The organism is Longilinea arvoryzae (genome assembly GCF_001050235.1).
Classification (GTDB): Bacteria; Chloroflexota; Anaerolineae; order Anaerolineales; family Anaerolineaceae; genus Longilinea; species Longilinea arvoryzae.
The window spans coordinates 1,916,343-1,974,013 of the sequence record NZ_DF967972.1; the positions used below are offsets into that span (position 1 = coordinate 1,916,343).

A 57,671-nucleotide genomic window follows, 5' to 3' on the forward strand; every position below is an offset into this window, starting at 1 on the left:
GGATTGGATTGCCGGCGGCTTCGATCGTCAGCGCTGCATTGATCCTCGGCGTGGGCGTTATGGCAGCCGGTAAATCGCTGCGTCAGAAAGAAACCTGGGCAGATTGGAAAGAGTGGACGCAGCCGGTGGGCGCGCTTCTGCTGGCTGTTTTGTTCAGCCTGGCCCAGCGCGGCGTCAGCATCTTCGACGATTACTTGCATCTACCCCTGGTATCCAGTATGGCGACCGGGGACATTCCACCCCATTTCTATCTCAACCCGGATCAGTGGTTCGCCTACCATTACGGCCTGCAGATATGGGCGGCCATGCTGGTGCGCACGGCAGGCTTAACGCCGTGGAGCGCGTGGGATATCAGCAAGGGGGTTGCCATTGCGCTGACGTTGGTCAACGCCTGGCTGTGGGTCCGACAGCGCACCAGCAGCCGGACGGCTGCCTGGTTGGGAGCCCTGGTGATCGTATTTGGCGGCGGGGCCCGCTGGCTGCTCCTGTTACTGCCTTCATCGGTGTTGACCTGGATTTCTCCGGCCATCAACCTGATCAATACCGGCGCGGATACGTCTCAATCACTGGTCCAGGCGTTGGGCGGCCCCTGGATCATGGAAGGGGGCGGTCCGGTTCCATTCCCATTTGCTTTTCATAGCGGTTTCTTCGTCCCGGTTTTTTTCGTGCTGGGCAGTACCGGGGCGCTGCCATTTCTGACCATTTTCTTGTTGATGAGTCTGAAACCGCAACAGCCCGGTTCGATGCGCGCTGCGGTTGTTTTGGGCATTCTCTCCGCCAGTCTGGCATTGAGTGCGGAACACCTTTTTGCATTTCTGTGGGCAGGAACCCTGCTTGCGGTTGGGTTAAGCTGGTTTTCGCACCGGCGATGGAAGAAACAAATCGACGCCGGCCAATGGCTGTCCGCCCTTCTCGCGCTTGGACTGGCGGCCATCCTGGCCATCTTTCAAGGTGGATTCATCACCGAAACACTGCGTGGATTGGCCGGACGCTGGTTGGGTATTTCTCAATGGGTTCAGGCGACCAACAACGCTTATAGTTTTTCTTTCCGCTGGCCCCCGGCCATCTATTCGGCTCATCTAGGCCTGCTCTCGCTGGGAAATCCGCGACATTGGCTGGTCATCCTGGCGGAAATGGGACCGACCCTGTTCCTGGCGCCCATGGTAACCGGTTGGGCGCTTGGATTGTTGAAACGGGAACGCTGGCTGGAGGCCGGGTTGGGTTTTTCTGCGCTGGCTTGCATGATTTTCCCGTTGTTTTTCCAGTACGGAGTCGATCGTTCGATCACCCGCATGCCAGGAACGGCTTTGTGGTTATGGCTGACCCTGGCGTTCCCCCTGCTATGGAAATACAGCCGCACCTCAGGCCCGGTCAGAAGGACATTTTACGGGGTTGGCTACTTTGTAATCATCTTTGGCGGCGCCATTCTTTTCGCCGTCCAATTAATCAGCATGCCCACGCCGCAGGCCGCCTATTTCATCGATTCGCTGGATACGCGGTTTTCAAGCCAATTCTGGAACCAACTGGAACCGGATGCCCAGGTGTTGGATGATATTCCCTATCGTGCGGTTACCGTTTTCGGTCGAGAAACGACAGCCCACCTGTCCATTTACGAGCCGCTGCCGCAATGGGAGGCTTTGATCCAGGCTCCGCGCGTTGAAGAGGTGGCTGCTGCCGGATACGGATATATTTACATGGATGCGGAATGGTGGAACCTCCTATCCCAGGAGGTTCGCCAGACTTTTCAGCAGCCCTGCGTGCGCGAGATCAGCCACCGGGTTCAACCCAATGGAAAAGATTTCCGTATCCTGTATGATGTGAGTGGTTGCAAATAAACGTTCAAATGTAAGGGTAGGGATTGTCTTCGAGCAGGTGTGGCCGGTCGAGGAAGAGTATCGAAGCCACGGCCAAAATTCCCAATAAGAATATTATTCCGTTGGCAAGGACGGGATTAGCCTGCAGCAAAATAAAAGCGATGCAATCCAAAATCAACGCGCACAGATGCATACTCAAAATGGCGCGATTGGGGCTGATCCCAAGTCGGATCAGGCGGTGAAAAGTATGATCCAGGCCTGCCTGATAAACCGGCAGCCTGCGCCGTAAGCGCGAATAGACGACCAGAGTGGTGTCGAAAATTGGCACGCCAACCAGTAGGATGGGGATGAACCAGGAGGTCAGCGGGGTGTAGCCGACGGGAGCATAGGCCACAGCCAGGGCGGCCAGAAAGAACCCGAGAAACTGGGCGCCTGAATCTCCCAGAAAATACAGGGCCGGATGGGCATTGAAGAAGAACACCCCAATGCAACCGCCCAGGACGATCGAGCTCATGACTGTCAGTTGGAACTGACCGCTTTGAATGGTGACCAGCATCAGGCACGCGGCAGACAAGGTCGCCAGGCCGGCTGCCAATCCGTCCATGCTGTCGGTCAGGTTGAAGGCGTTGGTGATGCCCGCCATCCAGAAGATGGTCAGGAGATAATTGGCAAATGAGCTGGCAAAAAGCTGGACCGAAACGCCGTTGTGAATCAAAACACTGGCGGCGAGTATTTGTCCGGCCAGTTTGACCAACGGGGGTAGCGAGACAATGTCATCCCAGATGCCAAAAATCAAAATGATACAGAAGGGCAGCAGGTATACATAAAAAGCAGATTGGAATGCGATCCCCTGAACCAGGGAAACAATGACAAAGACCAGGAACAGGACGATACCGCCGGCCAGCGGAACCGGCCGATGGTGCAGCTTATGGGCTTCCCGGTTGGGAAAATCCATCAAGCCCACCCGGCGGCAGAACCAGATTGCGATCGGGCTTAAGAGTAGAGCAGTGATGGCGGCCAGCGAGATAATGAAAAAAAGGTGTGATTCTGACAAGATGACTTCTTTATCTTACAAAAGGTTACACCTGTGCTTCGGGCGCCCTGGATCTGGAAATATTTTCGCGATGTGAAGCGCCGGCTGCGGCTGCCAATCCGGCTGCGACCCACAGGTAGGGCAACGCAAAGGAATCGATACTGAAGCCTTCAGCGATCAAGGCAATCAGCATCAACTGGCAGACGAATGCAATCAATTTATGATAGGGTAAAGTGGATTGTAGAGTCGAGCGGGTGGATCGCCACAGCGTGATGATCCAGGAAACGAATATGGAGAAACCGACCAGGCCGGTCTCAGCCAGCAACCGTACCCAGAGGCTTTTGATGTTCGGCAGGAAGGTCGCATTGGTCAACAAGTCGCGTACTTCGATGGAAGTCCAGCCGAGGAAAGGGACTTTATCCAAAAAGAAGAAACCGCTGTTACCCGGCCCGACCCCAAAAATCGGATAATCGCCGAAAACTCTCCAGCCGGATACCCAGTAAATGACGCGTTCCATGAATCGGAAGCGTTTGCTCAATTCCAACAGCGTGTTCTCGTCCAGCAGCAGTGCGCGGCCGATTTCGGACAGCGTGGGTGGGTAGGTGAAAAGCAGCGTCATTCGCGGATCTTGCAAAAGGATCACGATTAAAATGGCTGCCAGGAGCAGGTAGATGAAAATCATACCAGCGACAATGCCTAAATTGCTCCATTGTTTGGCCCGATCCGTCTGGCCAGGGTACCGGCGGCGAAGGCGTTTTTGCAGCCGCTTGAAAATGGCTGAATTTAACCGAAAAAAGATGAAAGCAAAAATAAGTAGAGCCGCCAGCAGGGAAACGCGTGGTTTTGCCAACAGGAACAGAAACAGGCTGACAGCCAGCAGGATGTTTTCGACGGATAAATGAAGGAAACGAAATTTGAAGACGGAAATTCGCAGAAAGGATGCACCCAACCAGATCGGGATGTAGAGCATCACCAACTGATGGGTGAACCAGGAGGGTTCAAAGGTCATCCCATAGAGGCGCTGCAATCCGCGTGAAAATGGGCGCGGTGTAACCAGGGTCTCTTCCAGCCAGATGTACCAGGGCGCGAACTGCGTGTTTCGCACGAAGATAAAATACGCTTCGACGAGTGAGAAGACCACCATGACGATGCCGCCAATCGTGATCCAGCGCAGCGCTTTTCGGAATCCATCCTCGCCCTTTGGAAGGGTCGCGCAGACGAGGAAAAAGCTGATGCCGATTCCAATGGTGATGAAGGCTTCGAGAGCTTCTTTCCAGGGGTTCGCGTTTTTGAAAGTCGGCAGATCGATAAAGAATGACAGCCCGGTCGAAACGATTGCCAATAGTACAAAGAAGAAAAGGGGAGCGGCCTCGATGGGTATCGTACCGCGGCGCAGGATGCGCGGCAGCAGCGCGATGATCAATAAGATGCCGATCAGGATCGCCGACGGCGGCGCAACCAGGGTTCCGGTGAACTTGATGATATACGGCGCCGACGTGACCGGCAGAAGGATCAAGGCGCCAGCCCACAGGATTTCAATGATCCGGTCCAACTTGCTGGACCGAATGACTGCGGGTGGTTCTGTTTGAGCCGGGTTCATTTTTCCTTCCGTGAAAGACGTCCGGATAGAAGGATGCCGATCACCAATCCAATCAATGCGCCCGCCAGAATCAGGTTATTGCGTCCATAGCGGACAGGTTGGCTGGGTAGGACCGCCAGCGTCGGTTCGGAAAAGCGGACGTAGGCTGGAATGGATGCAGAATTTTCAAGTTCCATCTGGTATTGATAACCGGCCGTTGCCCAGTAATTCGTCATATCCATGGCAATCTGTGGATTAGTGCTCAGATAACGCAATTCCCAACCCGAGTGTTTGCGCTCAAGCCGGTAATTCAAGAAAATCTCGTTTGGAGCCTTGATCCAGCCCCGCTTCAATGCTTCATCGGTAACATGCTGGATAACGGCCGGCATGACGTAGGAATCTCCAACCGTGTTGATGCTCAGATCTTCGTCGTATTCGGTGAATTCCCGATCCGTCTTCAGAAAATTGAAATCCAGCCAGACATTGAAAGTGGCTTTGGCTTCATAAAGGGGCGGACGCAGCGTATGAACGACATAGCCGGCCATTCCACAGACCAGCATACAGATCGCAATGATCCACCAGGACTTCAGCAAACGACGGATTTGTTCGCCAGGATTTATCTCGGTCGTCATTCTTTTTGGGTCGTACCTTTTCAATTCGTTCCCGATGCGCCGGGAGAGGTTGTTTATTTTGTTTTCCCCGACCGACGGGTCGGCATCAGGATTATACTACGCCCCACCAATCGCGACTTCGTATAGGTGGCGGGTTGTATAATCTGGGATTGACGGTTACCTTAAAGGATCCATTGCCTGGCGTAAAGCCAGTTGCCAGGGCGGCAGCCGCAGCCCAAAGACCTGTGTAAAATGCTCGCAGTTCAAAGCCGAGAATAACGGCCGGACAGCCGGTGTGGGGAATTCGCTGGTGTTCGCCGGAATCAACTTCCTGGCCGTCTGTTGCTCCGGATTTGGATCCAGCTTGAGGATCTCTTGCGCCCATTCCATCCGGCTGGCGTAACCGTCGCCGGCAAGATGGTACAACCCGCTACGCTCGTCGAGGTATCCGAAGGGGTCGCCCCGGGATTTCGCCAACAGCAAAGCTGTGATTCCAGCCAACATGCGCGCCCAGGTCGGATTGCTGATCTGGTCATTTACCAGCCTCAATTCAGATTGATTGCGCGACCAACCCAGCACTTTGGTGACGAAGCTGTCGCGGCGGGTGCTGTAGACCCAGGCTGTACGCAGGATGACGACCGCGCCTCCAGCCTGGAGCGCAGCCTGTTCGCCCTCCAACTTCGTCTGCCCGTAGACATTGAGCGGGTGAGGGGTATCTTCCTCGACGTAAGGCGAGCCCTTTCGACCGTCGAAGACGTAATCGGTGGAAACGTGTAGAAAGGCTGCATGTGCTTTGCGGGCCGCCTGGGCCAGTTCGCCGGTGGCGGCGGCGTTAATGGCGCGCGCCAGGCTTTCCTCGGTCTCGGCTTTATCCACGGCGGTATACGCCACTGCGTTGATGACCACCTGTGGAGCAGCGGCCTGCACCACCTGCGCCAGGGTCGAAGGATGTGAAAAATCGACCTCGGGATAATCGAAGGCGGTAATTTCACCCAGCGGGGCCAGCGTGCGTTGCAGTTCCCAGCCCAATTGGCCGATCTTTCCCAGCAGTAAAATACGCAGGGTCATCCCATTTCCTCCAAGAGGCGCTGCAAATACTGGCCATAACCATTGCTGGCATACCGTTTGGCCTGTACAGCCAACTGAGCCTTATCGATGAAGCCCATGCGGAAGGCGATTTCTTCCGGGCAAGAGATCATCAATCCCTGGCGTTCTTCCACCGCCTGGACGAAGTTGGCCGCCTGCAGCAGCGATTCGTGCGTGCCGGCATCCAGCCAGGCCACGCCGCGGCTGAGAACCTGCACGCGCAACTCGCCTTTCTCCATGTAAACGCGATTCAGGTCGGTAATTTCCAATTCGCCGCGCGGCGATGGCTTGAGATGCGCAGCGATTTCAGTGACCTGATGGTCGTAAAAATACACACCCGGGACGGCCAGATTGGTCTTGGGTTGAGCCGGTTTTTCTTCGATGCTGAGGGCTTTGCCCTGCCTGTCGATCTCGACCACACCGTAGCGTTCAGGGTCGTGGACGCGATAGGCGAAAATCATGGCCCCATCCCGCAATTGGGCGGCCGTTTGGAGTTGGCGCGCCAGCCCGCTACCGTAGAAGATGTTATCGCCCAGAATGAGCGCAGCCGGTTTGCCATCGACGAACGAAGCGCCCACCCGGAAGGCATCCGCCAGGCCGCGGGGCTGGTCTTGTTCAGCATATTCGATATGCACGCCCCATTGATCCCCACTGCCCAGCAGCCTGCGGAAAACAGGCAAATCGTCGGGGGTGCTGATCACCAGAATTTCACGAATTCCGGCCAACAGGAGCATCGAGAGGGGGTAATAGACCATTGGCTTGTTATAGACCGGCAGCAATTGCTTGCTGACGCCGATGGTGATGGGATATAAACGGGTTCCCTTACCGCCTGCCAGAATGATGCCTTTCATTTCTGCCTTCCTCCGCGCTGAACGTAATTCTGATCGATCCAGGTCTTATAATCGCCGGTCTGGCGAATGGCCTGCACCCACTCGGGATGCTCCAGATACCAGCGCACGGTCTTCTCCAGGCCGGTTTGCAGCGATTCCTTCGGCTGCCAGCTCAGCTCAGCTTTGATCTTGCGGATATCCATAGCGTAACGGCGATCGTGGCCGGGGCGATCGGTGACGTAGGTGATCAGGCTTTCATGCGGAAGGTGAGGTGAATTGGGGACGAGTTCATCCAGAATTGCGCAGATGGCGGACACGATTTCGATATTGTAGGGCTGGTTGTTGCCGCCGATGTTGTAAGTTTCGCCGGGCTTGCCGTGTTCCAGGACCGTCAGAATGGCCTCGCAGTGATCCTCGACATACAACCAATCCCGTACCTGTTTGCCATCACCGTAGACTGGCAGGCGTTTGCCTTCCAGCGCGTTCAGGATGATGAGCGGGATCAGTTTCTCGGGGAACTGGTAAGGGCCGTAGTTGTTCGAGCAATTGGTGACGGTGACGGGCAGACCGTAGGTGTGAAAATAGGCTCTCGTCAGGTGGTCGCTGGAGGCTTTCGAGGCGGAGTATGGGGAATTGGGCGCATAGGGCGTCGTCTCGTTGAAGGCCGGATCGGACGGCGTCAGTGAGCCGAATACCTCATCGGTCGAAACGTGGTGGAAGCGCACCTGATCCAGCGGTTGGCGTTTTTCGGTCAGCCAGACCTGACGGGCGGCCTCCAGCAGGGTGAAGGTGCCCACGATGTTGGTTTGGACGAATTGCCCCGGACCCAGGATGGAGCGATCGACGTGCGATTCGGCGGCAAAGTGGACGATGGTGTCGATTTCATGCTCGCGCAGCAGTTTTTCCACCAGCTCACGGTCGCAGATATCGCCCTTTACGAAAACATAACGCTGCGGATCCGGCAGATCGCGCAGGTTTTCCAGACTGCCGGCGTAAGTGAGCGCATCCAGATTGAGGATGTGAACGGATGGCCTTTGCGCAAGAGTCAGGCGAATGAAGTTCGAACCGATAAAACCGGCGCCGCCGGTCACCAGAAGGTTACGCATTTGCTCCTCCCTCGAATGTTAATGAAAAAAACCGTTTGATTAATCGAAGGTTTCAGCCTGCGCCAGCGGCAGGCCCAATTGATCCTTCGGCGAAAGCAGAGGGGATTCGCCGGCCGGGACGGGCCATTGGACGCCGATTTGCGGGTCATTCCACAGGACGCAGCGCTCTCCCTTTGGGTTGTAATAATCACTGGCTTTGTATAGCACCTCGGCCCACTCGCTGACGGTAAAGAAGCCATGCGCAAAACCGATCGGAATCCAAAGCTGACGTTTGTTCTCAGCCGAGAGGTAGGTTCCGGTCCAGCGGCCGAAGGTGGGCGAACTGCGGCGCAGGTCGACGGCCACATCGAAGATCTCGCCGACGATGCAGCGCACGAGTTTACCCTGCGGATTGAGGATCTGGTAATGCAGTCCGCGCAGGATGCCGCGGCGCGAACCGGATTGGTTGTCCTGGACGAAGTTATCCGGGATACCCAGGCGGGCAAAGTCACGCGATTGATAGGTCTCCATAAAAAAACCGCGCTCGTCGGCAAAGACGCGCGGTTCGAGGAGAAGAATATCTGACAGTTGTGTGGATGAAATTTCGAATGCCATGAATATTGATGATCACCCTTCAAAAATATGCAAGAATTTATGAAGAACTCATATATTATATCGTGAAACAGTATCAACTGGACAAGCCCTTCAATTTTTAGAATAACCTAAGATTGACATTTTTTATCCACGTTTTGGTCCGGCGTATTTTTCTTTTCTAAAGGAATTGATAATCAAGGAAAAAATTAATTTCAATAGCATTAAGCAATAAAAGAACCAATTCACCAAAATAAAATAATCTTGTGAAAGGTTTTTCCGGTAGTAGTAATAATAGGAGCGGTGCCACTCAAAAATAGCCTTCAAGGGTTGCGCGTTAGCCCCACCCTTTCCACCAAAATGAACGATTTGCGCGGAAGGGAAATAAGTTACATTCCAACCCGCTTTCCGCGCACGGACACAATAATCGGTATCTTCTTGATAGGCAAAGAACACCTCATCGAGCAGGCCAATTTGATCCAGAGCTTCCCTTCGGATCAGCATACAACAACCTGAGATAGATGGTACGTGGTGGGTCTGGTTTTCATCCAGGTGGCCTTGCAAATACCCGGAAAAGAAGGGGTTATGTGGAAATAAGCTGGACAATCTTGAAAAATAACAAATGACTTCCCACGGGCGCGCTTCGCCGCGCTTGCAGTGCGGCTGGAAGCTTCCATCTGAATTTAAAACCTTCGGTCCGACGATCCCCGTGTCGGGATTTTGGCGAAGATAATCAATCATCCGGGGTATGGCGTTTTCCTCGACGATCGTGTCAGGGTTGAGCAATAAAATATATTTACCCTTCGCAATCCGAATGCCCTGATTATTTGCCCTGGCAAAACCCTTATTTTGGGGGTTCTGAATAATAATCAACATGGGAAATTGGGTTCTAATCGGGTCTATCCCATTTTCCGTAGAATGATTGTCGATATAGATAATTTCATAGTTGACATCGATCTTACTGGCAATAATTGATTCCAGACATTTTTGTAAATAATCAAATGCATTGATTCCCACAATACAAATGGATAATTCGATTTCGGAATTTGTCATTTCTTCCAGGCCTTTACAAACGGTGCGAGTGGATTCCAATCCAAGATTCGAATGATATCTGAAACTAGGACCGTTCGGGTTTGTTGGACTTTCCGTCTTTTTTCCAGAATGATATTGATTTTCTTGAGTGCATCTTTCTTTGCCTGCAATGTGACTTTTCCTTGACCTCTAAAAATATAAATAATTACCTGAATCAAATTTACCAAAATATGAAAGGGCAAAAGAAACCATAATAACTGACCTGGCATATCCTTAAAAAACGTCCAAACTAGGTTTCGGTGTCCATAATAAACGGAAAAATCACTTTTGGATCCAGTACTGCCAGACCCCTTATGTTTTACAACTGCGTTGGGCAGGTAGATGCATTGATATCCGATCAATCTCAGTCTGAAACCGAGATCCACGTCTTCGAGATACGAAAAAAAATCCGGATCAAATCCCTCAACCCGTTCAAAGGCTTCTCGTGGGTAAATTGCTGCGGCTCCACAGGCGCTGAAGACCTCCTTTTCTGTCTCGGGAACATTGGGGATAAACGTATTATAGGATTTCCGCCACGCCAATCCACTGATGTGATAGGTATCCCCTTTGCCATCATATTTCTCAGGGTAATCGGCCATGATCAATTTAGACGCAAAAAAAGCGTTCGAGTATTTTTGAAATCCGATCCGAATATTTTTTATCCAGTCCGGCTCCGGAAAAGCATCCGCGTTGAGTAAAATCAGAAATTTCCCCCGTGCAAATTGGGCTGCGTAATTATTCCCGGCTGCAAAACCGAGATTGCTTTGCAATGGGAAGAACCTTATCCGAAGTTTGGAATACTTCGTGAAATCCTCATTTTCAATCGGATCGGGTGAACCATTATCGACCAATAAGATTTCGAAATCTTGATCTGTCTGGTTATTCAGGGAATCTAAACACGCCGAAATAAATGGATTACTATTCCAGCACAAGATAATGATTGAAAAAAGAGGACTCACTGTGAAAGGAAGATCGTTCTCGAATGGGGACATACGTTAATTATCGATCCTTGTTGGAGAGAAAAGTGTCAAACCTAATTGTATTATAATTAGCAAAGGACTATTGCCCCTATCCGAAAAACATGAACCTACGCCCTTATTACGATTCATCCATTCAAAAGGCCAAGGCCGTTGAAGAAATTCGAGAAATTTTTCGTTATAAATATCTTATCTTTCAACTGACTCGACGAGATATCCTGGCGCGGTATAAACGATCATTCCTTGGCATTGCCTGGACGATGCTTAATCCTTTGGGAATGATGATCGTGATGAGCATCGTTTTTTCGCGTTTATTCTCATCCATCCCATCCTATCCTGCTTATGTGCTCAGCGGTCTGATTGCATGGACATTTTTCTCCCAAAGCACCAATGCGGCGATGAGTGGAATTATCTGGGGTGGCGGGTTAATCCAACGAATTTATGTGCCGCGAACCTCTTTTGCCATATCCGCAATTCTCACGGCATTGGTCAATTTATCGTTATCCGTTATTCCGTTATTATTGGTTATGTTCGTGATGCGGGTGCCAATATCCTGGCCGATTTTGTTCCTTCCCGTTTCGATGCTAATTTTGGCAGTCTTTTCTTTGGGAATTGGATTGATCCTTTCCACAATGGCGGTATATTTCCCGGATGTGGCTGAAATGTATCAGATTGTCTTGATCGCATGGATGTACCTGACACCAGTGATCTATCCTGAGGAGATTATTCCGGAACAATTCTCAGCCCTTTATCATTTGAATCCAATGTATCAATTGATTCGGCTTTTTCGACTGCCAATTTATTATGGACGTTTGCCCACGGTTGAAGAAATTCTGCCGGCGATCATCGTCAGTGTGGTGGTTTTGATCATTGGTTGGCTTTACTTTACTTCAAAGTCAGATGAATTCGCCTATCGGACATAATAACGCATTGAGAACAATAGCCATGGATTTTTCGGATCAAAAAGAAATTATTCGCCTTGAAAAAGTATCTGTTCAATACCGCATCCCTGAAGAGAGGATGGGTACTTTTAAAGAATACGCCATCCGTTTTCTTCAGAGAAAATTACGGTTCAATACTTTTTGGGCATTGCATGACGTGGATCTTTCGATTTATCGGGGTGAAGTTTTTGGCCTGATCGGGAAGAATGGGGCTGGAAAAAGCACGTTATTAAAAGTAATTTCACGTGTCTTACGGCCCACAAAAGGAAGAATTATTCTTTATGGAAAAGTGGCTCCATTGCTTGAATTGGGGGCTGGCTTTCACCCGGAACTCACCGGCAGAGAAAATGTCTTTTTGAACGGTGCCCTGTTGGGATACAGCAGGCGGGAAATGGAAGCGTGTTTCGACCAAATTGTGGATTTTGCGGAACTCCGCCCATTTATCGATGCCCCGATTCGCACCTATTCTTCAGGTATGTACGCCCGGCTTGGCTTCGCGGTTGCCACAGCCTATATTCCTGAGGTTCTGGTGGTGGATGAGATCTTAAGTGTTGGCGATGAAGAATTTCAAAAAAAGTGTTTCGCGCGAATTAACGAGTTTCGTGCGAAGGGATCGACAATCATCCTAGTCTCTCACATGATGACCCAAATTGAAAGCCTGTGTCAGAGAGCCGCCTGGTTGAGAAATGGAAAATTGGAAATGGTAGGCGAACCATCCAAAGTGGTTGAAGCATATCGGGGTGCATCATCTTAGGTTCAAAAATCGACATCCGTTTGAGATCGTACTGGACAGCGCACAGGATTGAAAGCAGACTCAGAGAGTGGTTTTATACTAAGATAAATCGCATAGTAAACTGATGCCCTATCATTTATCCGTCTTCGTAGGGAATGAATTCTCCTTTTATCCAGCAGACTTGCGATCCAGCCCGGTGTTTCCTGGGTGGCGAAGCCAAAGGTATGAAGGATGATATAATCTACCCGGAGAGAGCCCCCTTCAGGTGATTTAGTGGTTGATCATTTGAGGTTCTTTTAGGATAGGAAAAGCCTGAAAGCTCATCAACCTGACGTGCATCCAAGGCATTTCAGTTGAGCACAGGTGAAGTTGAATTTTGCATTGTCTCGACTCATCATAGAAATAACAACGAGGATGAGATATGCCGGTTGAACAGATCATCTTTTTTACCCATAATCGGGTTCCCACAGCCCATGAGCAAATTCGGGTATTCAGCCCTTTAAAAAAAGCCGGCATGGAAATACTTCAAGGAGTACAGGGTGATAAGCTAAACCTTGAAGGAATCCAGGATGCTCAACTAGTCCTGTTTCAGCGCGATTTCTCCAGGAAATTTGCCGAGTACCAATCCGTGATGATGCGGGCCCATGAAGTTGGAGTCCCAGTAGTGCTTGATCTGGATGACCACCTCCTGGCGTTACCGACCAATCATCCGGACAGACTTTCTAAGGTCTTTACCGGCAGTTTGGTGGCGTTATTTTGCGCCATCATGGAAGTGGATGCAATTACCGTGACGTCACCGGCTCTCAAAGAGGTCCTCGAGCCATACAACCCCAACATTTATGTATTACCCAATTATCTCGATGCGGACATCTGGCACTTTCGCCAGCCTGAACCGGCGAGCAATCCGGATCCTACTCGGATTCTGTTTATGGGTACGCCAACCCACAGGCCAGATCTCGAGATGATTTCGGATGCATTGGTTAATGTGGCTGAAAAGTATAACGACCATATCTCATTTATTTTTTGCGGCGCTGAACCTCCGGAAGAGCTGGCTGGTTACAAAAATACACGCTACATTCCCATGCAGATTCAGGGTTATCAGGCATTTGTAAATGAAATTCAGAAAATCGAGGCTGATATAGCCATTGCGCCATTGGACAATAACCTGTTCAATCGATGCAAAAGCTCACTCAAATATTTGGAATATTCGGCAATGGGGTTGCCGGGTATCTATTCAAAAGTGACCCCCTATTCCGCTGTAATCGATGATGGGAAGATGGGGTATCTGGCAGAAAGCAATGATGAATGGGAAGAGAAACTCCGTCTTCTCGTGGAAGATCGTTCCAAAAGACAGGATATGGTTTTTCAAGCCCAAGAGGATTTGCGTGACAATTGGATGATCGAGAATCACGCAATCGATTGGAATAATGCTTTCGATCAAATTAAATCCAAGAATAATTTTACAGATTCCGGCGCACATCCCTATTGGATGATCTTGAATTCGATCGCCACCCAACTGGAAGAAGATGAAGCAAGATTTCAGAGTCTTGAAGATCTGAGGAGAATTATCTCATCTCAGGGCCAGGAAATTGATGAAATGAGAAAGAAGAACCTGGTGATATCCCTGGAAAACCAAAATTTATCCACTGCGCTGGATGCAACCCGGTTGGAAGTCGTAAATTATGCCTTGAGTACCAGTTGGAGAATTACCCGTCCCCTGCGAAAACTGGGCCGATATTTAAGGAGACTCTGAATGAGGATGGACTGTTACGAATATTGGGTGATTAAAAAAAGTGGCTCATTCGATCCGATCTATTATCTTCTTAACAACCCGGATGTCCGGGTTGCAGATGTTGACCCATTGATGCATTTTATCAAACATGGTTGGCAGGAGGGGAGAAGTCCATCGAAAGATTTTAATGTCAATTTTTATCTGGATACAAATGCAGATGTCAAATCTTCTGGGATGAATCCTCTGGTTCATTACATTCGTTACGGGAAGGCTGAAGGAAGATCATCCCTGTCGGGAATAACATATAGCAGAAAGCCAAGACTCTTCCGAAAACCAAATGCTTTAATTAGCAAAAGATTGACGAAAAACATTATTAATATGTCCGTTTCTTATATACGGACGTATGGTTTTAAGGTTTTCATAAAGAAATTAATTAACAACCTTTTACCCAGGGTAAATACTAAAGATATATCCGCTGGACGATCGCTGCGAATTTACCACGATAAATTCATATCAAATCCGATACTTGTAGAAAAAGAAATTCAGCCGCTGGATGTCAAAATTTCTGCCGTTATACCTACAAAAAATGCGGGAAGCGAATTCGAATTTCTCATAAAAATGCTCAAACAGCAAAAAGGCATCCGAGAGATCGAATTGGTAATTGTTGATTCAGGCAGCACAGATGATACTTTGCTAATTGCCAAACAACACGGTGCCAAAATCATTCAAATAAAACCAGAACAGTTTTCACATTCCTTTTCTCGCAATTTGGGTGCTGAAAATGCGAGTGGAGATTACTTGCTCTTTATGGTGCAGGATGCACTGCCGCCTAGTAGAACCTGGTTATATGAATTATTTATTATTCTAAAAGATAAAAATGTAAGCGCTATATCATGCGCGGAATCGCCCCGGGAAAATGCCGATCTGTTTTATCGTTTTTTATGCTGGAATCATTACAACTTTCTTGACGTCAATAACGGGGATCGAATTTTTCAACTGCCTGAATCCAAGGATCAGGTATCGTTAAGGAAAAATGGCCAACTTTCCGATTTGGCATGCTTAATCTCGAAAGAAACCTTTTCAGAATATAAGTTTCGGCGAGATTATGGCGAAGATTTGGATCTGGGGCTTAGACTTATTAAAGATGGGAAGAGAATCGCTTTCTCGGGAGAGATTCGCGTCATTCACTCACACAACAGGCCTGCTTATTATTTCTTGAAACGTGGATATGTCGATAATCTATTCCTTAAGGATATGTTCAGCGATTTTGTCATTCCCAAGATCGATCAGGAGGATTTGATCGCAGATATTGCATTTACATATGAATTCGTAAACGATTTTATTCAAAAAGATTTGGAATCGTTAAAATTTCCTATTGAAAATTCGGCATTTGAAGATTTGGTTGTTAGGGCATTCGAAAAATGTAATGGACAAACTTTCCCTTCTAAACTGACTCGCCAAATGCCCGACTACAAAGACCAACAGTTTGTTACTTTTGTGGAGGAATTAATTAATCAGGGAGGTTTCAAGAAACAGAGGCAAGAATACAATGGGATTCTCGTCCCTGCGTTGTTTACTCATGTAAATATTATGTTGGATTATTTGGATACAGTTTATAAATATATTGGTGAAAATTTGGCAGAAGAAATAAAGACTTGTCTTTTTAAACAACTAGGCATTATGATCGGTACCTATCTCGCGTTTGGGTATTTGAAAAGAACGGGAAATGAACCAATTGATTTAGAGAAGTTACACACGATACTCAAGGCAGGAGTTTAACATTGAAGATTTTATATCTCGTCCACCAATTTTATCCAGAATTTCAATCCGGTACAGAGAAGATCGTATATAACTCCGCCTTCATGACACAAAAAAATGGCAACGAAGTTAAGGTTATCACATATGGATTTTATCCAAAGGATTTTTTTACTCATTCGGAAAATGGAATTTTGTGGAAGGAATTTATTTATCAAGGTATACCTGTTTTGGTATTTCAATATGAAGAACAGCCATTCGATTTACATATCTCGCTAGCGGATCCTCAATCATATGAATTCGCAAAGAGAATCATCCTGAGAGAATCTCCGGATGTGGTCCATGTCGGTCATCCAATGCGGGTCCATCAATTTATCAGAGCCGCAAAAGAACAACATATTCCAATCCTAATCACGCTTACAGACTTTTTCCTGATTTGTCCGAAGGTTATTTTGGCTCCAACAAAAGATTCTCTTTGTTCAGGCCCAGAGAAAGGTTTGGCTTGTAAAAGATTCTGTGGTGAAATCGATGCTAAATACATTCGAGAAAGATTGATTGAAGGAAGAAATATTCTGGAAAGCGCAGATGTTCTTGTCTCTCCTTCCAAATTTCTGGCTGAGACATTTCTTAAAGAAATAGATGATTTACAAATTCAGATTAACAATCATGGAATCCGATATGGAAACATAGCATCGAACCAGAAGATTTATTCTCAAACCACATCGATTTTGTTTGGCTTTACAGGATACATTCAATACCATAAGGGTGTTCATATTCTCATAAAGGCGTTTAGGGGCATCAAGAATTCAGATACGAGATTGTATATTTATGGGCCTGGAGAAGAAACTTTTTTACGACAACTGAAAGAAATCGCGAATAATGATGATCGGATTATCTTCAAAGGCCCTTTTCTTCCTGAACAGCTGGCTGAAATATTCCAGGAGATTGATGTACTGGTAACCCCTTCCATATGGTACGAGAATTATCCTATGGTATTACATGAGGCGCTTGCCAGCAACGTGCCGGTGATTGCCTCTGATTTAGGTGGAATGTCAGAAAAGATTAAGAATGGTTTTAATGGTTTAACTTTCATTCCGGGGGACGTCGAAGACCTCCAGAATAAGCTGAGTTTAGTTATCAATCATCGTGAGTTAATAAATCAATACAAAGAAAACATTAAGAACAACATGGTCATTCCCAATGTGGAGCAAGAGGCTTACTGGTATCAGCGCGTTTACCGCGCATTAGGTGATCGTGAAGACTTAACAGATGAGAAAATGGGGCGCTGAAGCGCCTTGTTGACTTCGATGTTCAGAACAGATTTTTTAACATTCTCAGCCAATGACGAGGATTAGGATGTCAAGTTCAACTGATGCGATTCGGGAAACGAAGGTACGCGATTATTCCAAGATTGTATTCGTTGTAATGCTTCTTTTCTTCTTTGCTTATGGTGTGTTCATTGCGCGAACCTTGGATGGCGGCATCATTCCGGATGAACAAGCCCATTTCCTTTTTGCGAAACATTATTCCAATACCTTGGGGATCCCTCTCGACACGACCGAGACCATAACCACAGGTTGGAATATCGCGCACAATCCTTTCTTGTTCTACTGGATCAGCGGACGAGTGATCAATTTCGTCCAACTGGTATATCCGAAGGTGAATGACTGGCAGTTACTGGTGATTCTGCGATTGGTCAACCTGGTCTTTTCTCTGGGTAGTATCCTTTTCTGTTATCGTATCTCGAAAGAAGTAATCAAGAATAAATGGTACCAGCTTCTGCCATCTTTCTTACTCATCAATACCTTAATGTTTGTGTTCGTTGCGAGCGGGGTGAACTATGACAACCTTGCCGTATTGTGCAGCATGGGTGGTCTATATTTCCTGTTGCAGGCATTAATCGGGAATGAATTCTATACGAACAGTCTGGCATGGATGATGTGTATTAGTTTCGGTACCCTGGTAAAATTCACGATTTTGCCACTGGCCTTGATTATGTTCATCGTCTGGTTAATCTATACCTTAAAGAATCGTAAATCGATTTTCCCATTGCCCATGGCTGGCTGGAAACGACTCTTGATGATGGTAGGTTTGATATTACTCATCGGGGGAAATCTCGCCATCTATGGGTACAACCTGGTTACCTTCAAATGGATACTTCCGAATTGTAATAACATACTTTCGGATGCACAATGCGAACTAAATCCTTACCTGAAACGGTATCGAGAACAAGCTTTGGACCATAAATTATCGGTGGCTGAGAGTATTGACCTGGGTTATCCTGATCCAGTTGAATATGTGGCCTATGTATGGGGCCCCCTGATGTTTGATCGGACTTACGGAATTGCAGGACATAAGGTTTATTATCCAGCCTATATTACCTGTTTTCAATTGCTGTTCGCCTGGGGCGTTCTGTTGGCAGTCAGGTACTGGAAACGACCAACTTCTAATATCATTAACGCAACGGTTATATCCATTGCTTATGCGCTTGTCTTGATCGTTTTTAACTATAATAATGAATTGATATATGGATTCAAGAATTATGGGCTGACAGGCCGGTACCTCTTCCCTGTTATTGGATTGGTCTATGGATTATACGGGTATACGATTGAGCAAATCAGAAACAAGCCCATTCAAATAATAACCCTGCTTGTGACTCTTGCCCTGTTCCTGGTTGGAGGGCCAATCGAATTTTTATGGCATTACAACACCGTATTCTCAACCTGGTTCATCCACTAAACAGGTATTGAGAATGTGTCCAGGAGATCAAGAATTTATAGCAGTGGTGCTCTTTGGTTTTTTGGGTATATTTATTGGCTCAAGCGCTGACCGTTATTGTCGCTAGTCTCTGAGTCGAGCCTGCAGAATCGAGTTCATTCCCAGTAGATACGCGATGGGACCTGTTGATTGATCCCGCGCTGCGCGCGAGCATGGGCAAAGCCGGGCGAGAGCGGGTGATGGCAGAGTTTACGGATACGTTGATCATTCGTCAAATACTGGAAATTTACCGACGGTTGCTGCCTGAAAAAAGTGCTATCCTATGGGTTGAAAAGGATTGAACGAGGGAATCGCGATGGAATATCGAAATCTTGGACAGACGGGTTTGAAGGTTTCTGAATTGTGCATGGGCAGCATGCAGTTCGGTTGGACGGCCGATGAAGGAACCTCTTTTGTCATCCTGGATCGCGCCTTCGAGGCGGGAATCAATTTTATCGATACGGCGAATGTCTATTCACGTTGGGCGGAGGGCAATCCAGGCGGCGTTTCGGAAACGATCATCGGTAAATGGATGAAAAGCCGGGCGCTCTCGCGCGACCAACTGGTCATTGCCACTAAGGTTCGCGGGAAGATGGGGGATGGCCCCAATGATGAGGGGCTTTCACGGGTGCACATTTTGCGCATGGTCGAGGATTCGTTGCGCCGTTTGCAGACCGATTACATCGATCTTTATCAGACCCACCATGTGGATCCGCGTACGCCCATCGATGAAACGCTGGGGGCGATGGATACTCTCGTTCGCCAGGGAAAGGTGCGCTACATCGGCTGCTCGAATTATCCAGCCTGGCAGTTGATGGAGGCGTTGTGGACCTCGGACCGGTTGGGCCTGGCGCGCTTCGACAGCCTGCAACCGCATTACAGCCTGGCCTGGAGGCGCGAATTCGAGCAGGAACTGGCGCCGGTGTGCAAGAAGTACGGGATCGGCGTGATTCCTTACAGCCCACTGGCAGGCGGATTCCTGACCGGAAAATACAGGCGCGATCAGACCGATGCCGACAGCGTGCGAAACGTCAGCCGCTACTTCAGCGAGCAAAACTGGAACATGCTGGATGTGCTGGCTGAAATTGGCACCGCATTGGGCGGAAAGACCTTATCTCAAGTAGCCCTGGCCTGGCAACTGAGCCAGGAAGTCATCACCAGCCCGATCATTGGTCCGCGCAAACTGGATCAGTTGGAAGACAACCTGGGAGCCGTGGGATTGCGTTTGGACGAGCAGGCGATGCAAAGGTTGGATCAAGCCTCGAATTGGAAATGAGCCGGATGAGAGCCACCTTGCAAGAGGTGGCTCTTTTTTTGATCTGTGATCATAAAAATTACAATAATGTAATTGACAATTATATTATTTCTACATATTATTAAAGCATAAGATAACAATATCATTGAAAGGATAGCTATGATCCCTACGCCCGGTTCTTCAACGGATAAACTCACGGGCCTGCTGACCCGCAAAGCTTTTTCTGATCTGTTCGATGAAGCTTTGGAAATCCACAAAGCCGGTGATGTACCCCTGTCGTTGGCTTTCATTGACATCGACCATTTCATGCAGATCAACGAGACTTATGGACACGCGGCCGGCGATGAGGTGTTGGTTACCCTTGCCAGTGTCTTGCGCGAATGCGGCGGATCGAATGCGGCGGTGTGCCGGTACGGCGGGGACGAATTCATGATCCTGCTGCCCGACACCGAACGCGAGCAGGCGTTTTTGTTGATCGAAAAACTGCGCAGCGATATGACGCAACGGGCTTTTGACTTCAAAAACGACCAGGAGCAGCTCGATGGCATTTCGATCAGCGCCGGCATTGCCAGTGCGCCGATCGATGGGCGGCTCAAATCGGAATTATTCCGCAAGGTCGATCAGGCGCTCTACCGCGCCAAGGCTACCGGACGCGGGAAGGTCCGCCTGGCTTACGACGAACGCATGGTGCCGAAGACCAGCCACTACACCCAGACGCAATTGGAACGCCTGAGCAATCTAGCGGTCGAACGTCAGGCCGGCGAGGCTGAGCTCCTGCGCGAGGCTCTGGATGACCTGATTGCCAAATACGGGGTCAATGAAATCGAACGTTAAGGTTCAATCTGCTAAATGAAACGGCCATCTCGATGGATTCGGGATGGCCGTTTTTCTTTGCAGAGTCTGATATCTACTGAGGGTTGCCCAGGCGAGCGCGTTCCTCTGCGACGATAGAAGGATCCAGTTTCTTGAAGAGCGGCGCAGGCTGTTGGAGGGCGCGCCCGGGTTCGATCTGGCCGGGTTTCCAGCATCCGGAAGCTTCGCCGGGGTTGTATCGCAGGACGTTGTGATCGCCCAGGTTATCCTGAATGGTCTCGACCTTCTGGGTTCCGAAGAGCGGCTGCGTATAGCCGAGGTAGGTATGCAGGCGTTCGCAGGTAAAGGGTAGGAAGGGAGCGAACATTGTCTTCAGCGAGTCGATGGCCCGGATGGCGGTATAGATGGTCCGGCCGGCGGCTGCCTTGTCTGTCTTGACCGCCTGCCAGGGCGCCTCACGATCGAGGTACTTGTTGACCTCGGTGGCCAGGCGCATGGCTTCGGCCAATGCAGCGCGAAGATGGACGGCTTCCATCTCTTTACCAACCGAGTCGAATCCGGCCTCGACGGTCGCGAGCAGTTCGTTATCGGCCGGGGTGAGTTCACCGGGTTCGGGGATGTGGCCATCCCAGTGTTTGTAACAGAAGGAAAGCACGCGATTGGCCAGGTTACCCCAGGTGGCGACCAGCTCGTCGTTGTTGCGGTGCAGGAAATCTTCCCAATCCCATTCGGTGTCGCGGTTTTCGGGCATGTTGACCGTCAGGTAGTAGCGCAGGGCATCCGGGTCGTAGCGACTGAGGAAATCCTTTCCCCAGACAGCCCAGTTGTGGCTGCCCGAAATTTTCCGTCCCTCGAGGTTCATGAACATGTTGGCGGGTACATCGTATGGCAGGGTGAGGGGTTTGCCGGTTTCACCGGAGTAGATTTCCAGGAACTGAGCGCCGGTGCCCATCAATTGGGCCGGCCACCAGGCGGCGTGGAAAAAGATGTTGTCTTTGCCGATGAAATGATAGGCCTTCGCGGAAGGATTCGTCCACCAGTCTTTCCAGTCATTGGAATGGCCGCTGAACTGGGCCCATTCGATCGCGGCCGAGAGGTATCCGATGACCGCTTCGAACCAGACGTACAGGCACTTGCCTTCCCAACCCTTCAAAGGAACCGGAATGCCCCAGTCCAGGTCTCGGGTGATGGCGCGCGGTTTGAGCCCTTCGCTTTCGATCTGGCCGAGCGATTGGCCGATGACGGTTTCGCGCCAGTAGGATTTGCGTTCGCGCAGGTATTGGGCTACGGCGGGTTCCAGCTTGGAAAGGTCGAGGTAGAAATGGACCGTGTCGCGCAGTTCCGGGGTGGAGCCGTCGATCTTGGAGCGCGGATTGATCAATTTTTCCGCTTCCAACGGATTGCCGCAGTTATCGCACTGATCCGAGCGGGCGCCTTCCGCGCCGCAAATGTAGCAGGTGCCCTCCACATAGCGGTCGGGCAGAAAGCGATTGCTGGTGGGCGAGTACCATTGCGCGCTGCTCTTTTCGTACAGATAGCCGTTCTTTTGCAAGGCCAGGAAGATCGATTGCGAAACCTTGAAATGGTTTTGCGTATGAGTCGTTGTGAAGAGATCATAATCGATGCCCAGCTCTTGAAAAAGGTCCAGGAATCCGTTGTGATACTCTTTGTAGACCGTTTCGACAGAAACGCCGCGCGCATCGGCTTTGAGGCTGACCGGGGTACCGTGTGAATCGGTACCCGAAACCATCAACACGCGGTCGCCATTCAGCCGGTGATAGCGGGCAAAAATATCGCCGGGTAAGTGCGACCCGGTGATGTTGCCGACATGGATTTCAGCATTGGCGTATGGCCAGGCAACGGCTACTAAAATGGTTTCAGTCATGGTTCACCTCGAATTGTAAATCGATCGTATGCCCGATTTTATCACGAAAGAACCGCTATAATACCAGCATCCTGATCGTGCTCTCGGAGTATATCTCATGCCGCATGCGATTCGCGCCCGTTTCAAACCCTCACCGTCGGATTTTGTCAGAGCAACCCTGGCTTTTTACTTTACCCAACGTTCGATTCTCCTCCTAATGGTGGTTTCATTGCTATTTGTCGCGCTGGCGGCACCCATTTCACTGATCTATCTGGCCCAGGGAAGCCGGATCGCCATTTTCATCCTGGTGATTGTCTTCGGATACTTGCTGATTGCGATCGCCACGCTGGCCGCGCCTCTGATGCGAATTCACAGAATCGCCGGCCAGGACGAGCGGATGCAGGCTGAGACGACCTGGTCGGTTGAAGCGGACCGGATCGAGGTCCGCAATCGCTTCGAAAAAACCGAGCTGGTGTGGGGAATGTTCGATCGCCTGATCGCCGCGCAGGGATACCTGATCCTGGTTTATGCCGATAATAAGCGTCAGTTTACTTTTCTGCCTAAACGCGCTTTCCAGGATCCAGCCGATGGTCTGGCGTTTCAGAAACTGGCGCGTGAAAAACTCGCCTGATGGTAAGAAAGAGTTAATAAAACTCTAATGCTCTGTTTCTATTCTGTTAATCTTGAATCGGTAAACTAATTTTTAAATCCATACGGAACCTCCGGATTGGGTTTGGGAAAAACGGAAAACGGTTTGGAAACAGGGTAAGTAAAACAGGCAGTTGATCGGCTGCCTGTTTTGCTTTAAGTGTTCGTAATGAGAACAATGGTTTGATTGTTGTATAATGATTACGAGGCATCCTGCAGAGCGGGGTACAAGGTAACGGACAGCTTACGAGGCTAAAAAATGAATTTCCTGATCGATCCCAATCTTGCGTACGTGCTGTTGGTGTGCGGATTCGTTCTGGCTGTTTTGGCGTTGTTCACGCCGGGAACCGGTCTGCTTGAAATTGGGGCTCTGTTTACATTGGCTGTGGCCGGCTATGGCATCGCCACCCTGCCGACTAATTGGTGGGCGCTGGTGATCCTGGTGGTGGGCATCGTCCCGTTCCTGTTCGGGCTGCGTCGTAAACGGCAATGGGGTTTTCTCGCTCTATCCCTGTTGTTGATGATTGGCGGATCGATATTTCTATTCCGTAATGCCCAGGGCACGCCAGCCGTCAACCCAGCTTTGGCCGTGTTATTGTCTGCGGCGGCGTTGGGTATCCTGTGGATCATCGGCCGGCGGGGGCTGGAAGCGGCTCGCCTGCGCCCTTCGATGGATTTGGGAAGATTGATTGGAAAGACCGGCGAGGCGCATACGGATGTGTTCTCAGAAGGCAGCGTTTACGTGGGCGGCGAAGAATGGACAGCCCGGAGCGAGGTTCTCATTCCTAAAGGGGCGGCGGTTCGTGTCATCGGAAGAGAAGGTCTGGTATTGCTGGTCGAAGCAGTACCCCCCAAGTCCTGATCCCATAACGATCTGGACGGTTCAACCCATTTCAACGGAGGTCATCCATGAATAATCTTACACTACTCTATTGCCTTTTCGGCTTCATCGCGCTGTTGCTGGTGATTTTTCTGGCAGCAGCCATCAAGATCGTGCCTGAATACCAACGCTTGGTGGTCTTCCGCCTCGGCCGCTGTATCGGCGCACGCGGCCCGGGCCTGGTCCTGTTGATCCCCTTCGTCGATCGGGGCGTGCGAGTCGACCTGCGCGAACAGGTGCGTGAGATCCCGGCCCAAACTTCGATCACGAAGGATAACGCGCCCATCTCGATCGATTTCCTGTGGTACTACAAGATTTTTGACCCCGTTGAGAGTGTCTTGCAGGTAGGCAATTTCGAACTGGCTGCCCAGGGTATTGCCACGACCACACTGCGTTCCGTCATCGGCGGTATCATGCTGGACGGTGTGCTTTCCGAACGCGAGACGATCAACGCCGCGCTGCGCACCCGCCTGGATGAAGTCACCGAACGCTGGGGCGTTAAAGTGACCAACGTCGAAATCCGCGAGATCCTGCCGCCGCGGGATGTGCAGGACTCGATGAACCGGCAGTTGACGGCTGAACGAACCCGCCGCGCCGTGGTCACCGAATCGACCGGTACGCGCGAAGCCAATATCAATGTTGCCGAAGGTGAAAAACAGGCCGCCATTCTGCGGGCCGAAGGTGAAAAGCAGTCCGCCATCCTGCGCGCTGAAGGTGAACGCCAGGCGCAGCTTCTGCGCGCCGAAGGCTATTCTGCAGCGTTGGATAAAATCTTCAGCATCGCCAAGACGGTCGATGGGAAGACGCTCACGTTGCAGTACTTCGAGACTCTCAAGAACATGGCGGCCAATCCGTCCACCAAGTACATCTTCCCGATGGAATTCACCAGCCTGCTGGATAATTTCATCAACACACGCAAAGAAACCAAAGAGTAAGCTGTTTGCAGCTTGCCCGTGGGATTGCTGTGCGCTAATCCTGACTCAACAGAACTTCCCACCCCCTTCTGGCGTTGTCCGGAGGGGGTGGGATTGCAAACCGGATGCCTGTGAATGGACCGATTACGATTTGAACTTCTGCCGGCCCGGATCGGCGATTTGAATGCATTGCATCACCTGGAGCATGAATGCTTCATACAGGATGCCTGGCCCCTGTTGGACCTCATGGGGGTGTTGACCATCCCCGGAGTGGTGCGCATCAAAGCCATCATTGGGAATGAGATGGTCGGTTTCATTGCCGGTGAAATCGATCGCACCCGAAAACAGGGCTGGATCACCACGGTGGGCGTCCTGCCGCAATACCGGGGTCAGGGGATTGGCACAGCCCTGCTGGAGGCCTGCGAACAGGCCATGAACATGCCGTGCGTGCGATTATGTGTGCGTTGTAGCAACCAGACGGCGTTGAACCTGTATGCCCGCAACAACTACCATCAGGTGGAACGCTGGCAGGCTTATTATCAGGATGGAGAAGATGCCTTTGTACTGGAAAAATGTCGTTGACTTTCCCGGAATTAAGATATATGATTAGTTAAGGAGCTAAAAGATATTCGCTATGCGAGTCGCTACCGCCATAATCTTCCAGGCAAGACCCAGGGCACGCGTCTGAACGCGTGCCTTTTTGCTACTTACCCACCCCTTTGAAAGGAGATCGCAAATTATGGACTACGGGATGATTGGCAAGATCGAGAAAGCCAAGCGATATGCTCAGGAACGCAACAGGTTCCATTTTAAATCAATGCAGGTTGTAGTCGACGGGGATAATAATCCCCATACGGTATCTTTTGAGCGTGGCGAGTGGCAGTGCGATTGCGCTTTTTTCTCAACGCGTGGTCGTTGTGTGCACACCATCGCGCTGGAAACCATCCTTGAAGGAATGATTAACGGCTTACCGGTCGAATCCTGATCTCTGACAATCGAATAGAATATCCCAGAGCCGGGCGCTACCTGGCTCTGATTATTTAAAATAACCGATCTATGGATATAATCTAGAGGATTGGCCTGATCAGGAGAAGGCGATGAATCTGGAGACTCAACTCACTGCTGGCGAACGAGATCAGTTACAAAGTCTGAATACCCCCTATCGTTTGCAATTATACCTGGACAGACTGCCCTACGTTGCTGAAGAACGCAACCGCAGCCCGCTGGCTGTCCTGCGGGATGGCCAGTGTCATTGCTACGACGGCGCGTTATTGGCCGCAGCCGTGCTCCGGCGCATGGGACAGGCGCCGCTGGTCATGAATTTATGGCCCGAGCCGGGATTGGATGACGATCACGTGCTGGCGCTTTATCGGGTGGATGGGTGTTGGGGCGCGGTGGCAAAATCGAATTACAGCGGCCTGCGCTTCCGCGAACCGGTCTACCGTTCACTGCGCGAGCTGGCGATGACCTACTTCGAGGTTTATTACAACCTGGATCGGATCAAGACGCTGCGCAGTTACACGCGGCCCTTCGACTTGAGCCGTATGGATGCCCTTGAATGGGAAACCGATGAGGGCGGCGTAGCGGCCGTCGAAGATCATCTGCACCACCTACGCCGGTTCGAACTGCTCACTCCGAAAATGATCCAAAGCCTTTCGCCGGTCGACGAGCGCGCCTATCACGCCGGCATGCACGGGACCAATATCGAGCAGTCTTTCGGTCGGCGCGAAAATCCATAAGCATTCATTTCGCCAGCAATACAATCATCACTGCCAAATAGGCATGGATGATGAACGGGTAGAAAAAGGATTTCGTGCGCCAGGCAAGGTAGCCAAACGCACTGCCGCCAAAAATGCAGCTTAAGGTTTCCAATTCAGGTTTCCCAAAATGCATCAAAGTAAAGGGAATTGCCTGAATCAGGATTGCGTAAGGCCCCATGATTCGGGCCAGCGTAAAGAGCAGAAATCCGCGAAAGAAGAATTCCCAACCGATCATTCCCAGCGTCGTCCGGAAGATGAAGGGTAAGGTTTGGCCGGGAGACGCGGAATAGTACTGCCGGAATTGGTCCAGCCGGAGGATGAAGGGCAGGATGAACGTGAGTCCGAGAATACTGATGGCGCTGATGGACAATCCCAGTTTCCAATTGCCCGGACGCAGGCCATACTCCGCGGGTGATTCTCGAAAAACAAGCAGAATAAACAATACCGGCAGGATGAAATAAAAGAGCGCCATGTCCTGGCTGAAATTCTCGAACAGGTTGTGATAATGGTCCGTCACCATAATCAGCGTGGACAGGATGATGGCGCCGATCGCCTTCCAATCGATGAGAGGATGAACTCGTCCCACGGTTTCCTTAATCGCATTTCACATGGGCGGCTTTGGAAATCATTATTGGGCAGAATAGGGGGCCTTTGTATCGATGGAGCCGACGAAAACCGGCAGTTTGGTGTGCCCCAACATCTGGCGAATGGCCTGATTTTCACCGTTGTGATACCAGTAATGGTAAATCACGCGCTGCAACATATTGCCGTAAATGGGCATATCGTCCTTTTTTTGGACGTGTTCGAGTAGGATTTCCGTTGTGAGCGCCTCCAGCCAGGGATCCACGGCGGCTGTGATTTCGCGCCAGGCGGCGAGCACTTCGGGCAGCGGCGGCGTACTGGCCGGCGCCCCATAGGCAAAGGCTTTGTGAATCTCGGGGAAAAGCAGGCTGCCCTGTGGATAGAAGAGAAAATATTTTTGTTCCTGCCAGGCCAGATGCCCGACATTCCAACTGATGCAGTTCATCGGCGACAGGCGTTTACGCGCATCCGTATCGGTCACTCCGCGTATTCCGCGCATGAATTCGCTGCGCGTAAACTGCAACTGCGTGGCAAGGGGGTGAAGGGACATTTTTGCGGCTCCTTGTGAAGTCTCAAATTGATATGATGATCCATATTATCACGAAAGAGAGATCGCAAGAATTAATCGATCCAAATTCTATTCTCTCCCGGCGTGTTCAAACGCCCGGGTGGGGCGAATACAATTCATGGAAGAAAGAAAACAAGGTGAAGAGGAAATGGTAATCCGAGTCGAAGGGACCGGCGCTGGTTGCACGCCGGTCCCTTAACCCAAAATGAGGAGAAAAATGGATCAGCAGCCTTCCGCGAAGGCATCGACAACAGGGCGGATATCGGGCATCATCGGGAACAGAATGGGGCAGGTGACGCCGGCATCGATATATTCTTTTACCTTGGTGCGGCATTCCTGGGTGGTGCCGACGGCCATCAATTTTCGCACCACATCCTCGGGGATTTCCTTGCTGGCCCGAATGTAATCTGCTTCGGTAGCGGGCCAGCCCAGGATGGACTGTACTTTTTCGAGCAATTCGTCGCTCACGCCGCTGGCTTTCATGATGTGCGGTTCGGTGGCCAGGTAGTAGGCGACCAGTTTCTTGGCTTCGGCCATGGCGGCATTGGGATCCTTATCCGATAAGCTGCACACCAGCAGTTCGGGCAGGTCGATTTCCTGCATCGAGCGGCCCGCTTTTTCGGCGCCCTTTTGAACCAGCGATATGGCATGCCGGATATAGTCCACCGACACCACATAATTCAGGACGACGCCATCTGCGATTTCACCGGCCATTTCGAGCATCTTCTCGCCGGTTGCGCCGATGTAAATGGGAATATCGCGCACCGAACGGTCGCCGTATGCCACATCGAGCTGGACGCGATCGAGGTTGACGAACTGCCCGTGATAGGAGACTTCCTGCATCGAAAAGAGCTGGCGGATGGATTCGATGTTTTCGCGCATGGCCTGGAGAGGTTTTTCGCGCTTGACCCCGACCCGGCTGGCGATGGGCTCCCACCAGGCGCCCAGGCCCAGCATGACCCGGCTACGGTCCTGATACTTACCGCCCAACTCCCACATGGTGCTCCAGGTGGCGGCAATGACGGCCGGGTTGCGCGTCCAGATCGGCAGGACGCCCGAGCCAAAGCGCAGGCGTTTTGTCTGCGCCAGGAAGGCGCTCATCATGACGATGCAATCCCGCGCCAGGCGCGTATCCGCCTGCCAGATTTCGCTGAAGCCGCGATCTTCGGCGTATTTGACGATTTCCATTTCGTACGGAATATTGTGCTTATCCTGCAGGTAAAGTGCAAAACGTGTGTGCATGGTGGCTCCGTGGTTCCCGTGAAAAGATCAATCTCTGGCTTTTTCCCACAGCCGGTTGGCCTGAAGGTGCAAATCGCGCCGCAGGTCGCTTTCATCCCAACCGGCAGGCTGCCCGGCCTGATAAAGAGTCTTGCCGGCGGTCATGACCAGGCGAATGTGCTCGGGGTTGCGATACAGGATCAACTGATCGTACAGGTTCCATTCCCCGTCCGGTGTCGGAAAATCGGCGTCGATGAGTTGAAGATCGGCCTGCCAGCCCTCTTGAATGCAGCCGACCTTGTTCAGATTTAAGGCCTGAGCCCCGCCCAGGGTCGCCATTTTCCAGACCAGACCGGCCGGCATGACCGCGGGGTCCTGCCGGTGAGCCTTGTGGATGAGGAACGCGCTCCGCATGACCTCGAAGAAGTTATCGATGTAACTGTCGGTCCCGAGGCCTACGATGGCGCCTCTGGCGGTCAATTCCGGCACCGGCGCAATTCCACCTCCGACCTCGCAATTCGAAAGCGGCATGTGCGCGACGCGTATTCCGCGGTCGGCGATCAAATCCACCTCATGCGGCGATAACTGGACGCATTGGGAGGCCAGCATGCGATTGCCGGCCACGCCCAGATCAGCGTAATATTCGATCGGGCGCTTGCCGTAGTTCCGGACCGCTTGTTCGGGTTCGTACGTTCCCTCCGAACAGTGCATGTGGACCAGACAGTCCAGCTCCGATGCCAGATCGAAGGCCGAGGCGATCATTTCCGGGCCGCAGGTGAATGTGGTATGAAAACACATCAATCCCTGCACCAGGCCGCCCATCCGTTTCCGCTCGCGAATGAAATCCGCGTTCTCGCGCAGGCCGAGTTGCGCGTTTTCCGGGCTGACCCTTTCGGTGGTTTCGAACGAGAGGAAGGCACGCTGGCCGAAGCGCTCGACGATTTTCGCCTGGACATTCAGGCAGCCCGGCAGCGAATGGGGTCCCTCGAGGCAATCGTAGAAACTGGTGACGCCGCTTTTGATCATTTGAACGCACTGCCAGGCCGTGGCGGCTTTCAGCATGTCGTGGTCGATGCGGTCTTCGACCATCGGCCACCAAAAATCGTGCAGGAACGGCCAAAAACCGGCCGGCGCTTTGCCCAAGGGCAGGCCATGCGCCAAAACGCCATACAGATGGGTGTGGGCATTTACAAAACCGGGCGAAAGGACCTGGCGGGGTGCTTCGAGGACGGTTGAGTTCGGGAAGTTTTGGCGGAGATCGGCGTTTGGCGCCACGTGCGTAATGACGCCGTCATTGATGCGCACTCCCCAGTAATGCAGGGGCGGCTGTGGAGCAACGCTAATCAGCCATTCTGGCAGGATCAACATGGAGGGCATGCTTTTCACCTCGGCCTAACCGCCTGAGACGGCGGGAAACAGCATAATCGCGTCGCCGTCGCGCAGGATTTTTCGAGAGTCGGGTTGGCCGACCAGACGCCCGTTGACAAAGACTTTCAGGTAATTGCTGAGGTCGCCATTTGGCAGCAGCAGCGTTTGAAAGGCCCCCGGGTATTCGGATGCCAGCTTTTGGATTGCTTCGAGAAGCGGCGTGCCTTCGGGGACGGTTTTGTGAATCTGCCGGGCTCCCACTGCATCGGCCAAAACATTGTAGAGAAAAAAGGAAATCTGGATCATAAAGGATCTCCCGGCCATTCCGTATACGGCGCCGCCCATCCCAGGGTGTTGTAAATGGTTTTGACGGATTCGGAATGAATCCCGCATTCCAATTGCGCAGCAATGTCCCCCAGGCCCAGGCGTTCGAGCGTTTCAACCGTTGGCAGGCCGTAAATGGGATCCCAGCCGCGCAGGGCGTAATAATCCTGCAGCATCTTGCCCAATTGACAGACACTGCCGCGTGCATTTCCCGAGGGAGATGGCATGGCCGTAAAACGCCACGGCAGGGTATCGTCGGCCCGGGTGATGCCGTGCAGCGCGTTATAACAGCGCTGCAGGTTGTAGATGCGCTCGCCGATGACCTTCAATCGGTCCACATCCAAGTCCAGGCCCGTTGCAGCCTGAATGGCTTCGGCCTGGTCCTTCCAGTAAATTTCGGCCATGACAAAGGTGCCGCCCGATTTGCAGTTCCCGCTCGAGTCCACAACCGCGCCATAATCCTCACCGTCTTTCACCAGCATGGCCTTATGCTGGACGGCCAGCGGATTGACCAGGTCGGGCAAGAGACTGGAGTCGTAGCGTTTGAGGGCTTCGTCCGGAGTGCCGGATTCATCCAGAACGGGGAATGCTTTGAGATGGTCGGCGCCGCGCGAGGACGTGGCATGGGCGAGTCCCATCGACTGCTGGGCGCGACCGTCCTGGGCCGGGATATCCTGCCCCTTGACATGCATGGCGTAGCGCTCGGAATTGCGGCCGTACCATCTGGCAGCCCGGGCCGCACCTTCGGCCAGCGTATCTCCCAGCGCGCCTTCCCGATAGGCAATGCGCCGTAGCAATTCCAGCAGGGTGTGATAATTGCCCCAGGACAGGTCCAGGCCATCGCATTCGGATTCTTTTAAAATTCCCTTTTCCCACAATTCCATGGCAAAAGAAATGGCGTTCCCGGCCGAGATGGTATCCATTCCCAAATCGTCGCAAATTTCATTACCCTTGAGAACCGCGGGCAGGTTGTGGTTGCAAACGCGCGCGCCGAAGGCGTTGAGCGTTTCGTATTCGACGCTGGTGGTCAGGGTGTCTTTGAATTCACCGTTTTCGACGGTGTATACCTTGTCGCACCCCAGCGGACAATTGAAACATGCCGTGTCGCGATCGAGATGTTTCTCGCGCAGGGTCTCACCCAGGATATCATCGATGGCTTCGTAACTGCCGTAGCGGAAATTCTGGGTCGGAAATCGACCGATGGGCTGCATCAATGCAACCAGGCCGGGGGTGCCGAACAGGTGGGTCGACTTGAAGAAGGGGTGTTTGCGCAGGTTTTGTTGGAGTTGCGCGGTGAGGGCGATGAGCTTCTCCGGATCGTGCATGGGAATCGCACTGTGGCCTCTGACCGCGATGGCCTTCAAGTTCTTGGATCCCATCACGGCGCCCATCCCTGAGCGCGCGGCGCTGCGGCGCGGCGTCACCTGTATGCTGGCATATCGCACCAGGTTTTCGCCTGCCGGGCCAATGGCGGCGACTTTCAGGTCGGGGTCATGGTGGCGCTGCCTGAGCCAGGTTTCGGTGTCGAAAATACCCTTGCCCCAGATTTCATCCGCCGGACAAAGAGTCACCTGCTGGTCGCAAATGAAGAGGTAGACCGGGGTTGCGCTGCGCCCTTCGAAGATGATCAGGTCGTACCCGGCGAATTTGAGTTCGGGTCCAAAATGACCTCCGGCGTTGGAATCGCCATAAATACCCGTCAGGGGGGATTTCGCGATGAATTCCAATCGTCCGGAATTGGGCATGGAGCTGCCGCACAGCGGACCGGTGGCAACGATCAATTTATTTTCCAGGGAAAGCGGTTTTACCCGGGCAGGCACCTCATCCCATAAAATCTTCACACCGATCCCATTCCCGCCCAGGTAATTCTCGACCCAATCCAACGGCAGGATATCTTTTTCGATCGTGCCGTTCGTCAGGTCGATCCGTAGATATTGCCCCGCATATCCCTGATATTTGAGAGATTTCATGCAGGCTGCCTTTCGGATCGCTCACTTTTCTTTACGGCCCTAAAAGGTTCCAGAGCGGATCGAATTTGCTCGAAGGTGGCGGCTGCCGCAGCGCTCGACTCGACGGCTTCGATGGCGCCGTTCGGGCACACTCGAATGCACCACGGATCACCGCCGCACTGGTCGCATTTCAACGACACGGCGACGCCGTTCTTCCCACGGCCCGACAGGCGATGAAAATGGATGGCGCCAATCCCGCAGGCGCGCACGCAGCGGCTGCAGCCGGTGCACAGGCTTTCGTCGATGATGACGGCTCCGCAGGCGTGGAGTGAAATGGCGCCCTGTGGACAGGCCTGAATGCAGGGTTTCTCGTCGCAGGGCAGGCAGACCACCGGCAGGATCGTCTGGCGACTTTCGGTCTGGTAAACCCGAATTCTTGACAGCTCGGGATTGACGCCTCCCTCGTGCGCCAGGGAACAATACACCACGCATGCCAGGCATCCGGTGCAATTGTCGGGTTTGATCGAAAAAATCATAGGCGCTCCTGACCGCAGCAATATCCGCTGTTCCCGGCTGGCCTTTCATGGAAAGGAATATCAACCATTGGCTGCCCTGACGGCTGCCAGGGAGATGCTGTCGGCGATGGCAAGCCTCTGGAGGGTGTCGACGGTCGGAATCCCCGCATCACTCCAACCCCGCAGGTCATAATAATGATCCAGCATGGCGTCGAAATCATGGATTTCCGCCACGGAGATTGGCTTTTCAGATCGAACCGCGTGGTTTTCGCCGGCGGCCGGGGCGTATTGATAGATTTCCAGCGGCTCGGTGGTGAACCGTTTTGGCAAATAGTCGTCCTTGCGTGAAAAATGATGGCGAACGTTGTAGAGGCGTTCGAGATTGACGATTCTTTCGGCCGCGGTAAGCAGTTCCTGTTTCGAATACGGGAAACCGAGCGCGGTCAGCCCGGCTGCGATATCCTCCGGGAGGACGATATAGGTTTCGGCGGTGCTGAATTTGCACAATCCAAGCGAATCGACGATGGCGCTGAAATGTTCGCCGGTGATCAGCACTTCCGGTTTGTAGGTTTCATCGGCGACATCCATCAGCCTGGATAGGATGGCTTCGGGGAAGAGCTTGTGGGCCACCTCCCAGTGGCCGGCCAGGTCGATGGTCGGCAGGCCGTACAGATGGTCGGCGCCGCGGTTGCTGACGGCATGCCCCAGCCCGAAGGCCTTGCAGACCCGCGGTTCCTGACGGGGCAGCTCGACGCCTTTGACTTGAATCGCGTAATCGCAGGCATTCCGACCGATCTTTTCCGCGGCGTGGCGTGTGCCCGAGGCCAGCAACTCGCCGATGCCGCTGCGGTCGGCAATTCGCTGGATGAGTCCCAGGATGGATTCCGGGTCTCCCCAATCGAGCGAGAATTCCGGATCGTCCAGCAGGCCGCGCTGGTGGCATTCCATCGCGAAGGCGATGCTGACCCCGGTCGAGATGGTATCCAGGCCCATCTGGTTGCACAGTTCGTTGGCTCGAATGACAATCTCCGGATCGGCATTCCAGACCAGCGGACCGAACGAATCGGCGGATTCATATTCGGGACCTTCGATCTTCGCAGCAAATTTTCCGGAAGAAACTTGCGCCGTCCGCGCGCAGCGGATGGGACAGGCCGTGCAACCCTTGCGGTTCACCCAGTACCGGCTGAACGAGGCTGTATCCAGGCGGTGGATGAAAGGCACCTGGCCGCTCTGGTGGTTGCGCGTCGGCAAATCGCCGATCTTGTTCTTGATTTGCATCAGGTAAAGGGTCGATTCGTTCATCAACCCCTGGGTATTTCGACTGGTGAGCAGTTTCTGAAACTGCTGTTTGGCGATATTTTTAAAATCCATCGATGTCGCCCGGTTGGCGTTACCGGCGACGACGTGGATGGCTTTCAGGTTCTTGCTGCCCATGACGGCGCCAGGCCCGCTGCGCGCCGCCGCACGCCCGCCGTCATTGATAATAGCGGCATAATAGACCCGGTTTTCGCCGGCCGGGCCGATGCAGGCCACGCGCCCGCCGGCGCCGGAAGCCAGGATGGCCTCTTCCGTAGCGGTGGTGGACAGACCCCAGAGATGATTGGCGGGTAGAATTTGGATGCTCGAGCCGTTGATCTGGATCAACACCGGTGTTTTCGCCCGGCCGGTGATCACCAGCGCGTCGTAACCAGCCTTGCTCAATTCGGGGCCAAAATGTCCGCCCGAATTGGCATAACCATAAGCGCCGGTGGCCGGGGATTTGAAGGTCACGTGATAGCGGGAGGCAGCCGGCCAGGTGGTGCCGTTCAAACGGCCGGTCGAGAAAATCAAACAGTTTTCCGGCGCGAATGGAGCCACCTCAGGCCCCACTCGATTGTACAGAAGGTAGGCCGCATACCCTCTTCCACCCAACCAGGACTGTAAAATCTTCGGATCGGTTTCATACTGAATGATTTTGTTCTCGGACAAATCGATTTCAGCAGTCAATGACATAAGAGCCTCAGAGGATCAGAGCACCGGAGGCGTCATCGCGCAGACGATGACCAGCTCTTCCGTACCGGTCGCGGAATAGCCTTTCAATTGCGGGCCTTCGTAGAAAATACTGTCTCCCTGCGAGAGGTGGTGGCAGCGATCGCCGACCGTGATGTCCATCTCGCCCTGGAGGATATACATGACTTCTTCGGTTTGGGATAATAACATTTGGGCCTGATAAGCCTCACCGGGCTTCAGGCGAACCAGAAAGAAACCGATTTTGTGGTTGATGCTGTTGGTCAGGATTTCATAGGTGAGTTGATTCTTCTGAAAGGTCAGTTTTTTTCGCGCGGCCGCGCGAACGACTTCCTCGGTCTGGGCTTCGTCATCCAGGAATGCGAACATGGGAACCTGTAAGGCGGTGGCGATTTTTTGCAGGGAACTGATCGAGGGGGAGGTCTGGTCATTTTCCACCTGGCTCAAGAAGGCGGCCGTCAATCCGGTGCTTTCCCCCAGACTGCGCAGGCTCAAACCACGGGCGACTCGGAAATCATGAATTTTTCGACCGATCATGAAAAGCTCACTTTCCTGGTAATTTTCGAAATTCGCTATCGATTACTAGTATAGAATGGGAAAAGGGAATTTCAAGTATCAATTTATGTTAATTAAGTAATACTTTACAAAATCATATTTTTGCTATGACAACAGTAACATTTGTATCTGACAAATGTAATAATCCGCGTATGACACCTGTAATTGGATTTACCCGGCCGGCGTGCTATCATGATTGCGTCCTTTGATAACATTTGCTCACTACAAATGTTATCAGTTTTCTCTTCCCCTGATTTGCGTTCAACCGAATATCACCATGCCTCTCCTCATCCGAAACGCAAAATACCTATTTGTCAATCCTTCGATGATCAAACAGGATGTCGATGTCCTTATCGAAGGGAAAAGGATCGTCGCGGTGGGACGCGAACTGACCATTCCCGCCAAGGTCGATCTGATCGATGCTTCGGGCTGCGCCGTGCTGCCGGGATTGATCAACACCCACACGCACCTGTATCAAAATTTCCTGAAGGGTATTGCCGGTGGAATTCCGCTTGTGCCGTGGTGCAATGAAATTCTGTTCCCCACCGTCGGCGTTCTTCGAGATGCGGTCAAGGAAAATCGGCGGATTCCGTATCTGTGGACAGCGCTTTCGGCAATCGAAATGATCAAGGGTGGGACGACCTGTTGCATCGACATGGACGTGACCTATGAGGAGACTCTGCAGGCCTGGCGCGAGATTGGGTTTCGCGGTGTGCTGGCGTACACTCTCACTAACCGCTGGGTGCCGGCCGAACTTCGCGCGAGCGAAATCGAGATGCGCCAGAAGGTGCTCGATTTCATCAGCGAGTACCACCGGCCGGACGGCCTGACGCAGGTGTTCATGGCGCCGTCCACACTTTTCCTGTGCGATGATGATTTGATGAGCTGGGTCGGCGAACAGTCTGAAAAGCTGCACCTGGGTGTCCAGATCCATATTTCCGAGACGGCCGGCGAGGTGGAAGATTCCATCCGTGAAACCGGCCTGCGTCCGGTGGAACGTCTCGAAAAGCTGGGTTTGTTGAATGATCGGTTGAGCGCAGTTCACTGCTGCCATATCAACGCCAAAGAAATCGACCTCCTGGCCCGAACGGGCGCGAATACTGTGCACTGCCCAAAGAGCAATATGAAGCTTGCGGATGGCATTGCTCCCGTGACAGAGTTGAAGGCCTGCGGGGTTCCGGTGGCCGTCGCCACGGATGGGGCCGCATCCAATGACCTGCTGGATATGTGGGAGGAAATGCGGGCGGCCGTTTTGTTGGCGCGGGTATCCAGGAATGACGCGGCCGCGCTGACTCCCGCAGACGCTCTGCAAATGGCGACCGTGGATGCGGCCAGGGCGGCCCGCATCGATGCCGGTGAAATCATCCCCGGAAAACTGGCGGACCTGATCCTCCTGGACCTGAACAAAGCCCATCTTCAGCCGTTTCATACGGAAGATGTTGCCAATATGCTGGTCTTCTGCGCCCGTTCGGAAGACGTGCGCGACACGATCATCCATGGCAAAGTGGTCATGCGCAACCGGCGAATTACCACGATCGACGAAGAAGAAATCCTACGGGAAGCTGTCGAGGTGGAGCGTGAACTCTTCAGCCAACGCAAGAATTATCAATTTGTCAGTTCGGAAAAGTAGAGGAGAGGGAGGCTGCAAGTGAGTTCACTCGTCGCGTATTATCCAAGCAATTCTTTCTTCCACCGGCTAGATCCCCGTGTGAAGACGATTTTCTTGTTGATTGTCAGCACCTCCATTTTCATGGTCAACAACATGGCTGTAGCTGCCTTCATCCTATTGGTCATGATTGGCCTGTGGTTCCTGGCAAAACTACCCGGCTCGATCCTGATCGGCATCATGAAAGTCCTGGTGCCTATTATCGCCTTCCTGTTTGTGGTTCAGGCGATTTTCTACCCGGGAACGACGCCGGTCATCAAACCGTTGATCCCGATCGGGCGTGGATTTGGAGAGGTAACGCTGGAGGGCATTCTGTTTTCGGTGCTGCTGGCTTTTCGCCTGGTGGCGATGGTGATCATGCTCCCGCTGGTCACTTTTACAACCCCCATCCAGGAATTCGCGCTGGGTTTTGTAAAAATGGGTTTGCCGTACCGGCTGGCTTACACCATCACCACGGCATTAAACCTGGTTCCGGTCCTTCAATCGGAAACCAAGGTGATCGTGGACGCGCAACGCCTGCGCGCGATGCAGACCTTCGAGAACGGCAAGCTGGGCGAAAAATTGAAATCCTATCCGGCATTGGTCACACCCTTGGTCATCGGTTCGATGCGCCGGGCCCAGTCGATGGCGGTGGCGATGGATTCGCGGGCGTTTGGCGCCAGTAAGAATCGAACCTTCCTGGTGGACCTCACCATGAAATCCAAGGATTGGGCGTTTCTGATTGGATCGGTCCTTTTCGCCATCGGCGTGGTCGTCGTTTCCTCTCTTTTAGGTTGATCGGATTTTGTATGGAATCCTCACAAAAACCCATTATTCAATTGAAAAACGTGTCCTATCGCTATCCGCGCAGCAAACGCTGGGCGATATTGCACCTGAATCTTGAAATCAACCAGGGCGAATTCGTCGCTATCATGGGCGAAAACGGGGCCGGGAAAAGCACCTTCTGCCAGATGCTGAACGGAATCATTCCGAACAGCATCGGTGGTAACCTGAAGGGTCAGGTGCTCATCAACGATCTGGATACGCAAGAATCCGGGATTGCGCAACTGGCCACCCAGGTGGGGATCGTTCTGGAGGATCCCGAGACCCAGTTGTTCACCACCTCGGTATCGAGTGAAGTGGCCTTCGGGCCGGAAAACCTGTGCCAGTCGCCCAAGGAAATCTACGAGAATGTGAAGTGGGCGCTGGATGTGGTGCGTTTGAACGGCCTCGAGGACCGCATGCCCCTGGCGCTCTCCGGCGGCCAAAAGCAAAGGCTGGCGATTGCCGCCAACATCGCCATGCGACCCAATATCCTGGTTTTGGATGAAGCAACTTCTCAATTGGACCCGGTCGGGGTCGAGGAGGTGCTTTCGGTGGCCCGCGAGTTGAACCAGAAATACGGCATGACCATCGTCATGGCAACCGACGCCTCGGAAATGATCGCCCGCGTGATGGACCGCGTCATTGTGCTGGACAAGGGCCAATTGATCGCCCAGGGGACCCCGCGCGAGATTTTCTCGCAAACGGATTTGTTCCAGAAGTATATGATTCGCTCGCCGCAAGTTTCCCAGGTGGCGGCTATCCTGAAGAAAGCCGGTCAGGAATATCCCACCTATTTACCGATCACAACCGAAGAAGCGGTCGCGGATCTCACCCAACGCCTGAATGGAAACACGATGACTCAAACGGCCAGGCCTGAACCAGCCGTCGTCAAACCGAAGAAAGTCGACGAACCCATCATCGTCGTCGATCACCTCGACTTTACATATCAACCCTTGAACGTGAACGCGGTGAAGGATATTTCGTTCACCATCCAGCGCGGCGAATTCGTGGCTTTGATCGGCCAGAACGGCTCCGGAAAGACCACGGTCTTGAAAAACCTGCTGGGATTGAACAAACCCACCAAAGGCAAAGTGACGGTGGCCGGCATGGATATCGGCACCTCGGCCGTGGCTGACATGGCCAAACATGTGGGTTTCGTCCTTCAAAATCCCGACCAACAGTTATTCGCGGAAACGGTCGAAGAAGAAATTTCCTACGGCCCCAAAAACATCGGATTGAGCAAAGAGGTCATCGAACAACGCGTGGCGGAAGCGCTGAAACTGGTGGATCTCGAGGATAAGCGCAAGGAATTCCCGCCGGCGCTTTCCAAGGGCGACCGCGCCAAAACGGTCATTGCCAGCGCGCTGGCGCTCAACCCTGAAATTGTCATCCTGGACGAGCCCACCACCGGGCAGGATTACCGCGGCTGCCACCAGATCATGCAGATTGCAGATCAATTGCACGAGCAGGGCCGCACGGTGGTTTTCGTGACGCACCATATGGCTCTGGTGGCCGAATATGCCCGCCGGGTGATTGTGATGAGCGGTGGAAAGATCCTGATGGACGGACCCACGGCGGATATCTTCAATCAGCCGGATGTGGTGCGGCAGGCCTTCATCATCCCGCCGCAGATTACCGAGTTGGGGCAGCGCCTGCCGGCCGGGTACGGCCTGCCGCGCACGCCGCTATCTGTAAAAGAATTGTCAGATCCAATTCTGGAAATGCTCAATTAACGGTTCGAAAGGATCGACGCGATTCGGAAAATCACAGGAAGGATTTCAAACGCATGGATGACCTCTTCGAAAGACTACAAGCAATCTGCGGTAAAGAACATGTAACCCACGAATTAGTCGACCGCTTGTGTTACCGGCGGGATTGCGGGCCTACACCGGGCGGCCTGCCAGGCTACGTGGTGCGCCCGGAGACCACTGAAGAAGTGGTCGCGCTGGTCAAGCTGGCAAATGAAGCCCACCATCCGTTGTTCATCTGGGGCCGGGCGACCACCTTTGTCGACGCCGGGGTGGTGAAGGACTCGATCGTCCTGGCGCTGGACCTTCTCAATGATTTTCAGATCGATCTTGAAAACCAGACCGTCACGGCCGAGGCTGGCGTCATCTGGCACGCCATCGACGGCAAGCTGAAGCAATACGGCTGGGAGCTGGCAGCTCCGGGCGGCGGCGGCATGTTCTCGGCGACGGTTGGCGGGACGATTGCGTATAACGCGGTTCCGCACGGGATCACAGAATACGGCGTCACCGGCGACCACGTGGTTTCACTTGAGGTCGTCCTGCCGGACGGCACCCTGATCCACACCGGTTCGGCGGCGAACGACGCCAACGGCAACATCGCCATCGAACGGGCCGCCAATGGCGCCGATCTGACCGGGCTCTTCGTCGGTTCCTGCGGGACGATGGGAATCATCACCAAAGCCACGCTGCAAATCCGGCGCATCCCCGAAGTCGAAGATTTCCTCTTCTACACCTTCGAGGAATTGGACGACGCCGTCAACGCCGTATCGGCGATGCAAAGCCAGGCGGCTGCGACCTTCATCATCGGCCTGTTTGGCGGCCCCAAACCCACCGGGCTATCCGGCAACTATACGATCCACGTCATCATCCGCGACAGCAAGGTTGAAGCCGAGCGGCGTAAGCAGATCTGCAAGGTAGCCTGCGATTCGTTCCACGGCATTCAGCGCGATTCCAATGCGACCCGGTTGTACTGGACCGAGCACATGTATTCCTGGCTGCGTAACGATTCGCCGAATACATATTACGGCAGCCGGCCGTATTACTGCCCGGAAGTCGCCGGTTTTGTGCCCACCCAGTCGCTGAAAGAAATCATCCCGACTTTGAACCAATATATCGAAGATACCCGTGCAGGTTGGGACGGCGCCGGGATGCACGTCAAGGGTTTCGACATCTACTTCTCGCGAAACGGCGGTTTCCTGTGGGTGGATACCCTGTATCCCGAACATGATAAGGAAAGTCACGAGTACGGCCTGAAGGTCAGGCACGACATCAGCGAAATCCTCTTCAACAAGTGGATGTCGCCTGGCGGTATCGTGGCCGGAATTGCGCCCTATATCATGCCGAAACTGGGCAATTCCTATAAATTGATGCAAACGCTGAAGAAGGCGCTGGATCCGAACGATATTCTGAATCCGGGCGTCATGATGCTGGGCGGCGATCCAACCTTTGGACCCATCCTCGAAACGAAGGTCCGAAAGGATCTGCGGCTCTCGGAAGTGGCCGAGTGGACGTATCAATGCCTGCGCTGCGGCTTCTGCTTCGACCTGAGTTGGGTGGGTGAGCCGTACGGGCTGTGTCCCTCCTATCATTACGGCTCCTTTGAATCCTATATGGGGCGCGGACGCGTGGCCACGGCGCGCGCCATCATCGAAGGCGAACTGGACTACGACGAAAAAGTGGCCGAACGCATCTATTCCTGCACCATGTGCGGATCCTGCTCGGCGCACTGCATGAAGCAGATCGAAATCGGCAAGGTCTATCAGGCGATGCGCGAGGATCTGGCGGATCGCGGCCTGACCCCCAAGGCGCTGCACCAGGCTGCCGAAGATACCTATCAGCAGAAGAATCCGTACGCCAAACCCGCCGAGGAACGCTTCCGCTGGCTGAAGGACAAGAGTCACATCGACCGCAAATCCAAAATCGGCGTTTTCGTGGGCTGCACACCGTCTTACGTGCGCCGGTCGGCGGCCCAGGACGCGATCGAAGTGCTCGATAAACTGGGCATCGACTACACGATCGCTTCGGATGAATGGTGCTGCGCTCACCCGTTGATGTCAGCCGGTGAACGTGACAAAGCAGCCGAGTTCATGCGCCACAACCTCGAAACCTATCGCAAGCTGGGCGTGGAAAAGATGATCTTCATCTGCCCGGGCTGCCAGGCGACCTTCACCAATGAGGTGCCCCAGGTGCTCGGCGAGGCCGTGCCCTTCAAGATGATGCACATGGTCGAACTGATCGCCGCAGAAATCCGGGATGGGCATGCTTCCATGGCCGGCATCTCCACCAGCCCGACCCTCACCTATCACGATCCCTGCACGCTGGGCCGCCAGCTCGGCATCTTCGATGCGCCGCGCGAAATCATCCACTCCGTGCCCGGCATTCGCTTTATCGAAATGCCGCGTCACGGCCGCGATTCGTTTTGCTGCGGTTCGGGTTCCTTCGTGCGCCTAGACTTCCCGGAACTGACCGATGCGGCCGGCACCGAACGCTGGAAAGAAGCCGTCAATACCGGCGCCAGCATCCTGCTGACCTCGTGCACGTCCTGCTGGAGCGAGTTCCAACAGGTTCGCTCTCAGGCAAAAGACGGGATGGAAGTGGTGGACCTCATCGGGTTTGTCAATCGGCAGATCCGGGTCAAAGAAAAGATTTCTGAATAACGAACTTAGATCAGGAAATCGGTGAGGAGACTATGAAAAAGAAATCCGTTTTGATTTCAGCGCATCCGGCAGTCATCGCGGTGTGGGCAGCGCTCATGGCTGCCGCCTGCCTGCTGCCCGCGTTCCCGGTCTTCGGGACGGGAACGACCTTCAACATCGCCAACTGCCTCACGCCGTTGGCCGGGATCTTCTTCGGACCGTTCACGGGCGCCATTGCCGCGGGCGTCGGCGCTTTCATCGGCCAGTTGATCGCCCCGCACACGGTCCTGTTTGGACCGCTGCAATTCACCATCGCCATTCTGGGCGCCATGGCTTCCGGCTTCGCCATGCAGCGCAAATGGAGCATTTCGTTTGGCCTGATCACACTGTTCGCTGCGGCCTGGTATCTGCTTCCGGAAGGGCGGGCCGCCTGGGCGACACCGCTGCTGTACGTGCTCGGCTACATCTTCATCGCCATCGGTTGGTGGATCAGCCGCAAGGATGATCCGCTGCTGTCCACCAATAAGGCGCGCATGTCTTTGGGCATCCTGTGCTGCTCGGCCGCGGGCATTGTTGTGACCCAGGCGATGGGCAATCTCTGGGCGCTGATCTTCTTCAAACTTCCGCCTGCCATCTGGTACACCACCCTGGCGATTGCCCCTGTGGAGCGCGGATTGTTCGCTTTCGGCGCCATGATCATCGGCACCCCCCTGTTGGTCGGTCTGGTAAAGATCGGCATTCCGGTTGGACCGATCATCTATCAGAAAGAAGAGGATGCCGAACCGGAAGATATCGAGCAGCCTGCAGACTGACACGATCGAACGGGTAAAGACTGGATGAGCGGATTTCGGAATCCTCCTCTTGAAGTTGCGGTTCTTGGCGCGGCGGCCGTTGACTGGGTTGCACGGGTCAACGCGCTGCCGCGCAAGGACGGCATTGCATGGGCCGATCGGTATGAGCCGTTTCCAGGCGGGTCGGGCGCGAACATGGCCTCGGCGATTGCCCACCTCGGAAAATCCGTTCGTTTCATCGGCCGGTTGGGGGATGATGAGGGTGGGCAAATCTTGTGGCAAGCCTTTCAGGCGGACGGCGTCGATACCTCTGCTGTTCGCATTGAAAAAGGCTGCCGCTCGGCCTCCTGCTTCATCGCCGTGGATTCCCTTGGCGAGCGCGAAATCTACTGCCTGGGTGGGGTCGCCCTGTATGACCAACCCGCAGATTTAGCCCCCGAATGGTTCGAAGGCCTGCAGGTGTTGGCAATTGCGGATGCCTATCCAGAAGTGGCCTTATCCGCAATCGAGCTGGCAGGCGGTCAGACGAAGGTCGTGTTTACCCCGGGCGGGCTGATGGCGGGGTTGCCAAAGTCGGATCTGGATCGATTGCTTTCGAAATCGCAGGCCGTCATTGTCAGCCGGGTGGAAGCGGAAAAAATCAGCGGGCGCAATATTCCCGAGGATGCAATTCGAGACCTGGTTGGCCGTGGATCGAAGGTTGTCATTGTAACCCTGGGAGAACGCGGCGTTCTGATGTGGGATGGCGAAAGTATGATTGCCGTCCCGGCCTGCAAGGTTGAAACGATCGTGGATACGACCGGTGCGGGCGACGCCTTTAGCGCAGGATTTATGGTTGGAATCATCGAAGGCATGGATTGGATATCCGCTGCAAAATTAGGCAACGCAGTTTCATCGATGAAAATCGGTTATTTTGGCGCTCGTAACGGAGTGCCGAATTTGCAGCAGGCTATGGGATGGATCAAACAACAGGGAATAACGAGGTGAATGGATGAGATGTGCTGCTGCAGGACAACCTGGAAAGATCCAATTGATCGATTTCCCCGATCCGCAGGTCGGCCCGCGGGACGTCATGCTGGCGACTTCCGCGTGCGGTATTTGCGCGACCGACCTCAAGTCGATCGCCAAGGGCGCCGAGAAGCCTGAATACGCGCTCGGCCATGAGGTTGTGGGCAAGGTCATCGAAGCCGGCAACCAGAGCCGCTGGACGATCGGTCAACGGGCGGTGGTCGCGCCTTATCTGCCGTGCGGCGCCTGTCATTACTGTCTCAACGGCCAGCCGACGCTTTGCAAACATCTTTTCGATACCTGCCCTTTCCCGGGCGGTATGGCGGAAAGAGTCTTTGTGCCCGGCGATCTGGTAAAGCGGGGACTGATTCCGGTTTCGGATACACTATCGGATGAATACGCGGCGCTGGCCGAACCCCTGGGATGCGTCATCAAAGGGATCGAGGATTCGCAGGTCGAAACCGGCGATTCGGTCCTGGTGATCGGCGATGGCCCCATGGGATTGATGGCTGCCGCCGTGGCGCGAGCCTACGGCGCTTTTCCGGTGATGGTGGCGGGGATGACGCCCAGCCGGCTCGAAGCCGCTTACCAGAATTTTGCAGATGTCGTTGTGGATGTGACGCAGGTGGACCTTCAGGCAGAGGTCAAGAAACACACTTCGGGCCGAGGTGCGGATGTGGTGATTGCGGCCGTTTCGGCCGGTGAAACCCTGATGACCGCGATTCAATGCGTCCGTCCGGGTGGAACGGTGAACGCATTTGCCGGCGTGCCAGATGGCACAACCATCCCATTGGATCTGCGCAAGCTGCACTACAACCAGATTCACCTGACCGGATCGTTTGGTACGGCTCCCGAACACATGGTGAAGGCGCTGCATTTGCTCGACCATAAAAAGGTTCCGGCAGGCGCGATCGTTACCGCCTGTTATCCGTTCACCCAGATTCAGGAAGCTGTCGACGTTGCCCTGCAAAGACAGGGTCTCAAGATCGTGGTGACTTTTTAACCTCGTTCAGAGGAGGAACCTGTGAAAGAACATCGCCTGCGACGAATTTTCGGCCCGGATCAGAAGACGGTCATTGTGGCCTGCGATCACGCCGGGTTCAGCGGCCCGCTGCCCGGATTGGAAGATCCCGGAAAATTGATGGATACGCTGGTGGCCAGCGGCGTTGACGCCGTTCTGACCACCATGGGCATCGCGCGGCGCTACGCGAGCCGGATGGGTAAATTGGGTCTCATCCTGCGTATGGACGGCGGTTCATCCATCCGGGCAGTGGATATGGGCACCCTGCGCAATCAATTTACGATGGAAGATGCGGTCCTCCTCGGCGCGGATGCGGTGATTTGCATGGGCATGATCGGCTACCCTGAAGAAGCAGCTTCATTGGCCAATTTGGCCGAATTGACTTCCGAATCGGCGCAATGGAACATTCCGGTGGTCGCCGAAATGCTGGTGAAGAGCAAAGACGGTTCACCGCTCAAGGCCGAGGATATCGGCTTTGGAATGCGGATTGGCGTCGAGTTGGGCGCTGATCTCATCAAAGCCTCTTATGTGGGCCCCGCGGGTGAGTACAGAGAGGCCTTGAAATCCTGCTACCGCCCGGTCGTCGTCCTGGGTGGTGAAAAGGCGAAAAGCGAAGCCAGCCTGCTGGAGTCGATTGCCGAAGCACTGGATTCGGGCGCCAATGGGGTCGCCATCGGTCGAAATGTCTGGCAGCATTCCAATCCGGCGGGTATCTGCCGCGCGTTGGTGGCGCTGGTGCATCACGGCGCTTCGATTTCACAGGCCTTGCAGGAGTTGAACGCCTGATGGATTGTTGGATCGGTCTGGATCTGGGGACTTCGTTCGTTAAAGCCGGCCTCTATGACCTGATGGGGCATGAGCTGGCCGTGGCGCGCGAGCCCCTTTCCCTGAATATGCCAGCACCGGGATGGGCGGAACAGGATCCCCGGGAATGGTGGCTGGCCATTCAAAAGGTGTTGAGATCCCTGACCGATCGATTCGATGCCAGAATGATCCGGGCGGTTTGCCTGTGCGCGCAATGTCCCGGCCAGGTGATCGTCGGCAAGGATCAGGAACCGCTCGGAAATGCAATCATCTGGCTCGACCAGCGCGCTGCCGATGAGGCCGCCTGGTTGGATAATAACGTTGGCCCGCAAGACCGTCTGGCCTGGATCGGGGAAGCTCAACTCGGCGATCCACATTCGTCCCCCGCGCGAATTCTGTGGTTGAAAAATCACGACCCGCGCTTCGAACGGGCTGAATACATTTTGCAGCCCAAAGATTTCATGGGGTTCATGCTGACCGCCCGGGTGGCCACGGATCGCAATACGGCCTACAATCTCGCGCATCCGGTCACCCTTGCATATCATCCGGAGTTCCTGCGATTGCTGGGGGTAAGAGAACAGCAGTTGCCGCCCGTGCTTGCGGCGACCGATTCACTGGGGGAAGTCAGCCAATCCGCGGCCCGAACGACCGGGCTTGTCAGCGGTACCCCGGTGTTCGTCGGCACGATCGATGCGTATTGCGACACGCTGGCGGGAGGCGCGTTTATTCCCGGCCAGGCCGTGGATGTCTCGGGGACCAGTGAGATCGTCTCGTTAGGAGTCGATCACAAGGTGGAAGGGCAGGGGGTATTCTACACGCACCTGGCGGAGGACGCGCAATTCATTTGCGGTCCCATGCAGGTGGGCGGTCATTTATTGGCCTGGTTGGCGGACTCTTTTTATCCCGAGCGTTCCGAGGGCGTTCCATTCGAGCGGATGGAGTCGGAAGCCAGCCAGACCGCGCCCGGCGCGGATGGGTTGGTTTTCCTGCCTTACCTGCAGGGCGAGCGGGCGCCCATCTGGGATTTACAGGTTCGGGGTGCATTTTTGGGAATCAAAACATCCCATAACCGAAAGCACTTTTCGCGCGCGGTGTATGAAAGCGTTGGTTTCGCCGTGCGGCATGTGCTCGAAATATGCGAGGATATTCGTGGGCAGAAGGTGAACGGGGTCGTTGCCTGCGGCGGCGGAGCTCGCAGCGCTTTCTGGAACAAAATAAAGGCCGATATCCTGCAAAAAAGAGTCCTTCCATTGGAAACAGAAGCTTCAGCATGCCTGGGTGCAACCATGATTGCCGCCGTGGGCCTGGGCTTTTTCCCCAATCTGGCTAAAGCCTGGGCAGGCATGAGCCACTTTGGCGCGGCTGTCCTCCCGGATGAAAATCTGGCCGATACTTATAACCGGTTGTATGGCGTTTACCGCCGTGCGTATCCAGGCGTAAAAACAATCCTTGGGACCCCAGGAGTTGAGGAATCGAAATGACGAACCGATTCGAAATTCAACTGATGATCCAAGTGGCCCGTATGTATTACGAAGGTGGATTAACGCAACAGCAGATTGCCGAGAAATTGGCCATTACCCGACAATACGTTTCCAGGCTATTGGTCGCGGCAAAAGAAAAAGGAATCGTAAAGATCCAGGTTTCCGATCCGACCTACGAGGACCCGCAGTTAAAAGAAAAAATGATCCGGACCTTTGGCCTGCATGATGTGGTTCTCACGACCAGCGAAGGCCTGGAAGCAAATATGATTCGGTCCCAAATTGGTCTGGTGGGCGCCGACTATCTCACCGGCGCCATCCATTCGGGATCGAAAATCGGAATCGGATGGGGACGAACCCTGTATGAGATCGTGAATGCGCTGCCGCGCGATCGCCGGATTTCCATCCAGGTGGTACCGTTGATCGGCGGCATCGGGGATATGTCGCCTTTCTTCCAGGTCAATGACCTCGCTCGAAGGCTGGCCGAAACCTTTGGCGGAACTTTCCGCTACATCTATGCCCCGGCGTTTACCCAGAGCAAGGCCATCATGGAAAGCCTGTCCAAGACTCAGGAAGTCGAGCAATTGAGCAGGCTGTGGAATCAACTCGACATGGCAATTACCGGCATCGGCCATGTGGAATTTCAGCAGATGTCGTCCATGTTTTTTGCCGAACATATTTCGCCCGGGACCCTCGCAAAACTCGAGGCCAACGGAGCGGTTGGGGACGTGTGCGGAAGGTTCTATAACATCGATGGGAATCCGGTCGACGTCGGTCCAGGTGTGATCGGCGTCAGCCTCGAGCAATTGCAGGGCATGCCGGAGGTGGTTGGAATTGCCGGCGGTATCGAGAAAACCAGAGCTATTATTGGCGCCTTACGAGGTGGCTTTATCAAGACACTGGTAACCGATACGGCAACCGCTCGTGAAGTGTTAGCCCAATATGGGGAAAGGAGTTCAGTATCGAGAGACTTGTAATATCAAGATAGACATATCCATCGAAGCGAACAACATGTTTGTGTGTCAATGACCAAATTTCTCGAATCAAAACTTCTTGGAGGAGAAAAATGAAAAAAACTGTACTCGTTTTACTTGCGGTCGTGATGTTGGGCGTTCTGGTTGCCGGATGCGCGCCGAAAGAAAAAGCAGTCGAATTGGGTCCCGCGCTGCTGACTGTCAGCGGAAAGATCGGTTCCCCCAATTCTGGCGATAAGTATGTCGTTGATCAGGCTTTCTTTGATTCGAAATCCGTCGAACTCAAAATGGACGATCCCTGGATGGGCGATGGTCTTGCCTACAAGGGCATTCTCATCCGTGATCTGCTGACCGCGATGAAAGTTCCCGCCGATGCAACGACGATTCGCGTGATCGCGACCGACGGCAAGGGCATCGACATTGCGATCGCTGATGCTCAGAAATGGGACATCATGCTCGTGCACTGGGCAGATGGAACCGAACTCGCCACCGATGCCGGCGGCCCCGTCAAGATCGCCTTCCCCGCGGATGCCCGCGCCACCTATCCGGATGATCAATGGATGTGGTGGTTGACGACCGCTGAAGTCAAGTAAGCGAATTTTTCCAATACTTTCTACAAGGGCCGAGGTTTCCCGAAGCCCTTGTAGAAAGGCACCCGGTTTTGAAAACCAAGATTGGTTGTAACAACCAATTCTGGTTGTAACAACCAATTCTGGTTGTAGCAACCAATTCTGGTTGTTTAGACTCACCCATCCTGTCGGTGAGTTTATCGTGGTATTTCATATTTCACCCAACCAGCGGAATGGATCGGACGGGCCATGGAGTTGACAAAGATTCACGGTTGTCTGGCAGGACTGGCTCTAGGGGATGCGATGGGCATGCCCTCGGAATTCTATTCACCCGATCAGATCGAGCAGAATTTCGGGCGCATCGAGGTTCTGGAAAAAGCCCCGGCCGGTCATCCCCATCAGATCATGGAAGCCGGGCAAATTACGGATGACACCGGCCAGGGGATCGCAATTGCTCACGCTTGCCTTCCAACCGGTGAAATCAACATCGAAAGCTCCGTCAGATACCTGCTGGAATGGGAAGATTCATTACCACCGGATATTCTGAGGGTAATCGAAGGCCCCAGCACCCGCGCCGCTCTACAGGAAATCCGTCAGGGCGGCGACCCTCACCGGAGCGGGCGCAATGGCAAGACCAATGGCGCCGCGATGCGCGTGGCGGCCGTCGGATTGCTGCACGCGGGCGATTTTGCGGGCGCATGCCAGGCCGCCATCGCGGCCAGCTTTCCAACCCACGCGGTCAATATCGCGTTATCAGGGGCGGCATGCGTGGCCTGCGCGGTCGCGGAGGCGGCAACCGAAAACGCAACCCTCCCATCCATCCTTCAGGCTGCCAAGAACGGAGCCGAGTTCGGCATGACGCAAGGCATCTGGACGTGGAGCACCGCTCTCACGAACCGGATCGATCTGGCAGTTCAACTGGTGGAGCGATCCGCCAGTGAAAGCGATGCGGTCAATGCGATTTATCGCTTCGTCGGGGTCGATATGTTGGTTCCCGAATCGGTCGCTGCGGCCATTGGACTGGTGGCGCTGGCCCAGGGCGACCCGATGAAGGCGATTCGTTTTGGAGCGAACATCGGCGGCGACACCGATACCATTGCCGCCATTGCCGGGCAAATTTGCGGCGCCTGGCGCGGGATCGAAGCGTTCGATCTCAGGCTGGTGCATCAAGTGGAAAAAGTAAACCATTTGAACCTGATGGATGAATCCCTGAAGCTATTCTCAGCAATCGAAGGCAGAAAGAACCTTTCCTGATATGAGCAAGGATATTGGCATCAGTTTCAATATGAATCCACGATGGGTCGGGGAGGAAGGCCTGGATGCCTTTCTAAACCCGCTGCGTCAGGTTGGATTGGATACGCTCGAATTCGAATTGGATCGATTCCTGCCGGAATGGCCGCAAATGGAGCCGTTGATCGGCGAATGCGCCGACGCCGGTATGAAATTGTGCTTTCACGCGCCCTATCGGAGCCCCAACCGTATCGAAGGATTTTCAAACGAACGGCGCGCCGAGGTGCAGGCCATGTTTCGGCCGGCGCTGGCGATCGCCCAGGGATGGGCCGAAAAATTGGGAACACCCATCAACATGGTCGTCCACGGCGCGCGGTCCACAGCGGCCCAACGGGAAACGCTGCGTGAAGACACGCTTCAATTCTTGAAATGGGCCTTGCACGATTTTCCGGGTATTTATTTTGCGTTTGAAAACAACCATCCGGCCAAACCGGGTGAAATCAAAATCGGCGAAACCCGCGCTGACGTATTGGATGTTGTAAATAATGTTCATCACCCCAACCTGGGAATCTGCTGGGATTTCGGCCACGATTTCCTGAGCGCCGGCGGGAAGGCGGTCAGCGCGGACTGGCTGGCGCAGGTCATCCATGTGCACGTTCACGATGTCGATCGCCAGAATGTGGACCATTACCCGCTGGTTTTCAACAACGTTCCGTATTCGACGTGGCTGCCCTTATTACGCTCGGCTGACAGGCTCAGGGTTGCAACTCTGGAACTCAAAGGCGGATTGATGATGGGGTGGAGCCAGGACAGAATTCAGGCCGCACTCATCGATAGTGTGCGGGTAATCAAGGTGGGCATATGATCAAAACATTGAATTTCGAAGGCCGATCCAAATTCCAGAGATCCGTACAAAAATGGTGGCGTCACTGGGGGGAAGAGACAACCGCGGCCTATCTGTTCCTGCTTCCCAGTATCCTCATTTTTATCGTGTTTACTTTTTTCCCGGCGATCTATTCGATCATCGTAAGCACATTCCGCTGGAATATGCCGATGCAGCCGGCATTTATCGGTTTGCAAAACTATATCACGCTCTTTTCTGATCCGATTGAGGCGCCTGTTTTCTGGCAGGCGGCCAAGAACACCCTCTATTTTTCACTGGGGGTGCCGATCAATCTTTTCGCGTCGCTTATGATCGCCTTACTGCTCAACCGGCGCCTGCCCGGCGTGGGTTTCTTCCGAACGGCGTTCTTCCTGCCGGCCATTACCTCTCTGGCGGCAGTATCCGTCGTCTGGCTGTGGTTGTTCAACCCCTCGCAATATGGCCTGCTCAATTCGTTATTGATCTCGTTGGGATTGCCCCTGCAAAGCTGGCTGCGCGATCCGGTGCTGTCCATGCCCTGCCTGATCTTTCTGGGGGTGTGGCACGGCATGGGCTATAACATCATCATTTTCCTGGCCGGCCTGCAGTCCATTCCGAACACTTATTATGAGGCCGCCGAAATCGACGGGGCAAATTCGTTCCAAAAATTCAATAATATTACCTGGCCTTTGCTGACCCCGACCCTTTTCTACGTCTTGACGGTTGGCCTGATCAATTCACTCAAAGCATTCACCGAGATCGATATGATGACGCAGGGCGGCCCGCTGGGAACGACGACCACGCTGGCCTATTATCTTTACCAGCAGGCGTTCAAATTCTTCCAGATGGGAAAGGCTTCCGCGGTCGCCGTGGTTCTTTTTGTGGTTCTTTTGTTCCTTTCATGGATTCAGTTCCGCTTCGTAGATCGGAAGGTGCATTATGAATGAGGGCCTCCAACCAACCCAGTATCCGGCGAACATTCCGCATTCGCATTTGTCGCGGCGAAAATTCTTCTCAGGCGCGATCTGGTATGTCGTCGTCATCTTCCTGGCGTTGACCGTGGTGTTTCCATTCATCTGGATGATCTCGACCTCGTTCAAACCCCTGGAGGAGGTGTTCGTTTATCCGCCGCGCTGGATCCCGCAAAATTGGACCTGGCAAAATTATGCCGAGGTATGGAAACAGGCCCCGTTCGCCCGGTATTTCATCAACAGCACCCTCGTGGCGGTCTGCGTAACCATCGGGCAGCTCATCTCGTGCAGCCTGGCCGCGTTTGCCTTTGCCCGCATGAAATTTGTCGGCAAATCCTTCATGTTCATGGTTTTCATGAGCACCACTTTTATCTCCACCCAGGTGACGCTGATCCCTTCCTATTTGATCATCAACAAATTCGGGTGGATGGATTCGTTCTCGGCCCTGATCATCCCATTCCTGGCGAACGCCTTTGGGGTTTTTATGATCCGGCAGTCCTTCATGGCGGTGCCGCGTGAACTGGAAGAGGCCGCCAAACTGGACGGGTGCGGGCGTTTTCGCTTTTTGCTGCAGATCATGCTGCCGTTGAATAAACCCATCCTGGCTTCACAGGCTTTGTTCGCCTTCATGGGCAACTGGAACTCATACCTGTGGCCTTTGATCGTGACCAATAAGGATGAAATGCGCACCTTGCAGATTGGCCTGCGTTATTTCATGGGTTCTGAAGGCGGAACAGAATGGGGCGTCTACATGGCCGCGGCGGTCCTCGTCACGGTTCCAATCATCCTTTTCTACTTCTTCGTGCAAAAGACATTCGTCGAAAGCATGGCAAGCAGTGGTTTGAAGGATGTTTAGGTTTATTAAGAGTCGGTCTGTTGCCGAGTAAACAACCGGATTTCAATGCGTGCAACCTTTTCGCTTTGGAATGATGAAGGAGGAACATTCGATGAAAACGCGTCTTTTTGTGATCGTCACTTTGCTGTGTAGTTTGTTGCTGGCGGCCTGCGGCCCGACCACCAGCGCCGAGAAAACCGCCGAACCATCCGCGAGCGGGGCTGTGGATGCGAATGGCCACGTCACATTGGATTTCTGGTATTCGTTGTCCGGCGACACCGGCGCGGCGGTCGAAACGCTGGTCAAGCAGTTCAATGACTCCCAGACCAAGATTACCGTCAAGGCCACCTATCAGGGCAATTACAGCGATATCATGGCAAAAATCTACAGCGCCATCGCCGGCGGAACGGTGCCAAACGTGGCGCAGGCCGGCGGAGCCCCTCTTCTGGGCACCAGCGGCGCGATTTTGCCCATGACCGATTTCGTGAGCGGCGAAAACGGCTTCGACCTGAGCCAGATTCACAAAGCATTCATTGATTACAACACGGTCAACGGCGTGTTGTGGAGCATGCCCTTTAACAACTCGGTTCCGGTGATGTATTACAACAAGGATCTGTTCAAGGCCGCGGGGCTCGATCCGGAAAACCCGCCCCAGAATTTCGATGAGTTGATCGCAGTCGCGAAACGCTTGACCCTCGATCCGAACAACACCGGCGCGCCGACCCAGTACGGCCTGAATACTCGAGACGATACCCATTGGTATCTGGATACCATGTTCCTGGAAAACGGGTCTGCCATCGTCAAGGATGATTTGAGCGAAGTGCTCTATAACAATCCGCAGGCGGTCGAAATGCTGACTCTGTGGGGCGATCTGGTGAAGACCGATAAGGTCATGCCCTCCAACCAGCATTCCGAAGCTCAAACGGACTTTCTGGCAGGGAAACTGGGCATGCTTTTTGGGTCGAGCGCATCCGTCAACACGATCCAGAAAAGCGCTACCTTCGACTTGGGCGTCGCCATGTTCCCTAAAATTGGCGACAACGAGCGGTCCTTGCCGATCGGCGGCGGAAGCCTGACGATTTTCAAGAATGACAACGAATCCGTTCGAAACGCTTCCTGGGAATTCATCAAGTTCATGACTTCGAAGGAAAGCTCCATCTATCTGACGCAGCAGACGGGTTATCTGCCCATCTATCAAGGCGCGCTCGATTGGCCTGAAATTCAGCAACTCATCAAGGACGAGCCCGTTCGCGAAGCCGGCATTCAATCCCTGGATTATGCAGTGGCCATACCGGTGTTCTCGGCGTTGGGCAACAGCGATCTTGCCCTGCGGCAGGCGATCGAGAAAGTGGAATTGGGCGCCGCCGAGCCCGCGGATGCCCTCAACCTGGCAGTCGAGTCCGTCAACCGCTCCATCAAGGAGCAGTTCTCCAACTAGCGGATTGGGCGTGCTGTATAGGCAATTCATGAATTGCCCATACAGCCATGAGTTGCCGTACAGCCATGAATTGCCTTGTACGGCCATAAATTGTCCATACCGTCATGCATTAATCGTCCATGGTTCAGAACTGGCAACCGGATATTGGGAGCCAGGAGTCTTTATCACGAGTTTTTTTGGAGGAATTTCCATGTCGTCTGAAGCCTTCGAGACAGAGCTGGTTGACTTCACGCAGGCGATCATCCGGGTCAACAGTCTGTCCGGAAAAGAAGAAGCGGTTGGCGGGTTGATCGTCGAAAAAATGAAAGCCCTGGGATACGATTCCGCCCAGGTGGACCGGTACGGCAATGTGATCGGTATCCGGCGTGGAAAACACCCCGGGCCGACCATCCTTTTCGATGGACATATGGACGTGGTGCCCGTGACCACGCCCGAGGCCTGGTCCTCCGATCCGTTCGGGGCTCAGATCCGGGAGGGAAAGATCTGGGGCCGGGGCGCATCGGACATGAAAGGTCCACTGGCTGCCGCGGTCGTCGCCATCGGGCATGTGCCGGCCGAGGAGATCCACGGGACGATCGTCGTTTCGGGCTCGGTATGCGAGGAATACCATGAGGGCGCCGCGGTTCAAAAGGTGGTGGAGCAGGTGCTCCCGGATTTCGTGGTGATTTGTGAACCGAACGGCAATCGATTGGGAATCGGCCAGAAGGGACGCGCTGGTTTGTGGCTGGAGGTCAGTGGAAAACCGGCGCATTCGTCCGTGCCGCACCTGGGTGAGAACGCCATCTATAAAGCAGTGCCGATCATCGAACGCCTGCGCCGAATGCCGTTGCCATGCGATCCATTCCTGGGGAACGGGGTGATGGAATTGATCGATGCCATTTCCGGACCGTATCCCAGCCGCTCGACGCTGCCGGTGAGTTTTAGGATGCGTTACGACCGACGCTTGATGCAGGGGGAGACCATGGATACGGTGCTCGAGTCGATCCATGAGGCGCTGCGCGACCTGTCCGATTGGCAGGTGGGTTTTTCGATGGTGCACATGGATACCTGGACGGGCGATCTCCTGGAAGGCCCTGATTTTCATCCGGGTTGGCTCATGGAGGAGACCTCACCCTGGGTGGTCAAAGCCGGGCGGGGACTCACCGAGGCGGGCGTCGAACCGGTTTTCGACGCGGCGCGGTTCTGCACCAACGGCTCCTACACGGCCGGCGAAGCCAAACTGCCGACCATCATCTTCGGGCCGTCCTCCGGCATGCTGGCGCACTGTATCGACGAAAATATTGGCATCGATGAGTTGTGCCTGGGCGCGCAGGGCTATATGGGGTTGGCGAAGAATTTGGGCCGATAAACACGCTCAAACGCCAAGAGGAGAAATGGAATCAACGGCCGGCGGCAAAGAACCGCCGGCCGTTTCCCTTTTTCGAAGGTCGGAAACCATACTTGAATATTATACTAATTATGATTATAATAATTATGATTAGTATATGTGGATTGGGCTACCTTGGAGGAGAATATGTTCATTGATCGCAAAGCTGAATTGGAGCTATTAAGCCAGCGATACAACTCAGGCCAGGCCGAATTGATCGTGCTCTATGGCCGCCGGCGGGTTGGAAAAACCGAGTTGTTACGCGCTTTTTGCGCCGATAAACCGCATATTTTCTTCATTGCCACACTGAGTAATGATATCGAGCAATTGGCCACATTTTCGCAACAACTCTATATTTTTACCCATGCTTCCGTTCCGGTTGATTTTTCTTTCCCTTCCTGGGAGGCCGCCTTTCAGGCCCTGGCGGAGATCCCAATGCAGCCGCGCCCTGTAATCATCCTGGATGAATTCACTTACCTGATCAACGGCAACAAAGCCGTTCCGTCCATTTTGCAAAAGGTCTGGGATGAGACGTTGAAGGATACCGGTATCCTGTTGGTCTTATGTGGTTCCTATATTGGCATGATGGAATCTGAGGTGTTGGGGTACCAGGCACCCCTTTACGGGCGGCGGACGGCCAGCACTCTTCTTCGTCCGCTGGATCTTCCTTCCGCTGCCCAGTTTTTCCCGAATTATTCTCCCGAGCAGCAATTTCTGGCCTGGTCGATCCTGGGTGGGATGCCCTACTATCTGGGGATATTCAAGGATCATCAAGATATTCCTGCCAATATCCGCCAAAATATTTTGGATTCTCAGATGGGAGCCCTTTTCAATGAACCACGCTTACTCTTGATGGAAGAACTGCGTGAACCCCGCAATTACTTTTCGATTTTGCGGGCAATTGCCCTAGGGAATGCCCGATTGAACGAGGTCGCACAGGCTTCTGGCGTGCGTGAAGTTACGGCCGCGGCTCGTTATCTGGATATCCTGCAGCAAATGCGCCTGGTTACCCGGCAAGTGCCTGCCACCGAAAGCCAACCCGACAAGAGTAAGAAAGGCTTATACCGGATAGACGACCACTTCCTGCGATTCTGGTTCCGGTACGTTCAACCGAATCAGGCCGGGCTCGATCTGGGACTCGCGGACGCGATCCTCCAGCAACGTATCCTACCCGACCTGGATCATTTCGCTGCAACAGCCTTTGAAGAAGCTGCTCAAGCCTATGTGGCGCGATTGGCACAAAATGGTAAAATGGCCTTCCTTCCCGAACGGATCGGAGGCTGGTGGGATCGCGAGACGGAAATCGATGTTCTGGCGATCAGCCGCATGGAAAAGGCAGCATGGGTTGGAGAATGCAAGTGGTCGATTCGTCCGGTCGGAACGAATGTGTTGGATGAGTTGAAACAAAAAGCGCAAAGTCTGTTGAAGAGCGGTGAAATTCAAAAAATCCAGTATGCCATCTTTGCCCGTTCCGCTTTTACGCCAGCATTGGAAAGCCAGGCTCGCTTCGAATGTGTGGGACTTTATACCGTCGATATGCTTTTGAAGGGTTGAAACCCCGCCAAAGTGCCGCCGATCCGATTACCGAACCCACGAAAAATACGCAGGTTTGCCGGGGTGGACAAACCTGCGTGTTTTGATTAGCGGAGAGG

Annotated in this window: 52 protein-coding genes and 1 tRNA gene (2 of these 53 cut by a window edge); 33 read left to right on the forward strand and 20 right to left on the reverse strand. The window is 53.4% G+C overall.

Annotated features, from left to right (window positions below; genetic code table 11):
- A protein-coding gene (locus LARV_RS08535) for a hypothetical protein (RefSeq protein WP_075073238.1) crosses the window boundary here: on the forward strand, positions 1–1,835 show its 3' portion. 190 nt of this gene lie to the left of the window's left edge; the window shows 1,835 of its 2,025 coding nt (coding positions 191–2,025); the start codon falls outside the window, past its left edge; it ends in the stop codon at positions 1,833–1,835.
- Between the two features lie 4 nt (positions 1,836–1,839).
- Here the strand turns inward: LARV_RS08535 and LARV_RS08540 are convergent, their stop codons facing one another.
- The 9 genes from LARV_RS08540 to LARV_RS08580 form a co-directional block, all read right to left on the reverse strand.
- Positions 1,840–2,868 carry a glycosyltransferase family 4 protein gene (locus LARV_RS08540; RefSeq protein ID WP_075073239.1) on the reverse strand — a complete coding sequence of 343 codons (1,029 nt, stop codon included), beginning with the start codon at positions 2,866–2,868 and terminating at the stop codon, positions 1,840–1,842.
- Positions 2,869–2,893: 25 nt separating this feature from the next.
- A complete protein-coding gene (locus LARV_RS08545; protein ID WP_075073240.1) occupies positions 2,894–4,447 on the reverse strand; it encodes an O-antigen ligase family protein in 1,554 nt (517 codons plus the stop codon).
- On the reverse strand, positions 4,444–5,058 hold the full coding sequence (locus LARV_RS08550) for a YveK family protein (protein WP_075073241.1): 615 nt from the start codon (positions 5,056–5,058) through the stop codon (positions 4,444–4,446). Before LARV_RS08550 ends, LARV_RS08545 begins: the two co-directional genes overlap by 4 nt.
- A gap of 156 nt (positions 5,059–5,214) precedes the next feature.
- Complete coding sequence (rfbD, locus tag LARV_RS08555; protein ID WP_075073242.1) at positions 5,215–6,105, reverse strand: dTDP-4-dehydrorhamnose reductase; 891 nt, start codon at positions 6,103–6,105, stop codon at positions 5,215–5,217.
- Positions 6,102–6,974, reverse strand: coding sequence for a glucose-1-phosphate thymidylyltransferase RfbA (gene rfbA / locus LARV_RS08560; protein WP_075073243.1), 873 nt, complete (start codon positions 6,972–6,974; stop codon positions 6,102–6,104). The genes rfbD and rfbA overlap by 4 nt, the downstream gene beginning before the upstream one ends.
- A complete protein-coding gene (gene rfbB, locus LARV_RS08565; protein WP_075073244.1) occupies positions 6,971–8,059 on the reverse strand; it encodes a dTDP-glucose 4,6-dehydratase in 1,089 nt (362 codons plus the stop codon). The genes rfbA and rfbB overlap by 4 nt, the downstream gene beginning before the upstream one ends.
- Positions 8,060–8,098: 39 nt before the next feature.
- On the reverse strand, positions 8,099–8,653 hold the full coding sequence (gene rfbC / locus LARV_RS08570) for a dTDP-4-dehydrorhamnose 3,5-epimerase (RefSeq protein WP_075073245.1): 555 nt from the start codon (positions 8,651–8,653) through the stop codon (positions 8,099–8,101).
- Between the two features lie 123 nt (positions 8,654–8,776).
- Entirely contained in the window at positions 8,777–9,682 is a 906-nt protein-coding gene (locus LARV_RS08575; protein WP_083522439.1) for a glycosyltransferase family 2 protein, read from the reverse strand.
- A complete protein-coding gene (locus LARV_RS08580) occupies positions 9,679–10,692 on the reverse strand; it encodes a glycosyltransferase family 2 protein (RefSeq protein ID WP_075073246.1) in 1,014 nt (337 codons plus the stop codon). Before LARV_RS08580 ends, LARV_RS08575 begins: the two co-directional genes overlap by 4 nt.
- A gap of 89 nt (positions 10,693–10,781) precedes the next feature.
- Here LARV_RS08580 and LARV_RS08585 point away from each other — a divergent pair, with 89 nt between their 5' ends.
- The 8 genes from LARV_RS08585 (at position 10,782) to LARV_RS08620 (ending at position 20,684) form a co-directional block, all read left to right on the forward strand.
- Positions 10,782–11,600 (forward strand): ABC transporter permease, encoded by an 819-nt coding sequence (locus tag LARV_RS08585; protein ID WP_083522440.1) that lies wholly within the window; start codon positions 10,782–10,784, stop codon positions 11,598–11,600.
- A gap of 22 nt (positions 11,601–11,622) precedes the next feature.
- Entirely contained in the window at positions 11,623–12,372 is a 750-nt protein-coding gene (locus LARV_RS08590) for an ABC transporter ATP-binding protein (RefSeq protein ID WP_075073247.1), read from the forward strand.
- A gap of 400 nt (positions 12,373–12,772) precedes the next feature.
- Complete coding sequence (locus LARV_RS08595) at positions 12,773–14,104, forward strand: glycosyltransferase (RefSeq protein WP_075073248.1); 1,332 nt, start codon at positions 12,773–12,775, stop codon at positions 14,102–14,104.
- 6 nt (positions 14,105–14,110) lie between these two features.
- Positions 14,111–15,862 (forward strand): glycosyltransferase family 2 protein, encoded by a 1,752-nt coding sequence (locus tag LARV_RS20350; RefSeq protein WP_201785902.1) that lies wholly within the window; start codon positions 14,111–14,113, stop codon positions 15,860–15,862.
- Positions 15,863–15,864: 2 nt separating this feature from the next.
- On the forward strand, positions 15,865–17,127 hold the full coding sequence (locus LARV_RS08605) for a glycosyltransferase (RefSeq protein ID WP_075073250.1): 1,263 nt from the start codon (positions 15,865–15,867) through the stop codon (positions 17,125–17,127).
- A gap of 67 nt (positions 17,128–17,194) precedes the next feature.
- Positions 17,195–18,577: a hypothetical protein gene (locus LARV_RS08610; RefSeq protein WP_075073251.1), complete on the forward strand. Its 1,383-nt coding sequence runs from the start codon at positions 17,195–17,197 to the stop codon at positions 18,575–18,577.
- A 334-nt stretch (positions 18,578–18,911) separates the two neighbouring features.
- Positions 18,912–19,871, forward strand: coding sequence for an aldo/keto reductase (locus tag LARV_RS08615; RefSeq protein ID WP_075073252.1), 960 nt, complete (start codon positions 18,912–18,914; stop codon positions 19,869–19,871).
- Positions 19,872–20,009: 138 nt separating this feature from the next.
- Positions 20,010–20,684, forward strand: a complete 675-nt coding sequence (locus LARV_RS08620; protein WP_075073253.1) for a GGDEF domain-containing protein — start codon at positions 20,010–20,012, stop codon at positions 20,682–20,684.
- A gap of 73 nt (positions 20,685–20,757) precedes the next feature.
- Here LARV_RS08620 and metG read toward each other — a convergent pair whose 3' ends face one another.
- Positions 20,758–22,548, reverse strand: coding sequence for a methionine--tRNA ligase (gene metG / locus LARV_RS08625; RefSeq protein WP_075073254.1), 1,791 nt, complete (start codon positions 22,546–22,548; stop codon positions 20,758–20,760).
- A gap of 97 nt (positions 22,549–22,645) precedes the next feature.
- Here metG and LARV_RS08630 point away from each other — a divergent pair, with 97 nt between their 5' ends.
- The 6 genes from LARV_RS08630 (at position 22,646) to LARV_RS08655 (ending at position 26,708) form a co-directional block, all read left to right on the forward strand.
- The gene (locus LARV_RS08630) at positions 22,646–23,158 is read left to right on the forward strand and encodes a YcxB family protein (protein ID WP_075073255.1); all 513 of its coding nucleotides are present in this window, start codon (positions 22,646–22,648) and stop codon (positions 23,156–23,158) included.
- A gap of 276 nt (positions 23,159–23,434) precedes the next feature.
- A complete protein-coding gene (locus tag LARV_RS08635; RefSeq protein ID WP_075073256.1) occupies positions 23,435–24,037 on the forward strand; it encodes an NfeD family protein in 603 nt (200 codons plus the stop codon).
- A 47-nt stretch (positions 24,038–24,084) separates the two neighbouring features.
- Entirely contained in the window at positions 24,085–24,990 is a 906-nt protein-coding gene (locus LARV_RS08640) for an SPFH domain-containing protein (protein ID WP_075073257.1), read from the forward strand.
- Positions 24,991–25,104: 114 nt separating this feature from the next.
- Positions 25,105–25,551, forward strand: a complete 447-nt coding sequence (locus LARV_RS08645; RefSeq protein ID WP_075073258.1) for a GNAT family N-acetyltransferase — start codon at positions 25,105–25,107, stop codon at positions 25,549–25,551.
- 157 nt (positions 25,552–25,708) lie between these two features.
- Entirely contained in the window at positions 25,709–25,954 is a 246-nt protein-coding gene (locus tag LARV_RS08650) for a hypothetical protein (RefSeq protein ID WP_075073259.1), read from the forward strand.
- Between the two features lie 112 nt (positions 25,955–26,066).
- Positions 26,067–26,708, forward strand: a complete 642-nt coding sequence (locus LARV_RS08655; protein WP_201785903.1) for a hypothetical protein — start codon at positions 26,067–26,069, stop codon at positions 26,706–26,708.
- 4 nt (positions 26,709–26,712) lie between these two features.
- On the opposite strand, the gene LARV_RS08660 is transcribed toward LARV_RS08655, so the two are convergent.
- From LARV_RS08660 to LARV_RS08700, 9 genes are all read right to left on the reverse strand, one after another.
- Positions 26,713–27,315, reverse strand: coding sequence for a CPBP family intramembrane glutamic endopeptidase (locus tag LARV_RS08660; protein WP_075073260.1), 603 nt, complete (start codon positions 27,313–27,315; stop codon positions 26,713–26,715).
- Between the two features lie 42 nt (positions 27,316–27,357).
- Positions 27,358–27,861: a DinB family protein gene (locus LARV_RS08665; RefSeq protein WP_075073261.1), complete on the reverse strand. Its 504-nt coding sequence runs from the start codon at positions 27,859–27,861 to the stop codon at positions 27,358–27,360.
- Positions 27,862–28,101: 240 nt separating this feature from the next.
- Entirely contained in the window at positions 28,102–29,121 is a 1,020-nt protein-coding gene (locus LARV_RS08670; protein ID WP_075073262.1) for an LLM class flavin-dependent oxidoreductase, read from the reverse strand.
- A gap of 27 nt (positions 29,122–29,148) precedes the next feature.
- The gene (locus LARV_RS08675; protein WP_075073263.1) at positions 29,149–30,477 is read right to left on the reverse strand and encodes an amidohydrolase family protein; all 1,329 of its coding nucleotides are present in this window, start codon (positions 30,475–30,477) and stop codon (positions 29,149–29,151) included.
- 15 nt (positions 30,478–30,492) lie between these two features.
- Entirely contained in the window at positions 30,493–30,774 is a 282-nt protein-coding gene (locus LARV_RS08680; RefSeq protein WP_075073264.1) for a MoaD/ThiS family protein, read from the reverse strand.
- The gene (locus LARV_RS08685; RefSeq protein WP_075073265.1) at positions 30,771–32,762 is read right to left on the reverse strand and encodes an aldehyde ferredoxin oxidoreductase family protein; all 1,992 of its coding nucleotides are present in this window, start codon (positions 32,760–32,762) and stop codon (positions 30,771–30,773) included. Before LARV_RS08685 ends, LARV_RS08680 begins: the two co-directional genes overlap by 4 nt.
- Positions 32,759–33,277, reverse strand: coding sequence for a 4Fe-4S dicluster domain-containing protein (locus LARV_RS08690; protein WP_075073266.1), 519 nt, complete (start codon positions 33,275–33,277; stop codon positions 32,759–32,761). The genes LARV_RS08685 and LARV_RS08690 overlap by 4 nt, the downstream gene beginning before the upstream one ends.
- Positions 33,278–33,337: 60 nt before the next feature.
- Complete coding sequence (locus LARV_RS08695; protein ID WP_075073267.1) at positions 33,338–35,248, reverse strand: aldehyde ferredoxin oxidoreductase family protein; 1,911 nt, start codon at positions 35,246–35,248, stop codon at positions 33,338–33,340.
- Positions 35,249–35,263: 15 nt separating this feature from the next.
- Entirely contained in the window at positions 35,264–35,800 is a 537-nt protein-coding gene (locus tag LARV_RS08700; RefSeq protein ID WP_075073268.1) for a helix-turn-helix domain-containing protein, read from the reverse strand.
- A gap of 295 nt (positions 35,801–36,095) precedes the next feature.
- Here LARV_RS08700 and LARV_RS08705 point away from each other — a divergent pair, with 295 nt between their 5' ends.
- From LARV_RS08705 to LARV_RS08790, 18 genes are all read left to right on the forward strand, one after another.
- Entirely contained in the window at positions 36,096–37,448 is a 1,353-nt protein-coding gene (locus tag LARV_RS08705) for an amidohydrolase family protein (RefSeq protein ID WP_075073269.1), read from the forward strand.
- 18 nt (positions 37,449–37,466) lie between these two features.
- Complete coding sequence (locus tag LARV_RS08710; protein WP_075073270.1) at positions 37,467–38,261, forward strand: energy-coupling factor transporter transmembrane component T family protein; 795 nt, start codon at positions 37,467–37,469, stop codon at positions 38,259–38,261.
- An 11-nt stretch (positions 38,262–38,272) separates the two neighbouring features.
- The gene (locus LARV_RS08715; protein WP_075073271.1) at positions 38,273–40,021 is read left to right on the forward strand and encodes an ABC transporter ATP-binding protein; all 1,749 of its coding nucleotides are present in this window, start codon (positions 38,273–38,275) and stop codon (positions 40,019–40,021) included.
- Positions 40,022–40,074: 53 nt separating this feature from the next.
- Positions 40,075–42,693, forward strand: a complete 2,619-nt coding sequence (locus LARV_RS08720) for an FAD-binding and (Fe-S)-binding domain-containing protein (protein ID WP_075073272.1) — start codon at positions 40,075–40,077, stop codon at positions 42,691–42,693.
- Positions 42,694–42,725: 32 nt separating this feature from the next.
- Positions 42,726–43,484, forward strand: coding sequence for a hypothetical protein (locus LARV_RS08725; protein WP_075073273.1), 759 nt, complete (start codon positions 42,726–42,728; stop codon positions 43,482–43,484).
- 24 nt (positions 43,485–43,508) lie between these two features.
- The gene (locus tag LARV_RS08730; RefSeq protein ID WP_075073274.1) at positions 43,509–44,450 is read left to right on the forward strand and encodes a carbohydrate kinase family protein; all 942 of its coding nucleotides are present in this window, start codon (positions 43,509–43,511) and stop codon (positions 44,448–44,450) included.
- A gap of 4 nt (positions 44,451–44,454) precedes the next feature.
- Positions 44,455–45,474, forward strand: a complete 1,020-nt coding sequence (locus LARV_RS08735; protein ID WP_083522443.1) for a zinc-binding dehydrogenase — start codon at positions 44,455–44,457, stop codon at positions 45,472–45,474.
- A 21-nt stretch (positions 45,475–45,495) separates the two neighbouring features.
- The gene (locus tag LARV_RS08740) at positions 45,496–46,278 is read left to right on the forward strand and encodes a class I fructose-bisphosphate aldolase (protein WP_075073276.1); all 783 of its coding nucleotides are present in this window, start codon (positions 45,496–45,498) and stop codon (positions 46,276–46,278) included.
- The gene (locus LARV_RS08745; protein WP_075073277.1) at positions 46,278–47,777 is read left to right on the forward strand and encodes a xylulokinase; all 1,500 of its coding nucleotides are present in this window, start codon (positions 46,278–46,280) and stop codon (positions 47,775–47,777) included. The genes LARV_RS08740 and LARV_RS08745 overlap by 1 nt, the downstream gene beginning before the upstream one ends.
- On the forward strand, positions 47,774–48,751 hold the full coding sequence (locus tag LARV_RS08750) for a sugar-binding transcriptional regulator (RefSeq protein WP_075073278.1): 978 nt from the start codon (positions 47,774–47,776) through the stop codon (positions 48,749–48,751). The genes LARV_RS08745 and LARV_RS08750 overlap by 4 nt, the downstream gene beginning before the upstream one ends.
- Positions 48,752–48,840: 89 nt before the next feature.
- On the forward strand, positions 48,841–49,341 hold the full coding sequence (locus LARV_RS08755; RefSeq protein ID WP_075073279.1) for a molybdopterin-dependent oxidoreductase: 501 nt from the start codon (positions 48,841–48,843) through the stop codon (positions 49,339–49,341).
- A gap of 225 nt (positions 49,342–49,566) precedes the next feature.
- Positions 49,567–50,571 carry an ADP-ribosylglycohydrolase family protein gene (locus LARV_RS08760; protein WP_075073280.1) on the forward strand — a complete coding sequence of 335 codons (1,005 nt, stop codon included), beginning with the start codon at positions 49,567–49,569 and terminating at the stop codon, positions 50,569–50,571.
- Position 50,572: 1 nt separating this feature from the next.
- Positions 50,573–51,412, forward strand: coding sequence for a sugar phosphate isomerase/epimerase family protein (locus tag LARV_RS08765; protein WP_075073281.1), 840 nt, complete (start codon positions 50,573–50,575; stop codon positions 51,410–51,412).
- A complete protein-coding gene (locus LARV_RS08770; protein ID WP_083522444.1) occupies positions 51,409–52,356 on the forward strand; it encodes a carbohydrate ABC transporter permease in 948 nt (315 codons plus the stop codon). Before LARV_RS08765 ends, LARV_RS08770 begins: the two co-directional genes overlap by 4 nt.
- Positions 52,349–53,236, forward strand: coding sequence for a carbohydrate ABC transporter permease (locus LARV_RS08775; RefSeq protein WP_083522445.1), 888 nt, complete (start codon positions 52,349–52,351; stop codon positions 53,234–53,236). Before LARV_RS08770 ends, LARV_RS08775 begins: the two co-directional genes overlap by 8 nt.
- A 91-nt stretch (positions 53,237–53,327) precedes the next feature.
- Positions 53,328–54,653: an ABC transporter substrate-binding protein gene (locus LARV_RS08780; RefSeq protein ID WP_075073282.1), complete on the forward strand. Its 1,326-nt coding sequence runs from the start codon at positions 53,328–53,330 to the stop codon at positions 54,651–54,653.
- Positions 54,654–54,843: 190 nt separating this feature from the next.
- Positions 54,844–56,001, forward strand: a complete 1,158-nt coding sequence (locus LARV_RS08785) for a YgeY family selenium metabolism-linked hydrolase (RefSeq protein ID WP_075073283.1) — start codon at positions 54,844–54,846, stop codon at positions 55,999–56,001.
- A 165-nt stretch (positions 56,002–56,166) separates the two neighbouring features.
- On the forward strand, positions 56,167–57,573 hold the full coding sequence (locus tag LARV_RS08790; RefSeq protein WP_075073284.1) for an ATP-binding protein: 1,407 nt from the start codon (positions 56,167–56,169) through the stop codon (positions 57,571–57,573).
- Between the two features lie 90 nt (positions 57,574–57,663).
- Here the strand turns inward: LARV_RS08790 and LARV_RS08795 are convergent.
- Positions 57,664–57,671: transfer RNA gene (locus tag LARV_RS08795), tRNA-Ser, on the reverse strand (it continues 80 nt past the right edge of the window).

Bases quoted from the DNA above. Each gene is read 5' to 3' on its own strand.
- rfbA (WP_075073243.1), bottom strand. From the start codon at position 6,974: ATGAAAGGCATCATTCTGGCAGGCGGTAAGGGAACCCGTTTATATCCC.
- LARV_RS08765 (WP_075073281.1), top strand. From the start codon at position 50,573: ATGAGCAAGGATATTGGCATCAGTTTCAATATGAATCCACGATGGGTC.
- LARV_RS08695 (WP_075073267.1), bottom strand. From the start codon at position 35,248: ATGTCATTGACTGCTGAAATCGATTTGTCCGAGAACAAAATCATTCAG.
- LARV_RS08575 (WP_083522439.1), bottom strand. From the start codon at position 9,682: ATGACAAATTCCGAAATCGAATTATCCATTTGTATTGTGGGAATCAAT.
- LARV_RS08680 (WP_075073264.1), bottom strand. From the start codon at position 30,774: ATGATCCAGATTTCCTTTTTTCTCTACAATGTTTTGGCCGATGCAGTG.
- LARV_RS08670 (WP_075073262.1), bottom strand. From the start codon at position 29,121: ATGCACACACGTTTTGCACTTTACCTGCAGGATAAGCACAATATTCCG.
- LARV_RS08750 (WP_075073278.1), top strand. From the start codon at position 47,774: ATGACGAACCGATTCGAAATTCAACTGATGATCCAAGTGGCCCGTATG.
- LARV_RS08610 (WP_075073251.1), top strand. From the start codon at position 17,195: ATGTCAAGTTCAACTGATGCGATTCGGGAAACGAAGGTACGCGATTAT.
- LARV_RS08725 (WP_075073273.1), top strand. From the start codon at position 42,726: ATGAAAAAGAAATCCGTTTTGATTTCAGCGCATCCGGCAGTCATCGCG.
- LARV_RS08785 (WP_075073283.1), top strand. From the start codon at position 54,844: ATGTCGTCTGAAGCCTTCGAGACAGAGCTGGTTGACTTCACGCAGGCG.
- LARV_RS08685 (WP_075073265.1), bottom strand. From the start codon at position 32,762: ATGAAATCTCTCAAATATCAGGGATATGCGGGGCAATATCTACGGATC.
- LARV_RS08615 (WP_075073252.1), top strand. From the start codon at position 18,912: ATGGAATATCGAAATCTTGGACAGACGGGTTTGAAGGTTTCTGAATTG.
- LARV_RS08545 (WP_075073240.1), bottom strand. From the start codon at position 4,447: ATGAACCCGGCTCAAACAGAACCACCCGCAGTCATTCGGTCCAGCAAG.
- LARV_RS20350 (WP_201785902.1), top strand. From the start codon at position 14,111: ATGGACTGTTACGAATATTGGGTGATTAAAAAAAGTGGCTCATTCGAT.
- LARV_RS08735 (WP_083522443.1), top strand. From the start codon at position 44,455: ATGAGATGTGCTGCTGCAGGACAACCTGGAAAGATCCAATTGATCGAT.
- metG (WP_075073254.1), bottom strand. From the start codon at position 22,548: ATGACTGAAACCATTTTAGTAGCCGTTGCCTGGCCATACGCCAATGCT.
- LARV_RS08690 (WP_075073266.1), bottom strand. From the start codon at position 33,277: ATGATTTTTTCGATCAAACCCGACAATTGCACCGGATGCCTGGCATGC.
- LARV_RS08705 (WP_075073269.1), top strand. From the start codon at position 36,096: ATGCCTCTCCTCATCCGAAACGCAAAATACCTATTTGTCAATCCTTCG.
- LARV_RS08700 (WP_075073268.1), bottom strand. From the start codon at position 35,800: ATGATCGGTCGAAAAATTCATGATTTCCGAGTCGCCCGTGGTTTGAGC.
- LARV_RS08755 (WP_075073279.1), top strand. From the start codon at position 48,841: ATGAAAAAAACTGTACTCGTTTTACTTGCGGTCGTGATGTTGGGCGTT.
- LARV_RS08635 (WP_075073256.1), top strand. From the start codon at position 23,435: ATGAATTTCCTGATCGATCCCAATCTTGCGTACGTGCTGTTGGTGTGC.
- LARV_RS08595 (WP_075073248.1), top strand. From the start codon at position 12,773: ATGCCGGTTGAACAGATCATCTTTTTTACCCATAATCGGGTTCCCACA.
- LARV_RS08655 (WP_201785903.1), top strand. From the start codon at position 26,067: ATGAATCTGGAGACTCAACTCACTGCTGGCGAACGAGATCAGTTACAA.
- LARV_RS08715 (WP_075073271.1), top strand. From the start codon at position 38,273: ATGGAATCCTCACAAAAACCCATTATTCAATTGAAAAACGTGTCCTAT.
- LARV_RS08620 (WP_075073253.1), top strand. From the start codon at position 20,010: ATGATCCCTACGCCCGGTTCTTCAACGGATAAACTCACGGGCCTGCTG.
- rfbB (WP_075073244.1), bottom strand. From the start codon at position 8,059: ATGCGTAACCTTCTGGTGACCGGCGGCGCCGGTTTTATCGGTTCGAAC.
- LARV_RS08650 (WP_075073259.1), top strand. From the start codon at position 25,709: ATGGACTACGGGATGATTGGCAAGATCGAGAAAGCCAAGCGATATGCT.
- LARV_RS08675 (WP_075073263.1), bottom strand. From the start codon at position 30,477: ATGCCCTCCATGTTGATCCTGCCAGAATGGCTGATTAGCGTTGCTCCA.
- LARV_RS08760 (WP_075073280.1), top strand. From the start codon at position 49,567: ATGGAGTTGACAAAGATTCACGGTTGTCTGGCAGGACTGGCTCTAGGG.
- LARV_RS08590 (WP_075073247.1), top strand. From the start codon at position 11,623: ATGGATTTTTCGGATCAAAAAGAAATTATTCGCCTTGAAAAAGTATCT.
- rfbD (WP_075073242.1), bottom strand. From the start codon at position 6,105: ATGACCCTGCGTATTTTACTGCTGGGAAAGATCGGCCAATTGGGCTGG.
- LARV_RS08745 (WP_075073277.1), top strand. From the start codon at position 46,278: ATGGATTGTTGGATCGGTCTGGATCTGGGGACTTCGTTCGTTAAAGCC.
- LARV_RS08645 (WP_075073258.1), top strand. From the start codon at position 25,105: ATGGACCGATTACGATTTGAACTTCTGCCGGCCCGGATCGGCGATTTG.
- rfbC (WP_075073245.1), bottom strand. From the start codon at position 8,653: ATGGCATTCGAAATTTCATCCACACAACTGTCAGATATTCTTCTCCTC.
- LARV_RS08580 (WP_075073246.1), bottom strand. From the start codon at position 10,692: ATGTCCCCATTCGAGAACGATCTTCCTTTCACAGTGAGTCCTCTTTTT.
- LARV_RS08665 (WP_075073261.1), bottom strand. From the start codon at position 27,861: ATGTCCCTTCACCCCCTTGCCACGCAGTTGCAGTTTACGCGCAGCGAA.
- LARV_RS08730 (WP_075073274.1), top strand. From the start codon at position 43,509: ATGAGCGGATTTCGGAATCCTCCTCTTGAAGTTGCGGTTCTTGGCGCG.
- LARV_RS08585 (WP_083522440.1), top strand. From the start codon at position 10,782: ATGAACCTACGCCCTTATTACGATTCATCCATTCAAAAGGCCAAGGCC.
- LARV_RS08550 (WP_075073241.1), bottom strand. From the start codon at position 5,058: ATGACGACCGAGATAAATCCTGGCGAACAAATCCGTCGTTTGCTGAAG.
- LARV_RS08630 (WP_075073255.1), top strand. From the start codon at position 22,646: ATGCCGCATGCGATTCGCGCCCGTTTCAAACCCTCACCGTCGGATTTT.
- LARV_RS08640 (WP_075073257.1), top strand. From the start codon at position 24,085: ATGAATAATCTTACACTACTCTATTGCCTTTTCGGCTTCATCGCGCTG.
- LARV_RS08770 (WP_083522444.1), top strand. From the start codon at position 51,409: ATGATCAAAACATTGAATTTCGAAGGCCGATCCAAATTCCAGAGATCC.
- LARV_RS08720 (WP_075073272.1), top strand. From the start codon at position 40,075: ATGGATGACCTCTTCGAAAGACTACAAGCAATCTGCGGTAAAGAACAT.
- LARV_RS08780 (WP_075073282.1), top strand. From the start codon at position 53,328: ATGAAAACGCGTCTTTTTGTGATCGTCACTTTGCTGTGTAGTTTGTTG.
- LARV_RS08790 (WP_075073284.1), top strand. From the start codon at position 56,167: ATGTTCATTGATCGCAAAGCTGAATTGGAGCTATTAAGCCAGCGATAC.
- LARV_RS08775 (WP_083522445.1), top strand. From the start codon at position 52,349: ATGAATGAGGGCCTCCAACCAACCCAGTATCCGGCGAACATTCCGCAT.